The sequence below is a fragment of the Pandoraea apista genome (genome assembly GCF_001465595.2).
GTDB lineage: Bacteria > Pseudomonadota > Gammaproteobacteria > Burkholderiales > Burkholderiaceae > Pandoraea > Pandoraea apista.
The window spans coordinates 1,952,020-2,008,011 of sequence record NZ_CP013481.2; the positions used below are offsets into that span (position 1 = coordinate 1,952,020).

The window sequence follows — 55,992 nt, forward strand, 5'->3', positions numbered from 1 at the left end:
GGCCGGTCTCACCTCGTCGCCCGTGCGTGGCGACTTCCCGGCCGACACCGCACTGGAGCGTCTGCTGGCCGGCACGGGCCTTGTCGCACAGCACGCCCGCTCCAGTCCCGCAGAAGCCTTTGTCCTCAAAGCGCAGCCGACAGCAACCGGGCCGCTGTCGTCCGGCGAAGACACGCCCGCCAACGCTTATGCCGGCCGGGTGCAGGCGAGCGTCTGGGCGGCGCTTTGTAGCAACACGCTTACCCGGCCGGGACAATACCGAACGTTGTTGCGCTTCGAAATCGACGCGACTGGCGCCCTGCGTCAGGCGCGGCTGCTGACATCGACCGGGGAGCGCAGCCGCGACGCCGCTGTGCTTCGGGTGCTCGCTAGCGTACGTATCGAGGGTGTGCCGCCAAGCGACCTGGCGCAGCCGTTGACCATGGTGCTGTTGCCCCGCGATCCGCATCGTTCCGACGCCTCTCCCGTTTGCCGCGCGGCGGTCAAGGAGGGGCGTTCATGACGGAGAACGTCGGATCCCTGCCCGAATATCTCACCCGGCACTATCACAACCTGAAGCGCCGTCTCACTCGCCTGCTCGGCAGCAGCGATCTGGCCGGCGACGCCTTGCACGACGCCTGGGTCAAGCTCCAGGCGCAAGAGCCGGGAACGGGCGAGAGCGTGCACAGCCCAGGCAGTTATCTCGTTCGCGTCGCCGTGAACATCGCGCTCGACGCGCAGCGCAAGCAAAGCCGCTCGCTCTCATTCGACGAGGTCGATGCACTGCTTCATCTGTCAGACACGGCGCCCGGCCCGGCGCGCGTTGCGGAAGACCGATCCGAACTTGAAGCCCTGATGCAGTTGATGGAACGGCTGCCCGAACGGCGCCGTCAGGTGCTGCTGCTGGTTCGATGGGAAGGGTTGCCGCAAAAGGCCGTGGCCGAGCGTCTGGGGGTGTCGCTGCGCGTCGTTGAGAACGAGTTGCGCCGTGCGCACGATTTTCTGGACGAAAAACTGAAAACCAAAAATAGTTGAGGGATTTGTGCGACGCCGTTCGTCCATACACTGGCGGCATCCGACGATGCGCGATGCCGCGTTATCGATACCGCTAGATTGCCCGCCCTCGGCTGGGCGCCAACATTGATGCAATGAATACACGCGACACTCCTCCGGCTTCCACTTCAGACGACCTGCAACGGCAGGCGCGCGTCTGGTTGCGGCTGTTGGACGCCGGTGACGTGACCGACGTCGATGCGCAAGCCTTTCGGCGCTGGCTCGACATGAGCGCCGATCACAAAGTGGCGTTCAACGAGGTGAAGCACCGCTGGGCGACACTGCGCGCGGCGAGCGGTATCTACGTCGAACGGCATCCGCATGCGATGCCCGCCCCGGCAACCGTACGGTCAACACCACGTGACGGCGCCAGGCAACGCTCGGCGGGCCGCCGCGCGTTCATCGGCGGGGCACTGACCGTGGGCGCGGCGGCGGCCGTCGCAGGTTTCTACCCGGACGCGTTTCGCCGCGCCATGCCTGACCAGTGGGGGGCAGACGAGCGCACGGCCGTAGGCGAGCAGCGCACACTGACACTGGCGGCGCAGACCGTTGTCACGCTCAATACACAGACCAGCATCCGGCAAAGCACGCAAAACGGCAGGACGGTGAGCGTGACGTTGCTTTCCGGCGAGGCCGCCGTCGACCTTGGCGGTTCGGCCGAGCCATTCACGGTATCGGCCGGCGTGGGCAGCGCGCGCGCGCAAGACGGCCGCTTCGAAGTCCGCTATCTCGACGGCAAGGCCTGTGTCACATGTATCGATGGATCGGTTCAGGTGTCGCACCCCGCTGGCAAGCGGTCTTTGCAGGCGCGCCAGCAAGTCGCCTATAACGACCACGTGCTGAGCGACGTCGGCAACGTCGATGCGCAAGCCGTGACGGCATGGCGTCGGGGCGAATTGGTGTTCGACCAGATTCGCCTTGTCGATGTCGTCGACGAAATCAATCGCTACCGCTCGGGGCGGATCGTTCTCGTCAATGAGGCCGCACGCAATCAGCGCGTGACCGGGCGTTTTCGGATCGCCTCGCTCGATGCCGCATTGTCACAACTGGAGAGCACATTCGATCTGAATGCCAGGGCGTTGCCAGGAGGCCTGCTGATACTGAGCTGACGATCCGAAGATCGAACGTTGGCGGGTTTCCCATATCGATCGTCGGGAAATAGTTGAGGGTTTCCGCACAGCCCATTCGTCTTAGCGACTCGGGATGCCGACACAACGCCGACAACGGCGATGTGCACGTTTCCGGCAACGGGGTCGCCGATGGCGAATTTGCCGGAAGCGCTCAACTATCAGCGAGGATTCGGGCATGAGCACGCGTGGACGCGAAGGGGCAACGGCAATGCGAAGCAGCGGTCGCAGAATCGGTTTAGGACTGATGCGCCGTCCGCGCAGGGTCGCACCTATCGCACAGGCGATCACACTGTTGCTTACTACCATGGGCGCGGCCCACGCACAGCAAGCCTTCAGCAACGCGTGGTTCGCCGCGCGAGGCGCGGCACAGGCCACAGCGTCGCAGACGGGACGCTTGCCCAACGGCATGCCGGTCACGTCGCTCATGGACCCGTCGGCGCAGCAGCAACAGGCGAACGCGCAGTTGCAGCGCTCGATTGCGAATCTGGGCACGGCGGCGCAGAACATTGCCGCGATGCAGGCCGCGCAGGCCAATGCGCGTGCGGCGGCTGGCAATACGGATGCGACGATTCCCGACGGTCTGAGCGAGGGCGGCCTGAAGGTCGACACGAACAGCCTGACCAAAGGCTGGGTCAACGCGCAGGCGCCCACGCAAACGAGCGCCAACGGCAAAACCAACGTCAACATTGCGCAAACGGCCGACAAGGCAATCCTGAACTGGGAGACGTTCAACGTCGGGCGTAATACGTCGGTGAACTTCGCACAGCAAAGCGACTGGGCGGCGCTCAATCGCGTGAATGATCCGAATGCGCGTCCGAGCCAGATTCAGGGGCAGATTCACGGCGACGGCACGGTGCTGATCCTGAACCGCAACGGTGTGATCTTCGGTGGGACGAGTCAGGTCGATACGCGCAATCTGGTGGTGGCGGCGGCGCGCATGAGCGACGCGCAGTTCCAGACCGGTGGCATCTACGGGGCGAACGGCACGACACCGAGCTTCACCGATGCGCTGGGCAAGGTCGAAGTGCAGGCGGGCGCGAACATCACGACCCGCACGCCGACGTCGGTGACGCAGGGCGGCGGCTATGTGCTGCTGCTGGGCAACCAGGTGAGTAATGCGGGCGCCATCGTCACCCCGCAAGGGCAGGTGGCGCTCGCCGCGGGTGATAGCTTCGTGATTCGCAAGGGCGTCGGCACGGATGCGAATACGGCATCGACCACGCGCGGCAATGAAATCTCGCCGCAGTTCGTTGCGCAGAGCACGGCGGGCAAGGTGGTCAATACGGGCTTGTTGATGGCGTCGGAAGGCGACATTACGCTGGCGGGCCGCGACGTTCAGCAGCTAGGCACGGCGGTGTCGACCACGACGGTGAACACGCGCGGCACGATCCACTTGCTGAACTCGGCGAGCGACACGCAGGGCAAGGTGACGCTGGGCAGCGGGGCGCTCACGTCGGTGCTCATCAGCGACAGCGGCGCCACCGCCCTCGACAGCCAGCGCACGGCACTGATTCAGGATTCGGCCACGCAGGACGCACTGCGCGCGGGCACTTCCAGCGGACTGTTCGACAACCTCTCGAAGCTCTCGGATCGTCGCGATCAATCGCGCGTCGAGATCGTGAGCGGTGGCAACGTGGAATTCCAGAGCGATTCGCTCACGCTGGCCACGGGCGGACAGATTGCCGTGAGTGCGACGGGCCGCAGTTTCGTGGCGAACCGTGCGCAACTCGATGTGTCGGGTGCGGTCGGCGTGTCGCTGTCGATGGACAGCAACAACGTCAAGGTGAACGTGCAGGGCAACGAGCAACGCGACGCGCCGGGCAACCGCGATAACGCCGCGTTGAATAACGCAAACGTCTGGATCGATCGCCGCCGTCTGGTCTATGTTCCGGCCTCTGTGGGGGGCTACGCGAACGAGCGTTGGTACACCCCGGGCGGTTTGCTCGAAGTCGGCGGCTACCTGGCGAATCAGGCGCACGGCATTGGCGAATGGGCTGCGCAGGGCGGCACGGTCACGATCGGCGGCAACGAGGTTGTCACGCAAAAGGGCGCGCTCATCAACTTGTCGGGCGGCTCGCTCGACGTGCAGACGGGTTACCTGAACCAGTCGTGGCTCAAAGGCGCAGACGGTCAGCTCTACAACGTCAACACCGCGCCGTCGAATGTGCTCTACACGGGCGTGTACAACGGCTTCGAAGTCGATCATCCGCGCTGGGGCAAGAACACGACCGAGTCGTATGCGAGCCCGCTCATCGCACCCACGCGCGTGCTGCAAAACGGGTACACGGTCGGACGCGACGCCGGGAAGCTGATCGTGAATGCACCGACGGCGGTGCTTGAGGCCGACGTCACGGCAACGGTCTACACCGGTCCGGTGCAGACGCAGGCGCGTCCGTCGAGCCTGACCGATGGCTACGCATTGAGTCAGTTCACGGTCGCGCGAGCCGGATCCCTTGCGCTGGGGCAGTACTCGAATCTCGGCCGCATCAATGGCTATGCGAGCGATGTTGTTATCGGGGCGTTCGACGACATCACCCAGGGCATGGCGGCAGGCGATGCACTCGACACCGCGCGAAATGGCACCGTCTGGATGGATGCCGGCCGCCTCAACAGCGCGGGGCTGGGCGAGTTGGATCTGGTGTCGACCCATCGCATCGCGGTGAACGGCGACCTGAATCTTGCCACCGGTGGCCGGCTCAGTCTCATCGCACCGCGTGTCGACGTGAACGGCGACGTCACGGCCCGGGGCGGCATCGTCAACGTCACCAATCTCTTCCTCAAGGCGGGCGACACGTTTCCTACCCCATTGCTGACGCCGGATAACGTGGCCGTGCTCACGCTGGGGCCGAATCGCACAATCGATGTTCGTGGTGTATGGGTCAACGGAGCGCTGGACCCCAATTCGCTCTCGCAAGTTGCCTATCTGAATGGCGGCAACGTGACGTTCGATTCGACCGGCGATCTGACGATCGACACCGGCAGCGTGATCGACGTTTCCTCCGGCGGGGCCGTTCTGGCAAACGGCAAGACACGGGGTGGCACCGGCGGGAACGTCACGCTGATCGCCGGCGATGCCGCCGCCAACTTCAGCCGAGGTACGCTGGTGCTGGACGGCACGATCAAAGCCTACGGCGTGAATGGCGGCGGCAAGCTCACTATCTCGACACCCGACAGCATCATGATCGGAAGCAATGCCGGACTGGCGGGCGGGTCGCTCGCGTCGGGGACCGCGTCGGAGGTGGCGTTGAAGCTCGCAGAGCCGTACACCGTCCCGGCGGGCACGCCGTTGCCGTTCAGCGCCGTTGACGGGCGTACCCGGCTGACGCTGGACGTGCCCACACCGACCGACATCACCAGCGACGGCGGACCCAGCACGCCGACCGCCGCGCCTTGGGTCGTTCCGACCGGGGTCACCGTCATGGTGACTCGTCCCAAAGGTCAATTGGGATGGGATCGCTACTACAGCGGCGACACATTACCCGCAGGCACGGTCATCTTCGCGCTCGATAACAGCGGTGTGATACCGGCAGGAACTGTCATTCCATCGAGCGTTTTTCCGAACGGTTTTCCGATCAAGCCGTACAGCGTTGTCTATACGGCTGGCACGGTTAGCGGCACCGACGTGACCTATCCTGTCGGCACGATCCTGCCTGCGGGGACGGTACTGGCGCGCACCGTCGCCGTAGCCCCCGTGCCGAGCTTCAGTGCAGGCAATTCCGGCAGCAATGCGCCGTTCTTCAGCGCCGGTTTTTCGAGTTACGACATCAATGGCGGTCAGGGGGTGCATATCGACAAGGGCGTGACGCTGGCGCCCACCATGCCGGTATACCGCTTCACCGCCAACAGCATGAACGCCCGCACGGGCAGCGATCCTGCTCAGGCGATGACGCTAACCTTGCCGCCGTTGTTTGCCGAGAATGCGAGCGCTGGCACCTTGACCCAGCGCGGTGGGGCAAGCCTTGCGTTGCGCGCACTCAAAAAGGACTATCTCGGCAATCCGTCGGGCGCCGACATCGTTGTCTCGCCACAGGCTTCGATCATCGTCGATCCGGGGCAGAGCATTACGCTCGACGCTTTCGAGCAGATCACCGTCGATGGTTCCCTGAGTGCGCGCGGGGGCAAGATCAATCTCGTCAACGAGGGCGACGGCAGTTTGCCCAATACGCGAATCTTCGACGACAGCGGCGCGAATCGGGGCGTATCGGTCTGGTTAGGACCGCAGGCAATGCTTGACGTCTCCGGTCTCGGCTATACGGCGACCGACGCGAACGGCCGAACCTACGGCACCGTACTCGACGGCGGTGCGATCAACATCAACGGCGGCACAGCCTTCGTTGTCTTGCGCCCGGGCGCTCAAATGAACGCCGACGGCGTCAGTGTGAGCGTCGATACGGCAACGGTTTCCGGACAGCCGGCGAACGCCAGGGGCACCACGGCGCTTGTTTCCAATGGCGGCTCGATTGCGCTCACCTCGATGAGCGGATTGGCACTGGACGGCGACATGCACGCGAGAGCGGGCGGGGCCGGCGCCTCGGGCGGCGACTTGTCGCTCACGCTGATCACGCTACAGTTTTGGGATCCGCTGGGGCAAACGCCACTCAGTCAACGCCCGGTGAGCATGATGATGCTGACGCAAACGCGTCCGGACCCTGTCGCGTTATCGGGACCGGGGGCACCGGTTTCGGTGCTGCCTGTCGGTCGCGGGGTGATCAGTGTCGACCAGATCAAGTCCGGCGGGTTCAGTTCGCTGTCGCTCACGTCAACTGACTATCTCAACTTCAACGGCGATGTCTCGCTCTCGCTCGACAAGAGCCTGCGGCTTAACGCCGGTGAGTACGTCTCGGGCATGCCGCTGGTCGCGGGCGAGAGCCCGACGGATCATCCGGGCCACGGCAATGTGCGTTTGAGTGCGCCATATGTTCTGCTCAGCGCCACGCCGTTCACCTTGCCCGACGGATACGTATCCGGCTCGCTGGGCAACCCCAATGCGTCGGCACGCCCGACGACGGCAACCTTCGAGATCGACGCGAATCTCATCGATGTCAAGGGCCCGGTGGTTTTCTCTTCGCGATCGAGCTACTACGATTCCGATCAATATGTGAACGTGGACACGTCGGCGCCGGGCTTCCGTTCGGTCAAGCTTGTCAGTCAGGGCGACATTCGGTTTCTCGCTTCGCCGAACGCTACCAATGGAACCGTACTTGCGTCGTCGTGGGATATCGCGCTCGACGGCGCACAGATCTATCCGGCAACGGGCGCCGTTGCCACCGTTACCGCCGGTCAGAGCAACAGCAATTACACCGATGCGACCTTGTCGATCGGGCGTACGACCGACACGGTGCCTGACACCCCGTACTCCGCGTTTGGCACGTTAAGCCTGGTGGCCCCGAACATTCGGCAGGGCGGTATCTTGCGGGCACCGTTCGGCAAACTTCTGATGGGAGTCCCAGCCGTTGGCGGGGTGCTCACAGGCTCGACGAGCAATATCGAGTTTCTCCCCGGCAGCCTCACTTCGGCGTCGCTGAACGGTTTGGTGATGCCGTATGGCGGCACTGTCGACGGCGTGACCTACACCTACAACGGCGCGACCATTCCCGGATACCTGACGGAACTGAGTCTCGATAGTCGGTTGCTGGGCGCAGGCATGCTGCTCCAGAGCAAGACCATCCGCGTCGACGAGAACGCCGTACTCGATCTCTCGGGCGGCGGTACGCTTACGGGGGCGGGCTTTGTCTCGGGGCGTGGCGGATCCGTCAACGTGCTGAATACGCCGCTCGTGAACGCCAATCCGACCATGACCCTGAGCAAGGCGGGGAACACGGTCTATGCCATTCTGCCCGGCTATGCGTCGAACTACGCGCCTGTCGCGGCCGAGAACGGCGCGGGCGACCCCGTCGTCGGACAGCGCATCACCCTGGGAGAGGGCGTTCCGGGGCTCGCGGCAGGAACGTACACGCTGCTGCCCTCGAATTACGCACTGCTGCCCGGCGCCTATCGTGTCGAGATCGGCGGCACGGTCGGAAATCTGCCGGCAACGGCCACCGCGGCAGGCAACGGAACCTACCTCGTGCCCGGGTACACGAGCGTTGCGAATACGGCCATACGAAGTCAGCTACCGTCGAGCGTGCTGGTGACACCCGGCACCGCAGTGCGCAAGTACTCGCAATACAACGAACAAAGCTACAGCGACTTCGTCACGAGCCAGGTCGCCCAGTTCGGCGGGGTGGCGCCCATGTTGCCAAGAGACGGCAGCGCACTCGCGATCCGCTTCAATCTCTCGGATACGCCGGACACACCGTCGCCCTATCCGGCGCTGGTGTTCGACGGCCGAGCGTTGTTTCAGCCGGCCGCCGGTGGCACGGCCGGACAGGTCGGTGTGTTCAACATCGGCGAAATCACGAACGGCGATATTTCACCGGGCTTCACCGGCGTGTCGGTGACGGGCCAGGCGCTGAGTGCGCTCGGCGCACCGCGCTTGAGCGTCAATGGCAAAGTGGGGCTCGCCAACGGCGTACTCGGCTTCGAGCAGGCTCCGGCGTCGGGCGATCTGGCCGTGCGCGATGGGGTGACGTTGACGGCTGGCGAGATTTACTTGGTCGGCGGCAACATCGACATTGGCCGCGACGTGACACTTTCGACCGTGGGACAAGGCCCAGCGCGCTTCGACACGGCGTCGACCGGCTACAAATTCTCTGCGGGAAATGCCACGGTGCTGGGATTGTCCAACGGCGACCTGCAATTCGTCGGGTCATCCGGCGGTAGTGGAGCGATCAACATCGGCGCGGGCGCTGGCCTATTTGCGGAGGGCACCGTCGCGCTCGCGACCAACGGCGCCTCGAGCATCGACCCCGACGCCCGCTTCGGTGCGCGCAACATCGCGCTGGCGGTCGGCACGCTCAATGTCGGCGATGCGGCGCAGATTGTGGCCGCAGGCAATCCGGCCGGCGTGCTGTTCAATCAATCGGTGCTCAACACATTGCTTCAGGGCGATTCGACGCATGGCGCACCTGCGCTGCAACGGCTGACGTTGAGCACGGCGAACGCGATCAATCTGTTCGGGAGCAACGGACTGGATACGCGCGGCAAAGGGGTCGATCTTGTCCTGAATTCCCCCGCAATCTACGGCACGGGTGCGGCGGGTGATCGGGCGGTGGTGGCGGCGGATCGCATCGTGTGGAACGGCGTGCAAGGGGGCGGTGCACCGGCGATCACGGCGGGCGGGCCGGGAACCGGTAGCGGATCTCTGCAATTCGTCGCCAGAGAGATCGACATCGGTGAGCCAGTGACACTCGATACGTCGAACGTCAATCGCACGATGTACGGCTTCAACAGTGTCGATTTCTCGGCAAGCGAGCGTATCGTTTCGGCTGGACGCGGTGCGTTGTACGTCTATCAGGCGCCGAGTACGCAGGCCGGCGATGTTCTTGGGCAGAGCGGCACGGGCGGGAACCTGACGCTGAGCACACCGCTGCTGACCGGTGCGGCCAAGTCGATCATCAACTACACGACCGGCGGCACGTTGACTGTTGTGACACCGGCGGGTGTGGCCCCGAGCGTCGCGACGACAACGGTTGCCGGTGCCGAAATCGATCTTTCCGGCAACAACGTGAACATCGGCAGCGCCGTGCTGTTGCCCAGCGGCAAGTTCGTGGTGAACGCGGTCAACGACATCGTGCTCGACGGTAACAGCCGGATCGATCTGCGCGGACGGCCGACGACGATTCAGAGCGCGACGGTGTATGGCTTCGGCGGCTCGGCCGTCTTGCGCAGCATGCAAGGCAGCGTCAGTCAATTGGCCGGGTCGGTCGTCGACGTATCGGCAACACACGCCAACGCCGGCGCGATTTCGATCGACGCCGCCACGGGCACGCTCTCGCTCGGAGGCAGTGTGCTGGGCGCGGCGGACGAGGGCTTCACGAGCGGGGCATTCGGCGCGTCGGTCAGCACCTTCTCAGACTTCTCCGGATTGAACGCGCTTCTCACTCGGGGCGGCTTCTTCGACTCGCGCAGCTTCGACCAGAAACGGGGCGATCTGGTCGTCGGCGATGGCGTGAAGGCACACAACGTTGGCATTGCCGTCGATAGCGGCATGTTGACCGTGAACGGGACCATCGACGCCTCGGGCGCCCAGCCCGGCACCATCCGCTTGTCGGGTGGCAATGGTCTGATGCTGGGCAGCAGCGCCGTGCTCGATGCGCACGGCACCCAATTGCAGGTCGACAGTTATGGCGCCCCCATCGAGGCGAAAAATCGCGGGCACGTCGAACTGACGGCTGCCGGCGGAACGCTGACGCTCTCGCCAGGCGCCACGATCGACCTGAGCACACCGGGCGCGACCCACTACGGCGACGTGATTCTGAATGCCATGCGAACCGCGGAAACGTCGGGTGACGTGGCGATCGACGCTGCCGGCCCGCTGGCGATTCGCGGCGCGAACAGCATCGCCCTGAACGGGGTCTGGACGTACACGTTGCCCTCGGGCAGTGTCGTGACTCAATCGACCCTCGACGACTACGACACGGCCAGCACCGCGTTCATGAATCAGGCGCAGGGCAATGCGGCTTTGGGGGCGCGCACGGCAGGGCTTGCGGCTTATGGCAGTGCTTACCACTTGCGTCCGGGCGTGCAGATCGCGTCACTGGGTGATCTCTCGACGGCGGGCGATATCGATCTGGCGAAGTACCGCTACGGCGCGGGCGCGGATCGCGATCCGGCCTCGGCGACGTATGGGGCCGGCGAGCCGATGGCGCTGATTCTGCGTGCGGCCGGGAATCTGGCGATCAACGGCAGCATCTCCGACGGGTTCACCGGCACGGGGGCGGGCGCACCGGCCTTCTCGGCGATCACGCCGGCAACGTTCTCGACTGACACGTCCCATTTCGGCAAGCAAGGGGCGTACCTTTGGCGCTTGAGCGCGGGCAACACCATGGTCGTGAGCAATCCGAATGGGTGGCTCGTGCCGCAGTACGGGCCCGCCCGTAACCTTGCCCTTCCGCCGTCGGTGCAGCCGACAGCGTTAGACGGAACGCAATATCCTTCCGGCAGCGTGGTTCCGTTCGGGACGATCCTGACGCGACTGTATGTGCCGGTGGGTTCGGAAATACCGTCGGCGGCCAGCTTGTCGCTCCAGACCGACCCCGGCACGCCGGCGGCTTCGGCGACATCTGCCCGTGCCAGTTTGCTGGCGCCAGGCATGCTCTCGGCATCACTGCGTCTGGTGGCAGGCGCTGATCTGTCCGGCGCCGATCAGCGCGCGTTGCAGTCGGTGCCCACGCTCGGCGGCAGCGGCAATCTCACATTGAGCGACAGCGCTTACGACGCGTCGCAGAAAGGCACGTTCTTCAGCGTGTTGCGCACTGGCACCGGAAGTCTCGAACTGCTCGCGGGCAACAGCTTCAGCGAAGCGACGCCTTATGGCGTTTATACGGCGGGCACGCAAGCGGCGCCGATTCTGGCGGCAGACGGCCGTAACCCGTATAACTTGCCGGGCGCGGCAACCAGCGGTGTGCTTCAGGCCTGGTATCCCGAGCACGGCGGCGACTTGCTGCTGATGGCGCAGCAGGACGTCAGCGGCAATATTCAATTGGCCGACAATCCAGTGCGCTATGTGAACAGCAATCAGGTCGGGAACTGGCTGAACCGGCAAGGCGGTGGTGGTGCAACGAACGATCCCGCCGCGTGGTCGATCAATTTCGGTTCGCTCGCGAAGACCGATCCGAATGCCACCGATCTTCAACTGATTGGCTTTCAGGGGATCGGCACCCTGGGCGGCGGCAATCTGACGGTGATTGCCGGGCGAGATGCGGGGGCCATCGCCGTCCCCGATACCAGCGGAACGACATCGACCGGGCTGGATCTCGCGGTAGCGTCGACTGGACGTGTGCTGTCCGACGGTACGCTCGTGCAGACCGGCGGGGGCGATCTCACGCTCAAAGTCGGCCGTCAGCTCAACGGCGCCGACCCCTCAACCTCGCGCGACTTCCGCCGAGACTACTTCGGGTCGTTGACGGCCTTGCGTGGCGACACGTCGGTGGAATCTGGCGCCGTTGGCGTGATCGCGCCGCAAATCCGCGGTGTCGTCTGGACGACTTACGATCCGCGCGCCCCGGAGCCCAATGCGATCAAGCTGACGATGCGCACGCCGGGACCGACGGTGCTCGTGGGCGACGGGGCCGCGAACATCGTGGCACGCGGCGATCTGGTGCTGGCCGGGGCGGGCGACGCGGGCATGTCGCTTTTCTCCGACAAGGGCGGCGGTTACTACACGTCTGTGGCCGCCGGAAGCGGTGTGGCATCGGTCGTCAAGGGGGGCTATTCGAGATTTACGCTCTGGACGCCGGGCACGAGTCTCAGGCTGCTCTCGGCCGGAGGCGATGTTTCGCCCTTGTCCGGCACGGGCAGCGGCGATGCGTCGAACGCTCTGGGCTTCTATCCGGGCAGTCTGAGCGCCGTGTCGCTCAATGGCGATATCCGGTTCGGCGAAGGGCAGACCATCGAATTGATGCCGTCGCCGATCGGGCAGCTTCAGGTGCTTGCCGCCGGCACGATCTACGGAGCGGGCTCGACGATTGCGATGTCAGGCGCCGACCTCGCGAGCCTCGCCACACCGCTACATCCGGTCTTCACGACGATGGAGGGCTTCACTGCCAACTCGCTCACGAACGCCTCGGCGAACGCCGCCCAGCGAATCAACTGGGCAAGTCCTCTTGCCTTCGGCGAGGATTACCCGTCGGGCAGTTTGCATGCGCCGGATGGCGCGCCGGCACAGATCTACGCTGGCACCGATATCGACGACTTACAGATTGGGATGACCACCGTCGTAAACTTGGGGCCGGCGAGCGGATTTACGCCGAGCCACGCGCGGTGGTTTGTCGCCGGCAAGCCGGTCGAGGTCATCGCGGGACGCGATATCGTGGGCACCGGTACGTTGCCGAGCACATTCCTGAATCAGTCGGACAGCGATGTCTCGCTGATGCAGGCGGGGCGCGACATCATCTATCAGTCGGCGAACATCGTCGGGCCGGGCTTGCTCCAGATTCAGGCCGGGCGCAACGTGTATCAGGGCTACTACGGTCAGTTGCAGAGCATGGGCGACGTGGCGCATCCGTCGAACACGAATGGCGGCGCGGGGATCTCGGTGCTCGCCGGTGTCGGTGCCAATGGCCCGGACTACTCGCGTTTTGCCCGCCTCTACTTCGACCCGGCCAATCAGCTTGCCAGCGGTTTGCCGCTGGCCGACAGTGGCAAGGTCGTTCATGCCTATGGCGACGAACTCGTGGCGTGGCTCAAGCGCCGCTTCGGCTACGACGGCAACGCCTCGGACGCGCTGAGCTATTTCCTCTCGCTGCCACAGATCCAACAGGGCGTGTTCGTGCGGCAGGTTTATTTCAAGGAACTGCTGCTGGGAGGGCGCGAGTATAACGATGCGTCGAGCCCGCGCTACGGCAGCTATCTGCGTGGCCGCGAGGCCATTGCCACGCTATTCCCAACGAGCGACGCGCAAGGCAATCCGCTGAGCTACAGCGGTGCGATCACGCTGTTCAGCAGCGTGACCGGGTCAACAACGGTCAACGGCAAGCCCGTTCCCGTGACGACCGACGCCACGGTACGTACCAACTTCGGCGGCGACATCCAGATGTTGAATCCGGGCGGACGCATGCTTGTCGGCGTGGAAGGCGTGACCCCTGGCGCGGCGGCCGGGGTCGTCACTCAGGGCGATGGCGACATTCAGTTGTATAGCCGTGACAGCATTTTGCTGGGCCTGTCGCGTGTGATGACGACCTTCGGCGGCAGCATACAGGCGTGGTCGGCGCAGGGCGATATCAACGCCGGTCGCGGCGCAAAGACGACCGTGCTCTACACGCCGCCGAGGCGCGTATATGACGACAGTGGCAACGTGACGCTCTCGGCGTCGGTGCCGTCGAGCGGGGCGGGCATTGCCACGCTCGCGCCGTTGCCGGAAGTGCCGCCGGGCGACGTCGACCTGGTGGCGCCGCTGGGCACGATCGATGCGGGCGAGGCCGGCGTGCGCGTGTCGGGCAACGTCAACTTCGCCGCGCTCGCGGTCGTGAATGCCGCCAACGTGCAGGTGCAGGGTAAGTCGACGGGCTTGCCGGTGATCGCGGCGGTCAACGTGGGTGCGCTGACCAATGCGAGTGCAACGGCGGCACAGGCCGCGTCGGCCGCGCAGGACGCGATGGCGCGTGAGCGCGTCACGCAGCGCCAGAACCTGCCGTCGATCTTCTCCGTGCGGATGTTGAGCACGGGGGGCGGTGCGACCGACGGCACAGCGGGCAGCGACACGCCCGCGGGATCACGCGCGCCGGGCCCGCTTGGCTACGATCGATCGAGCCTTCTGCAATTGGTTGGCAGTGGCAATCAACTCGATCCGCGTCAGCTCGCGCGACTGACCGATGAGGAGCGCCGTGCGCTGAACACGCATTGAACCGGCATGAGGGATCGGCGTCGCCAGAGGATCGGGGCGCCGGTGTTTGGTCGACGCGGTGTATGCCGCATTGCGCCACGGTGCCTGACAATCCCGTCATCGTCACCATGACGGCGTGGATATCGCGGCGTGCTGAGCCCTGACTACAACCGGTACATGAATTTGCAGCGGGACGTCAATCTGGCGCTGATGCGGGCATTTCTCGAAGCGGACATCCGTTTTCCCATTCCGGCCGGCGTCCAATATTTTGCCCGGGCGTCCGAACCTCCCGGGGTTGCGTCCACTACACACCGAAGGCAAGGAAGGCCTCGCGCCTGCTGGCACAAGCTTTGCGGCGTGGTACGATCATTCGCATCCACGTGATTCAGATCGTGGCTTCGATCCAATCCGGACCCGCCGCATGGCGGGTACATCAGGAGGCCGGTATGTCTGCAGAGCAGAAGACGTCGCATCGCGGGTTCACCATCATCACAGTTCTCGAACGCCTCTCGAAGGGCCGGGCCCGGCTCTCCGCCAAAGTGCTCGCCAGCGACGAAGATCACAAGCGGCGTCTCGGAGGGAAAAAACTCCTGCAGGCCAAGCGCTGGTTCGACCACTTTGCGGACGATCTGGCCGCGCCGGTGATCGCCGGACTCAAGCACACCATCGATCTGGAATTGGCCGCCGCCGCGAAGGCCGCGCCGAAGACACCGGCCAAGACGGTTGCCGCCAAGCCATCCAAGCCTGCCAAACCTGCGAAAACCGTGAAGCCCGCGAAGCCGGAAAAAGTGGCTAAGGCGGACAAATCCAAGAAATCGGCGAAGCCCGGCAAGACGGCCAAGACGCCTGCCGCTGCGACGCTGGCGCGGGGGCCGAGAGTCGGCAACGGTGCGCCTGCCGGCGTTGGTGCCGCCAATGGCGTAGCGTCGGCAAAGTCGGCCAGCGCGGCCAAACGTGTAGCGTCCGGCAGTGTCGCGAAGTCGCGTAAGCGCGCCGCGCCATCTGCACCTGTCGGAACACCGGCGCCCAAGCCGCTCAAGGCGGCATCGGGTCGTAGCACAACGTAACGACTCACGAGGGCGGGCGGCGCATATCGGAAACGATTGCGGCGACGTCACAAGACTTCCGTTCAACGGCGCGCGCCAGTCCGGCGACGCGCCGTTTTTCATTGGGTCGATGCGTTTCTGCCTTCGTGCACGGCGTGATCTGACGGGACGACGCCTCGCATATTGCGCTAGTAATGCTCGATATCATGGTCACCGAATCGATTACGGTCCCGGTGCCATATGCCGCGAATTTCATGTGTTGCAAACGCACCACTTGTGTGCGAAATGCGTCGCGGACGTGTCAAAATGCGCCCCGCTTCCTGATCGTCAGCGGTGCTTTTTCCCTCTGGGGAAAGCACCGCTAGTCATTTGTTAAGCACTCCATTGCATATGCGATTGCAGCAAATCTTGTCCTGGGGGCGAGAGCAATCGGCAGTGACGGGGATGCCCGCCGTGGCGGGCCAAAAAAGTAAAAAACCACAATCAAAGAGGAACTATGAAGCGCTTCCAACTCACGGCGCTGGCCGCTGCCAGCTTTGCCGTCGCCGCGCCGGCGATGGCCCAGAGCAACGTCACGCTCTACGGTGTGATCGACGCCGGTATCGGTTACGTGAACAATGTCGCCACTGGCCTGAACGCCAAGGGCGCGCATAACTTCCAGGCCGTGAGCGGCATTGGCCAGGGCAACCGCTGGGGCCTGAAGGGTTCGGAAGATCTGGGCAGTGGCCTGAAGGCAATCTTCGTGTTGGAAAACGGCTTTAGCCTGACCAACGGCACCATGTCGCAGAACAGCCGTATGTTCGGCCGCCAGGCTTACGTGGGCCTGCAAAGCACGCAAGCCGGTACCGTGACGATCGGTCGTCAGTACGACTCCGTGGTGGACTTCGTGAGCCCGATCACGTCGGCCAAGCAATGGGCGACGCAATATGGCGCGCACGTTGGCGACATCGACAACCTGTACAACTCGTTCCGCGTCAACAACTCGATCAAGTACACCAGCGCGAACTACAGCGGGTTCTCGTTCGGTGCGTTGTACGGCTTCAGCAACGAGGCGAACACCGGGAACGGCACGGGCTTCTCGCATAACAATGCATTCAGCCTCGGCGCTTCGTATGCCAACGGCCCGCTCACCGCAGCGCTCGGCTACATGCATCTGGCCAGCCCGGGCACGGCTAACGGCAGCGGTGCCGTGACGAACGATTACTCGAGCGCCACCGACATTTTCTACACGAGCGCGGTCGACAAGCACGACATCGCGGCGGCGGGCGTCTCGTACCAGATTCAGGCGGCTACGCTCGGTTTCGTGTACAGCTACGCCAAGGTTCGCTACACGAACCAGTCGTCGATTCGCGTGAACACGTTCGAACTGAACGGCAAGTACCAGGTGACGCCGAACCTGCTCGGCGGTCTGGCCTTCATCTACAGCGATGGCAGCGTGGGTGGCGCAACGGCACTGTCGGGTATCAGCAAGGGCACGAAGCCGCGTTGGTTCCAGGTCAACGCGGGCGGTGTCTACTCGTTCAGCAAGCGCACGGAGACGTATCTGACCGGCGTTTATCAGCGCGCAACGGGCGACGCCATCGTGGCTGCGATCGACAACGTTGGTGGCCCGACGGGCACCGGCGCACAGTCGCAGATTGCCGTTGTCGCGGGTGTGCGTCACAAGTTCTAAGCCATTTTCAGGCCGATTTTGAGCACCTTTCGGCCTGAACGGAGGAAGGAGGCTATGCCTTCCGCTGAGTGATAGAGGGCCCCGCCGGCTGCCGGCGGGGCCTTTGTGCATTGGAAAGGGGGAAATCGTGTGCATTTCACCCGGTTTCTGTGTATAATCACGACCTTGTCCAAAATATGGGCAGTGCGGGGAGTGGGGCTCACTGACGAACGATGAGTGCCGCTTCGCCATCAATCAACCGTTCAGCCAGTCTGGAAGGCGCGATGCGGGGTTCGCAGCAGCGAACGAGGCGTCGAATGCCAATCGGGAGATCGCAGAGGAGGTGATTCGCGGTCCCGCCAGATGTGGTGTAGTGCAGTCCGTAGCAAGTCCGTTCGTCGCGCCTGGCAGGGGGAGTCTCCGGCAGGGCGGAGAAGGGTGTCTTTGCTCGGTAAGTTAAATGTCCGGCTCGATGAGCCGAATCACTATTCGAGATATTGCATGACCAAGATCGTTATCAAAGACGGTGAACCCGTTGAAGTCGCACTGCGTCGTTTCCGCCGCGCTATCGATGGCACGGGCCTGATCAAGGAAGTGAAGGCACGCGCCGCTTACGAAAAGCCGACGGCTGAGCGCAAGCGCAAGAAGGCCGCTGCAGTGGCCCGTCTGCGTAAGCGTCTGCGCAGCCAGACCCTGAAGAAGAAGATGTACTAAGCACGCTGCTGCGCCGTTGGCGCAGTGAAGTGCGAAGTGAAAAACCCGCCTCTCGGCGGGTTTTTTTATGGGTGGAAGCGGCGCATCGGTTTGCTACACTCGTGGCCGTCGCCACTACGCCGCGACCGTTTCATCCCCTGACTCCCCCACGATTCCTATATGAAGACGCTGACTTTCGCTGCTCTTGACACGCTCACGCAACAAGCCGAGCAGTCGCCGCGTGCCCGCATGAACCAGAACTTGCATGAGTCGCTGGAAGATCCGATTCAGCGTTTGGCGATTGCGATGGAGCCGTCGACCTATATTCGTCCGCATCTGCATCGCCAGACATGGGAGTTGCTTACCGCGCTGCGTGGTCGTTTTATCGTACTGACGTTCGACGAGGCCGGCATCGTCACGGATCGCAAGGTGCTCGGTGACGACACGAGCGTGACCGAGACGGCAGCGGGCACGTATCACACAGTGCTTTCGCTGGACTCGGGGGCCGTGATTTTCGAAGTGAAGCATGGCCCGTACCGGCCTTTCGTCGAATCCGATTACGCGAGCTGGTCTGCGCCGGCAGATACGCCGGAAGCCGCCGCCTTCATGGCGTGGGTCAAGACGGCAAAGGTGGGAGATCGCTGGACTGCCTGAGTGCCTGTATCGCGAGACGTTTTACGGTGCTGACGCGTTTGCGAAGGCGTTGGTGAAACGTCAGCGAGTCCAGCCCTGGAATTCGCGGGACATGGCGAGCAGGGCTTGGGCAGCCGCATCGACGCCACTGAGCCAGTCGTCGCGGCCTGCCGACATTTCGGCGAGGCGCTGGGGGCTGAAGTGCACGTCGTGCCGAGACGAATCGAGGGCGGCGGCATGCAACTTCCAGACGGGCACACCCAACCCTTCGGCCAGATGGGCGTGGGTGGCATCCAGCGAGATCACCAGATCCAGATTGTCGATGAGCGAAGCCTCGTCGGCGAGATCGTCGCAATCCGTTCGCCAGTCGATCCAGTCGACGGTTTCTGGCGGGATAGCGTTCGATTGAGAGGTGCCGGGGCGTCCCAGCGGCACCCATGAAACGCCGGGGACCCGTAGAAGCCGTGCGAGCGCACGGAATCTGGCAACGTTGAGAGGCGTTGCCGTCTCCGAGGCGCTGTCGACAGCATCTAGCCCGGCGAGGCCCACACAGAAGCCGTGTTGAGCGATCGCTGCCAGACGATCGCGCCAGTGACGCGATGCTGCGGTGGCAACCCGAAGAAAAGGTCGTCCTGCGTGTGCGGCAGTGGCTTGGGGGCCTAGCGCGTGCGCGAGCGAACCAAGCGGGCATCGCAGGTCCCAATCCGAGACGTCGCGTGGCATACGGGAGAGTATGACCGCGCGTTCCCCTATCGACCATTCCACCAGTCGGCGCGCGTTCGCGGGGCCGACAAATCCCACTTTTCCGAAGCGTGCGGCCGCGACCTCCATATGGCGGAATTGGCTCACCAATCCCGCGTCGTTGTTGGCGCCAATGATTAGCAGATGTTGGTGGAGCGTGTCGCCGCCGCCGGCCCAGGTGGGAAGGGGGCAATCCGGGTGGGGACTGAGCGCTGCGCCGACTTGCACCCAGGCGTGGGCGATGGCGTTGGTAGCGGGGCTGACACCGGCGTCGGGCGTTGGGGGCTGAAAGGCGCGTTGCGAAGGCTTCGTCATGCGAATCCTGGCATCGAGAGGAGAGCGGGAGGGGGAGCCACCGCGAAGGAAAGCGTACGCGGTGCGTAGCGCCTGCGAAAAATAGCGGGGCGTGCAGAAAATGATAGAGGACTGATGGCGCGGATTATTAAGACGCCTTTGCTGGCGGGAACGATTCATTTGCCGGACGGCAAAATATTTAACAAGGAGCACCGAAGCGAGAGAAGCCACGCTGGTGCAATGAGCGAGAAAGGCGAGAGGAGAGGGGGGTGCGTGCAAGAAGAGAGGTGGGCCGGGGCTCCTTCCTGCTGCGAGTTGGGTTGATGTCTGGGCAGCGGGGAGGGACAGTTCGCCTGGGGGAGAGAGGAGGAGGCGCCGCCCGGCTGTAGCGCAGCCGATATCGAAAAGAACCGCTCCCAAACCCACGCGGACGAAGGTTTGGGGCGCGGATACTCCTTCGAAATTACTTCTTCTTTTTCGTGGACTTCTTGGTCGGTGCTGGCGCGTCGTCGTCTTGCACGGCGAGTTGGCCACCGGTGCCGAGGCCACCGGCGACCGTTTGTTGCTTGTAGTTCTTCACGGCGCGCACGACGTTGTTGTACGAGTCGGTGAAGGCGGCAACGATGACCTTGCCTTCGGCGGTGTTTGAGTAGCCGCCGAGCGAGCCGCCGGCAGAGCTACCGAGGATGCGGCCGAGTGCACCGAAGTCCATGCTGCTGGCGCTGCCTTCTGCGGCGGCGATCTGCACGCTGGAGCGGTTGTCGATGACGGTGAGCAGCGTGCTGGCTTCCTTAGCGTTCATGCTGCCGGCGAGGGCGCCGATGGCCGAACCGATACCGCCCGGCAAGAGGCCGGCGATGCTTGCCCCGGCGCCGCCGGCGTTATTGTTCGTGAAGGTGATCGACGGGCTGATGGCATAGTCGGCGGCGACCATCTTGCCTTTGCCGAAATTCGACTTGTTGCGCAGTTCGCCGGAGTCTTGCAGGGCGCGCTCGCCCATGACCGTGTTCATGCCGCGGCCGCGATCCACGACGACGAAGCAGTTTGACTGTTGCACGAGGAGCTTGAGCACCGGAACGGTCGAGCCGAGTTTGTACTGGCCGGTGAGCATGCCGTACCAGGGCGCGGACGTATCTTCGATTACCGCGATCGTGCCCAGCGGGCGGTCACACTTTTCGAGTGATTGGTTGGCGTTTTCGGAGTTTGCGCCGCCGGCGGAACCGGTCGCCGCCGTCTTGGCGCTGCTGCTCCCCATGTTCATGGACGAGCAACCCGCCATGATGCCGGCTGCAACCAGCAGGCCCGTGATTTTTACGAGATGGTGTGCCATTTTCCTAGTTCTTTAGAATGTTGTTCTGGAAGTTGGCGGCGTTGCCCTGCCCGGATTCACCCCGGGTGTCGGCCAAGTCGGTGACGCCACCGTATGCCAGGAGTCCAAAAAAGCAGGAGTAAGAAGCGAATTACGGTAGGACTCCTATGCTGAAATGCTCCGTAAGAACATTCCGCGCCGCATGCTAGCACGCGGTCAAATCGCTGGTCCCCTATCAAAAATCGTGGGGATTACGAATGGATTAGGGTAGTGCTTTCGCAAAGGATTAGGCGGGGATTAGGTAAAAACCATGAGCAAGGTGGATTGCCCACGCTGACTCGGCGCCGACGGGCGCAAAAAAGCCCCGTCAGGCAGAGGCCGAGCGGGGCGTTTCGGTAATGCTTGAGGGCTGAGCGAAAAATCGTGGTCCCCCCGACAGGAATTTCGAACCATTATTACAAATTGCACAGCTAGACCCCACATTGCCCCAAATCCATGTCCAGCAAGCCATCGCAGGGTATGCGTCGTGGTACGATTCCCACCAAAGCAAACCATATTGGCGTAAAGAATACATAGCGATTACGCCAAGATCACGCCAAGGTGGGGCGATGGCATCATTCAGAAAGCGGGGCGATACTTGGCGCGCTGAGATTGTGCGCTCAGGCGTTCGACTGTCGGAATCCTTCAAGACGAAAGCCGAGGCTGTAGCCTGGGCGGCAAAGAAAGAGGCCGAGATAATGCATGGCCAGCACCGGCACTATACCAAGTCCGGGAAGACTCTGGCAGATGCATTCGACCAATACCTTTTGGAAGTTTCCCCGACCAAAGCAAAGCACGGCTGGAACGTGACACGGATTGCTTTTCTCAAAAATCAGTTGTCATTCGTTGGCGAGTTAATCCACAAGGTCAAGGCCGAGCACATTAAGTCGTGGACAGACGATCGTCTGTCCGAGGTGAAGACGTCAACCGTGAACCGTGACTTGAACCTGCTTTCGGCGGTATTCGAGGCCGCCCATACGGATTGGAAGTGGATTCCCTCAAACCCGGTACATGAAGTGCGGCGCCCGAAAAATCCCAAGTCACGCGATAGGTTGATCTCGCTCGAAGAGCGAAACGCGATCCTCAAGCATTTGGGATATGACGATGACGCACCTGTTGAAACGGCACAGCAATACATCGCCGTCGCGTTTCAACTGGCGATCGAGACTGCAATGCGTCGAGGCGAGATATTGGGGCTGGTGTGGGGACGCGTTCATGTCAGCAAACGGTTCCTTCACCTGGACAAGACGAAGAACGGCGACGCGCGCGATGTCCCGTTGTCGAAGCGGGCATGCGAACTCATAGAGAAATTGCCGAAAGTAAAAGGCGAGAATAGGTGCTTTCCAGTGAACCCGGGGACGGCCGATACGCTTTGGCGCCGAGCGGTGGCCAAAGCAGGAATCGAAGGGCTCACATTCCACGATAGCCGGCACCAGGCAATCACGAGCCTGTCGAAGAAGCTCGACATTCTGGCGCTATCTCGAATGGTAGGCACCCGAGATCCGCGCACATTGATGGTCTACTACAACGAGACGGCCAGCGCGATAGCCAGCCGCCTCGATTAAGCGGCCTTTGCACGGCTGCGCCGGCCGCTCGGCAGCGTTCCGCGGTTCTCTCGTGCCCAGGCGATCACCTCGGCAGCGAACCAGCGCGGCTGCGAGTTCTTCGAGCCCCCCGGCTGTACTGGCTTCGGGAATCCGGGCTGGCAGACAACACGCTGCTTTACCGTGGACCCGGAGAGGTGAAGCCAATCGGCAATGCCCTCGACGTCCCACAGGGTATTTTCGAGGCTGATTTGCGGGCGCGACAATTGCACAATGAGCGCGTCGATGCGCGGCAGCAGTTCTTTCACGTCGGTTGGTTCCATCATCGTATCTCCCAATCTCTCGCAGTAACCCGCAGAATCTCTTTCAGTGCTTCGTTCATTCAGTAAAGCGGTCGCTTGATATCGAGCCGTTCGGGTATTCTCTAGTCATGGCCGTCAAAAAGATGGTGTAGCTTGTAATGACCGTAAGCCGAAATGCCCCTGGTGATCGGATCTCAGCCCGCGCAATGCCGTGGGCTTCTTTTTGCCGTGGCCGGGTGGGTGGTCATGCTATTTCCTGCTGTTGCGCGGCATGCCTGCGTTTCGCTTCCTTCATCGCAGCATCCCATTCGGCTCTAGACAGTTTTTCCCTGAACACATCAAGCAAAAATGGCTCGATTCCTTTGCACTTCATGGCAGGACGAATAGCATTGATGCGCTTGTTTAACTCAAATTGCTGTTGTCCAAGAGTCCGCCTCTCCTGCTTACTAATCGTTCTGTCTCGAAGTTTTTCGTGCACTCTTTTTACAACCGCGACCAACGCATCCCGTTCCTGTTCTGGGGTCATTTGCTCGGTTGTCCCTATGTCCCAGCCAAGCAGATTTGCGCCAGTTCGCGACCCATGCGTGGAATATGAGCCGGTTCGCGCCTGCCAGTGGGCGTTCCGTGCGGTTGCCCCTTTCATACAACCTCCCGGCAGTCGCCCAGAATGATCTCGTTCTGTCTCATGCTAGGATTTCTCGAAAGTGCGGGAGGTCGCCATGTGGAAATGCGTGCGATGTGGACTTGAGATCCCATTCGAGGGCATTGAGCCTGCGATTGACGACCTCGGCATTTACTTCATCTGCCCCGTGTGCCGCCGACGTAACAAGCTGATTAACGTGGGCAAGCCGGACGGGCCAATAGAGTTGATGCAACCTGACGAATAGCATCACGTCTCCTTAGCAAGGCCACGCCATGGCCAGTTAGGTCGCACGCTCACCTGCCAGCGGTACATATGAGCTACCTCTGGAAATGGAGCGCCCGGCCCCCAGTAGCCGTTCCAATATGCGAAAAACAAGGTGCCGGTAGAAGTGTTCTGTTTCTCGTAGACACCTTTATGTACTGGTTGCACTTCAGGTGGAAACCACTCGGTGTGCTCGTTCTGTCTCATGAGCGGGCCTTTGCGGCGTTTCCTGGCACGAAATAGCTGACATCGCGCTTCTGCACCGGTCGTGCCAGTTTGATTTGCTTTTCGAAGATGATGCCGATCCAAGCCACGCCGGCACATTCCGCAACCGCAAAGTCACGTCGCCGAGCGATGGCAGTATCGATATGAACGAAGGTTCCTTTGCACATCACGCCTCCTTAGCGCCGTCGACGCGCTCGGCCTGCCAGTGTTTGCAGGCCGGCGAGCGCAGCAGGATGTCGGAGCCTGCGCCTCCAGTCCAGAATGGGCGCAGCAGTTCGCATTTCCAATAGGTGCGCCCCCCGCAGCGGCCGGTACCGACTGAGTGCTCGCAGGACTTGCACGTCTCGCTTTGGGGGCCAGAACCCGGCGTTGCGGCGTAGCCTTTCGGCGCAGGCGTCTTTCGGAACTCGGTCACGACGCGCTCGCCGAATAGGTCGGTGGATTCGACTCGGATCACGATTTCCGCTCCTCCACTGCCTGCGAGGCTAGTTTCGCCAGCCGCGCCGATGCATATGCCGAATGCGCTTCTTGCGGCGTGCTGAAATATCCCAGATGGGTTTTTCTGCCCTTCAATCGGATTTCGGCGGCGAACAGGCCATTCGACTTGGATACGACGCCGCGATACCCAAGACGATTGTTGGAGCGCGGGCGCATCTGGTCTGAGCTTTCGATATAACCGAAGACAGGATTGAGAACCGCATATTCGCCGTGAAGTCGAATAGCGGCCTTGTTGAATTCATGGGCGGCTTCTTCAGGGGTGTCAAAAAACCCAAGGCGTGTAACGCCATGACGCCCGATCTTGGCTTCCCATTTCCGAGCATGTCGGTTGTAAGTGACGCCTCGATATCCAGAGGTGTTATCCACGTGGATGCGATGGTTGATGGCGTTCTCCGAGTTTCCGACTATTCGAAGATTATCGATACGGTTGTTCTGCTTATCCATGTCGATGTGGTCTAGGATGCCGTTCGGCTCTTCTCCGTAATACAAAAGCCACGCGACCCTATGGGCTCGGTAAGTTTTGTCGGCGCACGAGACGTAGAGATGTCCGCAAGGTGCCACGTGCGTGGCGACCTTTCCCGGTCTGACTTTCTTGCGCGTGATTACGCCGGTTTCCGGGTCGTAAGAGAGCAATCGATTGGCTACTTCGAATGACAGGCTCATTGCTCGTCCCCCTGGTGGGATTGCTTGGCGGCAATGGCGGCGCGGATTGCTGCATCAAGGCCGGGAGTTTTCGCTGGTGCTAGATTGATCGACTCAGGGGCGTCTCCGATGTGCTCGTCGCGAAGCCAACGATAGAGGTCTGGATAGTCTGAATCGGCGTCGCTTTTTATACCAAGGGCGGCGTCGCATATTGCGTCAACGCATTTCGCCGATGCCCCCGGATCAAAGCCGACTTTAGGAGAGCTAAGCCCCATGTTGCGAGAAAGTTGACCGGGGCTAATATTTCTGCGGGCCACGCGATACCGCTCCGCATCCTTGCGATCCCCGCCATCCGCCGACAGCGCGGCACGGGCATAACCATCCGCATCCAAAGCCGCGCGTGCTTCCGTGACATAAGACATTGCGCGTGGACTATCAGCGCAGTTTGCGAACAACTCAGCAGAACAGAGTTTTAGCGCTTCGCGTAACCGACCGTTACGCTCGTTGCTTGCGTTCAATTGATGTGCCAACGAATTTAACTCGGCCTCCCGCTCATCCCCGCCCACCTTCGCGGGCGACGTGATCGCGGCGCGCAGATAGTCGACGGCCCTTCCGATCAGCGGATGCCTATCAAAGCCAACGTGATGGGTTTTCTCGCCGGTACGTTTGGTGACGGTGAATTCCATGCCGTACTTAGCTTCGAGACGTCCGATAAGTTCGGCGATGGCGTCTCGGTCGCCGCCCACCTTCGCGGGAGACGTGAGGGCGGCGAGTTGGCAATACAAATCGCATTGGTCATCGAACGATGCCCCGCTCTTATCGAGCCAACTATTCAAAACGACACAAGCGTCATCCCAGCCCAACAATCGACCACCCACCTGCTGCGCATCTGCGGCGCGCTCGGCGTAGATTCCAGTGCGCTTGTCCGGGTCGCCGAAGTGTTCACGCTCAAGCGTGGCGTAATCGCTTTCTGTCAAACCTGCTTCGTCCCTGCACTCGCCGCCATTCACGGGCACGGCGTTGGTGTAAGCAGTTCGCAGCGGCACATGAGGGAAAGCACATGGCTTACCGTTAACGTCGAAGCCGGTGCCATAACATACGCTGCATGCGCTTACCGCCTCTTGCCCTGCGCTCTGTGCGGCTGGCGTGGGGGCGGCGGCGAGCATGGCGCTGTAGTCGATATCGAAGCGTTCCCGGTCTCCATACCATTCCTCGCTACCGTTACCCCATGCCTTCCCTTTGAGACGCCCGGGATATTCGCCGCCATTCATGAAAGCACCGGCCATCTCGTCGGTGACTTTCTTCGGCACCAGTTGCCACTGGCTCGCATCAAACGTCACGGTCTTGAGATCGGTCGGCGCGAGCGTCTCGACAATCGACGGCGGAGCGGGCGGCGCGCAAGTGCGCTCGATCTCGCAGCCGAGCAGCAGGCAGTCGCTCTCGCTGACGATCAGGTGCTTTCCATCAGGGTTGACGAGGCCCGGAGAGCGCTCGCACACCTCGCGCCAGAGTTGCAGAAGGGTGTTCATACGGTGCTCCCGAAGTAAACGGCGTACATGGCGTCAAGCTCTTCGACCTGCTCGCCGGTGAGTTGGGTGACGACTCCGGAGTGCATGGCGATCTGCATGGGCTGGAGCGCGGCGCGCTCATCGGCGGTCAAGTCGCTAGCGATTTGCTCCAGCGACTTGATCATGGTCGTTGTGGAGATGGCCGGCATATCAGGCGACTTCCTCTTCCTCGTGCTGCTCGATGTCTTCCCCGAACAACTGCTGGACAGTCTGCGGCTCCGGGGCAACCAGCTTGATGATGATGTCCTGCTGAATGCGGTGATCGAGAATGCCGCTCTCGCGCTCGTCCGGCGCACAGTTAATGTTGAAGTCGTAGATAACGATGTCATTCTCTTCCGGCGTCACCTTGATGTTTTTGACGGTGCACTCGACCAGTTCGATATCGCTCTCACCGCCGAGGCCGTAATCGACTGTAGCGACGTAGCCCTTACCCTCGAACGACCATGCGAACGGGGCCATCTTCGAGAACCGACGGGTGCTGGTGGCGAGCATGTCTTCCGGGTTTTCGATCTGCATGTAGAGTGAGTCGTACAAGCCAGGCGCCAGCATGTCGAGTGAGCGAGCCTGCATCACGACTTGCACGCGCATCGTGGCGGCGGGGCGTTTCACCTTTCCGTGCTTCTCCGCGCGCGGGTTGTAGTTGACGAGCTTTGCGGTCTGAGCGTTGAGGATTTCGAACATGTTGGGTATCTCCGGGAGGTGGCGGGTTACTGGCTGTCGGACGGTGCTATGGGGCCGCGCAGTTCAGCGACGCGGGCGTTGAAAGCGTTCGTTGCTGCAATGGCGTCGTCCTCGTCGACAAGCTGCATGGCGAGGTTCTTGGCAGCCTCGCGCGACTTTCTGTCGCTCATCGCTGCGATGGCCTTGAGAACTTCTTCCAGCGTCACAGCCGGTGTCATGACGAGGCGCTTCACGAAGTGCTGGGCCTTCTTGCCCTTCGTCGACGTGAGCGATACGGCGATATCTTTCTCGATATCGCTCAGATGGCTGATGCGGATGCCGCCAACCACTTCGCCGCCAAACTTCACGCTCGGCTCGTTGAATAGCGTCATGGACTTGCCGATCCAGCGCCGGCCGTCTTCGCCCCACGCGAAAATCAGCAGCTTGCGCATCGTCTTGCATGGCTTGAACGGGCGCCCGTCGTCGTTCTGGTAATGGATGCTGACCGGTTGATCTGCGCCGCCGCCGACACGCACGTCGGTCACGGTGATGGTCATGTCAGCGGTAAGCAATTGCTCGGCGTTCAACTGGTCGCTCTTGGGCACGACGGTGTGCCGCAAGTCGGTGATGTCATTCGGCATAGGAAATCTCCACTTCTTCGTAAGTCAGGGCGTAGGCGGGTAGTCGGATCTTGGTCACTTCTGTGCCATACCCGGGCCAGACGCCTGTGCGCAGGCATCGCTCGTACACGTCGAGGTTGCGATGCACTTCGTTGTAGCCCTCGGTCCGGCTCTCGTCGTCGAGCGAGAACACCTGAACTGCGAACGGCCATTCGGTTTCGATCACGCAAAACAGGAAGTCTTCGACGTTCGTGCCCGACGCGATTTCGTATCCCTGCGTGTAGAACGGGTCTTGTACGTGGTAGCGCTTGCGAGCGGCTTGTCTGCTGAACTCGTTGGCATCAGCACTGGAGAACGTCTTGACGTCCATCAGAACGGACGATGTGGCATCGATCTGTTTTGCGACGTCCGGACGGCAACGGCACCTGACACCTGTCTGCGGATCGGTCCAATACGCGGACACTTCCACCTGATAGAAGCCAGACAGAATCTCGTTCACGCGTGGATGACGGTGAGCAGAATCAGCCTGATACATCGCCGTGTTGTACTGCGTGCCCTTGATTGCGATCTTCCCGTCAGCGCGCGCTTTCTCTTCGAATGCCTTCCACTCTTTCGTATTGCGGCGCACGGCCGGCCCGATGGCATAGCGTTTGCCAAACTCGTCAGGCTCGAGAATCGCGCAGTGCGCTAGCGTGCCTTCCAACTGGCCCGGCTTCGTCTCTTCGCAGTCTTCGCCCAGCTTCTCCGCGACGCGCTCGTACTGCGGGTCGAGCATGCGGGCGTAGTAGATGGCCGGGGCGCGCGCAATCAGATCAAGGCCAGTCTTCGAGATGGATTCCGTGTCGGCGTGGTACTGATCGATCGGCATGCCGACCACGAGGGCGCTGTCTTGGCTCATGGTCATACGCTCCGAAAAACGACGGGCTGCGCGGCGCGCATGGCGTCGGCGTAATCCATCGAGCCGACGATGCCATACAGGCAGAACAGCACAACGGCGGCGACGGTGCCAGCGAGGAACGGGCGACGATTGGCGAATCGGTCAAGGCGGCGGAGGAGGTTCATGCGGCACCTCGTTCGGGATGCGCATCACGGATGTGATCCATCAGTCCGGATGCTTTCACCCGGCGTCCGCAGCGCTGACAGGCAACCTTCGGCGACTGGATCACTCCGGACGGGGCATCCTTCGTGCAGCTTCGGCAGCGCTGCGGGAAACCGTCGACGCGGCCGAGATACGTCCCGCACCCCTCGCAGGGCGTGCCATCGAGCATCATTTCGGCGATGTCACCCATGGCACCCTCCCATCTGAGCGATAGCCACCTCGCGCGCCAGAACGTAGGAAGGAATCGCATCAGGCGCCGCGACGCCACGCTCGACGTCGTTCAGTTCGCGCGTGATCTCGACGTCGGCAAGCTCGCGCCACTCGCGGCGGAGCATGCGGACGAGCACCGGCCCGAGTGCATCGGGATAGCCAGAGCGGAAAGCCGCGCAGATCACGGTCATGTCTTCCGGCAGCGCCAGCGAGCCCAGCGCTTCGGTCACGTCGGAGATCAGGCATGCGCGCTCGATCAGTGAAGCCCGGGCGTCAACTTGTTCCCGAAACTCTTCGGGATGAGCAGCCGCTTTCGCCGATCCCAGCGGGAACCGGCGGTGCGCCGCGGTGAAGGGTAGGGGTGCGGTCATCTTGTCACCTCACTTTGCGTCGATCATGCGGGCGAACAACTCGTGTGCGCTGACCTGAAGAGTTTTTACGGTGGGCTCGAGGGCGTCCCCTGCGGCGGCCCCTGCGGCGTCCCGTGCGGCGTCCCCTGCGGCGTCCCCTGCGGCGGCCCATGCGGCGGCCCATGCGGCGTCCCCTGCGGCGTCCCCTGCGGCGTCCCCTGCGGCGGCCCCTGCGGCGTCCCGTGCGGCGTCCCCTGCGGCGTCCCCTGCGGCGGCCCATGCGGCGGCCCATGCGGCGGCCCGTGCGGCGGCCCCTGCGGCGTCCCCTGCGGCGGCCCATGCGGCGTCCCGTGCGGCGGCCCGTGCCTCCTTGATCTTGGGCAAAGCAATATCGAGTTCAGCGCGGCAAGTGATGGCCGGCAGAGACACCAGGATGTCGGCGTGAACCTTCAGCGCAGGCGTAAGAGCAAGCCAAGCAGCGCAGTGCACGCGCACCAGCCAGTCGAAGGCCATCCACGAGCGCTTTTCGGAGAGTTCTTTCGAGCCAGCGGTGCCGACGAGCAACGGGATGTACTGCTTGAGTTGGGCGCGCTCTTCGTCAGTGCGCATGCCGTCGTTCCAAGCTCGGCCGAACGCGGCCAGAACCGGATCGACGCACGCCGGGGAATCGCCGAAGGATTCGCCCGCGAACAGGCTCACGACTTCGAGCAGGCAGTGTTCGCCGCTATCAGCCTCGTGAGCGCCAGCGCTCAGGACTACGGTTTCGAGATCAATGGTGCTGCTGGTGGGTTGCATGTGTGCCTCGCAAGTAAATGCTTTGGCAACCTGAGAATCAGGGGAGGGGGCTGACCGGCTTTGCTATGATGGCGTCGCTGGGACCGTGAATCCCAGTTGTGGCCTCACAAGCCGCTAATGGTCCACGGTGTGTGGGCGCTTAGGTGCCGCCGACCGTAACGGGCGTTGGCTACCCAATCTCCGTGGATCGAATCTGCGAAAGCGCCCCGAAAGGGATAACGCCGTAACAGATGCGGGGAACGATTCTAGACACGTGAACCGCAAGCGCCAGGCACGGCGCTCTACAAATGCCAACCCTCAACAGTTGGCAGGCCTGCCAGCGAAAACAGGGCTATTGCCATGTTCGAGCTGACACTCAAACTGAAACTGAACTACAAGCAGTTGCATGCACTGATCGCACTGCTCATGTTCCTTTTCAGCTAGTAGGCCCCCGGCGTCGAAAGACGCCGGGCTTCACGCGCCACTTCCCAAGGCCGCGCCCCCTCTCCTGATTCCCAAGTTGTCAAAGAGCTTCGAGGCTGGCATCTGCTCGCCTCGCATTCCGTGTGGATGTGAGGCGAGTTTAGAAAACTATTCTGCAATGGTCAAGTAGTCTAAACCAATATCACAAAAAAATCCCGCCGAGGCGGGATCTGTCGGAACGAGCGATCAGCTCAATGGACGAGACGCACGCTGGTCATCGCGATATTTGCAGGTCATAAATCTGTTGATCGTCGGTTATGCAAGTGCCAGTCCCGGCTTGGCTCCAGCCACTGAACGAGAAAACGCAGCGGAGATTGTGACCGTCCTGCGATTGCGCGAGTACGTTGCCGTTCCCGGTTGCGCTGATACCGATCGCATTGCCAGTCGTGACTTGGCCTCCCGAGAAGGCCGTTCCAAGCGTGAACGCGCCACCCTGCATATAGGAAAACTTCCCGTCGTAGACGCGCTCGTTGATCGTGATAGATACACTTTTGTCGACCTGCTTGGCCGTTCCAAAAGCCATCTTCCCGGGCCCTCTCGGCATTAGCGACAAGTCATAAGTTGCACATCCCGTAAGCGCGAATGCCAGTGCGGCTCCGCAGATGATTCTTTTCATTAACTCTCCGAAGTAGGCTTGCGCCCAAACAGTTATCGTTTTCTATAGCGACGGTGCTCCATCATTACACCAATGATGCGCACCGGCTCATGATCGCTGCTGATGGTCGGATAATCTGGATTCAGTGGGACCAACTCGAAAGCCTCTCGGCCGTGTGCTCCGATACCGCGCGCCCGGTACTTTTTGAAGGTCGCTTCTTCGCGACCATTCTTCGCAACGACGAAATCGCCGGGCCGTGGATGGATTGCTGGATCAACAATCACGCGGTCACCAGGATGAAACTCGGGCAGCATCGAGTTTCCTTCGATCTCAAGTGCGAAGGCATGATCGGACAGGTCTAGATCCGTCAAAAGGTATTCGAATGCGCCGCCTGGCGGAAACGGATCGACTACCTCTGTCATCAGACCAGCTTGCACGCTACTGATGAGAGGAACACGGCGTTCCCCAACCTGCGCTGGAGCCACATTTGCGAATCCGGCTGTGCCGACTTTCTTGTCACCTTCACCCATGACGATCCATACGGCGTTGTATCCATAGCGCTTTTGGATGCCAATCGCATACTCAAGCTTTATCGACTTTATCTTCCCATCCAGCCACTGGTTGACGGTTCCCTTAGTGACGCCGGCCGCCGTCGCGATCTCGATTTGCTCGGCGCCGGTCTCGTCGATGATGGTTTGGATTCGTTGGTCAAGTGTGCTCATGGGATAGAAATCTAAACGAATCGTGGTTTAGAGCACTTTCCAAATTCAGTTTAGGGTTCTATACTCTCGGCAAGACCTATTGGAGCCGACGATATGAACCTAACGAAACAGCAGGCCACGGCCATTTTTGGCAGCGGTGCTGCGCTTGCTCGAGCGCTCGGCATCACGAAGGGCGCCGTGTCTCAGTGGCCCGATCAGCTCGACCAGCAACGCACGGCAATGGTGATCGGCGCCGCAGTTCAAAACGGTAAGTCCGTTCCTGATGGCTTCATTAATCAACCCGATCAGGTTGCGGCGTGAACAACCGATCGGTCATACGCGGGAAGGTGGCTCTCCGAGCACTTCAAGCATCGCAGCAAGCGAGAGCGTCAGCTTCTCGTCATATGGCGCTGACAGCGGGTGGCTCGAAAACGCATCTCCAAGGTCGTTCGCCGATTGACGTAGCGCTAACGCAATTTGTGATTTGTGTTGCGCTCTTTCCAAGAGCAAATGCATTGCCCGCTCCAGCAGGTCGATTTTCGCTTGCTGCATCAAAACCGTATTGCTGAATGCCTGGATCACTGCTGCAACGTCATCCGGGTTGAGTGGCTGTTGCTTCCCTTCTTTCATGGAGTCCTCACTGATGAAAGTTAATGTCGATGGCCTGCAAGCCGGCATTAATTCTCGCATGGCCGAGAACTCCGCCGTTTCGTTGTCGCTTGGGATGAAGTTTCCCGCGCGACGCTGCACCGCACAACATTCGCGAGACTGATCCGTGAACACATCCGACGCTGCATATCACCTCGTCCATGACTACAAGGGCGGTTCCGAATCGCTCGCACCTCGCATGGGCATCTCAGCCGCACTACTGCGCAACAAGGTCAACCGCAATCGGACCCCGGAGAACCGCAACGTTCTATCGCTGGCCGAGGCGGTGAACATGACCGACCTGACCGGCGACGAGCGAATCCTTCACGCTTGGGCATCCGAGCGCAATAGCGTCTTGGTGCGTCTTCCAGAGCCGACTGAGCAGCCTGACAACGAGGAATTGCTTGGCCTCTTCATGCGCCTTACGACGGAGTTTGGCGCGCTCGCACAGCGCCATCAGGAAGCGACCGAAGACGGTGAAGTCGACGAACAGGAGAAATCCGACCTGAAGCGCCTTGGCAACCAGATACACCAGACGGTGCAGCAGATCCAGAGCCTCACCGAGGTGATTTACTGCCGCCCATCTACTGGTAGCGGCACCACGCCGCAGCGCGCTCCGAGCGTGCGGGTGGTGTGACATGGCCGACATCATTGCCGCCGTGCCCATCGTCTGCATCGTCGCCGTGACGTGGTTCGTGCTGCGTCGGAGGGGGTGAACGATGCGCGCCTTGTATGATGACGTTCCTAATTCATTGACCGGAACGGACCAATATGGACAGCACAAAGAAGCCATCCGAGGAATTACGCGAAGAGCGCGAATTCCAAAGGAAGTACTGGGACAAACTGTATTCCGAGGCGAAAGCTGGGAGCAGTCTCCACGATGCAATCGGCGTGATTGTTGCTCTGCATCGCTCACTCGTGGACGGCGAACCACTCAACGAGGAATGGGCGCGTTGGGTCGAGGAATGGCTTCATCTTGCCGATCGAGTGGAGTCCGACATGGACACTTGGTTGAATATGGTGTTCTCCGACAACGTCGAGCACATCATGTCACGCAAAAAGCGCGACTGATTCATCGTCTCCCGTGCCGCAATGGCGCGGGCAATCGCTTTCGGATGGGGGTCTAAATGGCCCGCATCCGCTCTACCAAGCCCGAATTCTGGACCTCTGAGCAGGTTATGGAGCTGTCGCGCGACGCGCGGCTCTTGTTCATCGGCATGTGGAATTTCTGCGATGACGCAGGAATCCACCCAGCCAGCCCGAAGCGCCTCAAAGCCGAAGTCTTCCCCGCAGATGATTTGACCTCGTTGGACATTCGCCGACTGGTCGACGAATTGGTGTCGATCGGTCTCGTCGAAGAGTACGAAGTCGACGGCGAGGCATTTTGGATTGTTACCGGCTGGCATCACCAGAAGATCGAAAAGCCGACCTACACGCACCCTCGTCCCGACGGCACGCTCCCTGCAAACGCGCCGGCGCGCCGCAAAACCCGCATCTCATCGTCAAATTCGACGAGTAGTCGTGGAGATGTCGACGACAAGTCGCCGAATGATCGCCGACCGCTCGACGACAACTCGCCGACGGAGTCGAGTCGAGTCGAGTCGAGTCGAAAGGAATTAGGTTCTAACAACGACGGTGGTACACCTCCCGCGAATGACGAAAATTCGCTTCTCGTCGCCGTCGACGTTTCGAAACGATTGATCGCCTGGGAACGAGAGCGGGGCAAGTTTCCCAAGGGGCTGAATGCGTCGACCCAGCCGGTGCTGGACCTGGCGTCCATGAGCATCACCGCCGTGGAACTGCGTGCAGCCTACGACGATGCCGTGAGCGAACGCGACAAGGCGTCGGACCCCACGCCCGTCAACGCAGGCTTCGTGCGCTCGTTCGTCGAGAAGCACCGGCGCCCCCCGCCTAAGCCCAAAGCACCACCGCTACACACGCTCAACGACACACAACTCACGCAGGCCGGCCGCGAATGCGGCGCTGGCGAGGCGCGCGTCGGGGAGTCTCGAGACTCGTACATCGATCGGATCAAGCGCAAGCAGGCCGAAAACTCACGAGGAGCCGCAGCATGAGCGATACCACCACGACCTCGCAGGACAACGGCCCGAAGTGGCTTTGCGCCGCTCACGGCTGCATGCTCGCCGGCACCACGAAGACCGGGGCGGACTGGCTATGCGGCTGTCACGCGCATGTCCTGCCGATGCACTGGCAGGAGGTCACGCGCCGCATGCACGAGCGCTCGGCGTTCGTCCGTGCGTACCTCAACGCCGCGACGATTCACCCTTTCGACTGGGTCAACGGCCGTCACCGTGCTGCATCCGATGCGATGGCACGCATGGGGCGCCCCGACTTGGCACCCGCGAACCAGACGCGCTCCGTGAAGGTGTTTGATCGAAAAGAGCATGCCTTCGTCGATCACGTTCGCACGATCAACGAGCAGCAATCGATCAAGCACTGGACAGAGCGGCTCTACCTGACCCTCATCGCCGAATGCACGGCGAACCTCGAAAAGGCGAAGGTGCGCTCGGTGCCCACTGCTGAACTGCCGTTCACGCCGCCAGCCGTTCAATCCCTCATCCCGGAGATGGCCGAATGACACTTTTCGATGAAATGCCGGCATACCCCGGCGAGATGGACGAATTCCCGGACCTCGCGCGCGCGCGCACGTTTGACACGTGCCGTTCGATCCTCGCGCTCGACCTCGGCACGAAGCTCGGCTGGGCGACGGTGGACCGGAATGGCGTGGTGCGTAGCGGCAGCGTCTCGTGTTCCACCTCGAATGGTGGGTTCACCGGACGCGCGTTGAGGTGGAACAAATTCCGGGCACACCTGAGCGAATTGTGTTCCAGCGTTGGCGATTTTGACGCCGTGTACTTCGAGCACGTTCAGGCGCATGGTTCGCAGAAAAACCCCAACGTGATTGTCACGGCCCATGTCTACGGGGGATTCCTGGCTCACCTCGAACATTGGTGCGGGGGCCGTAATCTGCAACCGACGGGTGTCGGCGTTGGCGAGGTGAAGAAGGCTTGGGCTGGGAAAGGCAACGCCAAGAAGCCAGAAATGATCGCCGCTGCGCGTGCTAAGGGCTTCCGCCCCGCTGACGACAACGAGGCCGACGCCCTGGCCATCCTGTCGCTGGCCATCACGCGGGAGAACGCACGATGACCGCAAACACGCATTGGACACCCGAGCAAGACGCCCGGCTCTGCGAACTGTGGGCGCGCGACGTGCCGGTCGATGAGATCGCTGCCGAACTCGGACGCACCGAGATCGCCGTGCCGAAGCGCGCACGCGGTGCTCTGGGCCTGCCGCGTCGTGAGATCGACCAATACCGCAATCCCTCGATCGCATGGCCCGCGATCCAGCGCGAATTGCGCAAGGTGCCGTCAGCCGACTCCAAGTATCTCGCGCTCGTCACGGGCTACTCGCGCCGCCAGATGCTGCTTCTGCTGCGCCAGCACCATGACGCAAAGGAGCTTCACATCGCGAAGTGGGTGCGTTACTCGGTGGCGGGGCAGTGGGCGCCGCAATACGCCCTGGGCGCCGGTGAGGATGCACCCAGGCCGGTGCCGCTCACGCGTGCCGAGAGGTGGAAGAACACCGCGAAGAAGCTCAAGGACAACCCCGAGCATTACCTGCGTCGCAATCAGAACGCGCGCCTGCGCTACGCCACGCGTACCGGCAAGCTCGTGCGCCGTGACCCGCTCACAGCCGCTCTGTTCGGGGGTGCGTGATGCGCGACCCAATCGGCGCAATCCTCGTCTTCGTCGGGCTCGCCTGCGTGCTCATCGCCGCTTGCTCGGCGCTCGGAATCGCCATCGTCGAGATCACTTTCCGCCCCTAAACATGAGCAACCTTGTCCGTCTCGCAGGCATCCTTCCGCGCCAGCCAGAATTTCGTGCGTGGCTGGCCGAAGCCGCTCATCAACCGATCACCCCTGACGACGCCGCCGAGTTCATCCGCATCGCGTGCGGTGTCGATAGCCGTCGACAGATCGATCAGGACGCCGGCGCGGCAGAACGTTTTCACACCATCGTGCGCCGGCCGTTCCTGGCGTGGCGCGATCAGCAGCACCAACCCAAAGGAGCATGAACATGGAAGATGTCAACGAGCAACAATCAGGCGCCGAGGTGGCGCAAGTGGGGGAGCCTGTCGCTGCGACGGAACAGGCGTCGTCCGAGACGAGCACCACGGCATCGAGCGGTGCGGATGCGACGCTGGCCGACGTTGGGCTCGGGACTCAATCGAACGAATCAACCGGCGAGTTGCAGACGGGCACCAGCGAGGGTTCCACGAAGGGCGGTGATGCGCCCGATTCCCGAGCGATCGCTCGGGGCGCCGTTTCCGTCGGCGACATCTTCTCCGTGGTGGTACGCGAAACGCATGTGACGGTCGTAGGCCGCGATGGCTACGTGATCATCCGCGACAACGAGGGAACGGCCAATGACGCAGCCTGAAATCTACTTCGACCCGGACCTGAACTTGATCACCGCTGACCCGAAGCCTGGTAACAACGCGCGCGTGATTACGAAGGCCGACGTCCCGGCGCTGGTGCGTGCCGGTGCCGAGGTCGACAAGTCTGCCCGCGCCGTCAGCCAACGTCTGCCCTCGGGGAAGTGAACGAATGCCCAACGCCGTCCCGCTCGATGTGCGCGTCGACTGGTTCCGTGTGCTCACGGACCTTTGCCGGGATGGCGGTTCGCTATACCAACTTGCGCGGGACACATCGATTCCTCGTTCGTCGCTCCAGTCATACAAGAATGGCAGCGAGCCGACGCACGCCGTAGGCATGTGCTTGCTGGCGCACTGGTCGGCGAAGGTGGGTAAGTCGGGCGGAGATGCACCGCTCGTGACGCGGTATCAATCTATCAATGTGAGGTGAGCATGACAGACGAGGAGGCATTGCTGATTCTTGCGGCGCGCGGGGGGGGAGAGTGGATTAACTGGAATGAGAGAACGAATCGACCGCAATGGTGGCAGATGGGCAATCATCAGGCATCTATCACGCTTGATGGAGATTTCACGCGAGAACAACTGATGGCCATCCTGCATTTTGAGGATCGCGCCGAGTGACGCGTCTTCTGCTCATGCAAACCCGCTTCGGCGGGTTTTTTGTTGCCTGCGATTTCCCCTCGCCCGACGATTTAGACGAAATCTCGTCTGCCATGCCGCCAAATAATCACCGCAGGTTATAAACAGCGGGGCGGAAATGCCGAGAGGCGCGAAATCGTCATACCAGCCGGAATACGCGGAGCAAGCGCGCAAGCTGTGCCTGCTCGGTGCGACCGACGACGTGATCGCCCGATTCTTCGGCGTGACTGACCGCACGCTGCGCAACTGGAAGCAGAAGGAATCGAAATTCGCCGACGCGTGCAAGCTCGGCAAGCTCTCGGCCGACGCAGAGGTCGTCAGCTCGCTGTATGAGAAGGCCAAGGGCGGCGACGTCACGGCCTGCATCTACTGGCTGAAGAACCGCCAGCCCGAGCAGTGGCGCGACCGCGTGGCGCACGAAGTAACGGGCGCCGCCGGTGGCCCGATCAAGCACGAAACCTCCCTCGACGTCTCGAAGCTCTCCGACGAGCAGCTTCGCGCGCTCGCATCCATCGCAGTGAAGGGTGGTGAGTGATGGGCGCCCGCGAATTTTCCATTCAGGACGTTCTCAACGCTCGCGCCGAACTGGCACGCCGCAGCCTGCCCGACTTCGCTTGCATGGTCGACATCCCGACCGTGCCGCTGACCGATTCGGAAGATGAAGACCAGTTCACGATGATGCGCCTCGGCAAGCTGGCTGCGCATCACGAACTCGTCTGCCGCGCGCTTCAGGACGTCGAAGCGGGCCTCATTCCCAACCTGATGGTGCTGATGCCGCCGGGCAGCGCGAAAAGCACGTACGTCGATGTCGTGTTCGTGCCGTGGTTCATGGCGCGCGCGCCGCGTCGCAACGTCATCCTCGCCAGCTATGCGAGTGACATTGCAGCGAAGCAAGGACGCCGCGCACGCCAGCTCATCAAGTCGCCGTCGTTCGGACGTCTGACGCGCGGTATTGGTCTGTCTGCCGAGAGCCAAGCCGCCGACCAATGGGCGCTTACGAACGGAAGCGAGTACATGGCCGGGGGGCTGCTATCTGGCCTGACCGGCAACCGCGCGCACCTGGGCATCATTGACGACCCGATCAAGGGGCGAGAACAGGCAGAGTCCGAGACGATCCGCAAAAAGACGTGGGACGCATACATCGACGATTTTTGCTCGCGTCTCATCCCGGGCGCACCGCAGATCATGATGCTCACGCGCTGGCACCGCGACGACCCGGCGGGCCGCATCCTGCCCGAAGACTGGGACGGCGAGTCCGGCGTGTTTGAGGGACGCGACGGCCGCACATGGCACGTCATCTGCCTACCGGCCATCGCCGATCGCACTGACGACCCGCTCGGCCGCGCACTCGGTGAAACGCTCTGGCCCGAGTGGTTCAGCCTCGATCACTGGAAGCCTTTCCAGAAGAATCGCCGCACCTGGTACAGCCTGTATCAGCAGAAACCGTCGCCCGATGAAGGGACGTACTTCCAGCGCATCTGGTTCCGCCGGTACCGCCCGGGCAGCGAACCCGCGCACCTCAACAAGTACATGACCAGCGACCACGCGCCCGCCGGTGGCGACGGCAACGACTTCGCGTGCGTTCGTGTCTGGGGCGTGGCCGCAAACAACGACGTCTACTTGCTCGACGGCTTTCGTGAGCACCTCACGATGGACAAGCTGGCCGAGCGCGTGGTGGGGAAGCGCGAGCGGGGTCTGGTGGGCTTGATTGCCAAGCACCGCCCGCTCGCGTGGTTCCCCGAGGATGACAACAACTGGAAAGCTTCAGCCGGCTTCATCACGCAGCAGATGCGCGCCGAGCGCCAGTTCGTGCGCGTCGAGCCGATTACCCCCCACGGCAGCAACAAGCAGGTCAAGGCGCAGGCGTTTCAGGGCATGGCGTCGTCAGGCTGCGTATGGATTCCCGAAGGGCCGGAAGGCGACGAAATCATCGAGCAATACGTCCAATTCCCGACCGGTAAGCACGACGACGAGGTCGACGCGGGCAGCCTGATGGGGCGTGCGCTTGCCGAAGCGCATCCGGCTGTTGTGCCGTTTAAGGAACAGAAGCGGGTTGAAAAAGACCGCTGGGATCGTGCATTCAGCCGGAACGACGGCGACGGGGAGGGATCGTGGAAAGTGGCGTGATGCAGGGTCAACCCGTGGCAGTAGTTCAGGTCGACGTGATCGAAGCGCCAGACGTATCGGTGCTTTGCCGCTGGTTCGAAGAGTCGGAGCAAATGACCGACGACGCTCGCAAGCTTGCCGAGCGCGACCGAGATTACTACGACGCGAAACAGTGGACTGCCGCAGAACTCGCGACGCTTGCGCGCCGAGGCCAGCCAGCCCTGACGATCAACTACATCAAGCGCAAGGTCGAATACCTCCGTGGCTTCGAACGCCGTCTGCGCAGCGACCCTAAGGCATTCCCGCGCACCCCCCACGAAGAGCAGATGTCGGAAGCGGCGACAGATGCGCTTCGCTTCGTGGCCGATCAGAACAAGTTTGACGTGACGCGCTCAGACGTGTTCGAGGACATGATGATCGAGGGCACGGGCGGCGCCGACGTCGTCGTGCGCCCCACGAATGATGGCTATGCCGTGGACATCAAACGCGTGCCGTGGGATCGCATCTTCTTCGATCCGTACAGCCGCGACAAAGATTTCGCCGATGCCCGCTACAAGGGAATCGTGATCTGGGAAGATCGCGCAGCAGCGCTTGAAGCCTACCCGGACCGTGCGGCGGCTATCGAAAACACGCTGAATAGCGGTTCGATGGCCGACACATACGACGACCGGCCGAAGTACTCACGCTGGGCCGACAACCGTCGAACTCGCGTTCGCATCGTGCAAATGCACTGGCGGCAGGGCGGTCAGTGGATGGTCGCGACGTTCACGCGCGGCGGATATCTAGACGATCCGATGCCGTCGCCCTACGTTGACCGTGAGGGCAATCCGACGTCGTCGCTCATCCTGCGCTCAGCATACGTCGACCGTGAGAATAACCGTTACGGCCACGTGCGCGACCTGATCCCTCTTCAGGACGAGATCAACAAGCGTCGCAGCAAGGCGCTGCACCTCATGAGCGTGCGCCAGACGTTCGGCAACCGTCAGGCAATCCTCGACGTCGACAAGGCGAAGCGCGAACTCGCGAAGCCTGACGGGCACATCGAAGTTGAAGCTGGCGGCCAGTTGAATGCCGATTTCGGCGTGCTGCCGACCGATGGCATGGCGCAGGCACAGCTCGAGCTACTTCGTCATGCGACGGGCGAGATGCAGGCCAGCGGCCCAAATGCCGCGATGGCAGGCAAAGACCCGCGTATTCAGTCGGGACGCGCGATTCAAGCGCAGCAGGCGGGCGGCGCAATCGAGGTCGAACCTATTGTCGATGACCTGCGCCAGTGGACGCAGCAAGTCATGGAGGCGTCTTGGCTGCGTGTGCGCCAATTCTGGACGGGCCCGACGTGGGTGCGTGTAACTGATGACGAACGCAATCTGAAGTGGGTCGGGCTGAACCAGCCGGTGACGCTCGCCGACGAACTCGCGGCCATGCCGCCCGAGCAGGCACAGCAGATAACGCAGCAATACCAATTGCAGCCTGGCGACCCGCGTCTCGACCAAGTCGTGCGCCGCGATAACGAAATCTCCGGTCTGGACGTGGACATCATCATCGAGGAAGGCCCTGACGTCGCGAATATCCAAGCCGAACAGTTTCAGATTCTCGCGCAGATCGCGCCTGCACTCGCGCAGACAGGTGACCCGATCCCGACCGAGGTTCTTATCCGTGCTTCGAGCTTGCGCAACAAGGATGCATTGCTTGATCAGATGAATAAGGCGCGCGAACAGCGTGCAGCCGCTCAGCAGGGTGCTGCACAGATCGGGCAGGCGCAGGCAGAGGCGACCATCAACAAGACCAATTCAGATGCATTGAAGGCTCGCGCGCAGGCCGCCGAGTCCATGGCGAACGCTCAACGCGGCCCCGACGCTCCGCAGCCTCAGCAACAACCGTCGACCCTCGACGAAATGAAGAAGGCTGCCGAAATCCGGCGCATCAATGCGCAGACTGCGGCCCTTCAAGTTGATTCGATCAAGACGATTGCCGACGCGCAGCGCCCGGCACAGGTGACAGATTTCGCATAACCCGCCGCCGGGGATCGGGCGTATGGCTGCCGCCGGGCCAATTCGGGCGTGTTGGAGAGAGCAATGACGACATCACTGGACGACGTTTTGAGTGGGGCAGCACCGCAAGAACCGAACGACGCCGCGCAGCAGCAGCAAGGCGACACGGCAACGGCGGCGACTGAGCAATCCACTACGGGCGACGCGGCCACGCAAGCGGAAGCGCAACAGGCAGCAGCAACGCTGAGCGTAGACGAGGGCGCGGATGCGAGTGCGACGCCGGCACAACAGACTGGATCCATGGTGCCGCTGAAAGCTCTTGAGGAAGAACGCAAGGGACGACAGGACTGGAAGGAAAAGGCAATCCGAGCCGAGGCAGCGCTCGAAGCTTTGCGGACGCAGCACTCGCAACCGCAGGCAATGCAAGCGCAACAGCCGGTCGAAATGGATCTTCATACGACGCTTCTGAACGAGCGATTCAACACCTCCGAAATGTTGCTTCGCGCCAAGCACGACGACGTTGACGACATGGTGAAGATCTTTCAGGAAGCCGTCGCAAAGAATCCGGCTCTCGGCGCGGAAATGGGACGCCAGATCAATCCGTATGGATGGATGTACGACCAGGCGAAGCGCATTCAGGCGATGGAAGAAATCGGCAGCGATCCGGCGGCGTACCGCCAGAAGTTGCGAGATGAACTCATGGCCGAGATGCAAGCGCAACAGTCGCAAGCGTCTACTGATGCATCGACCGTCGCGCAAACGACTGCCATTACCGCCCAGCCAGTCATTCCGAAAACTCTCGCGACCGCACGATCCGCCGCGCCGCGCACTGCGCCGGCATGGACGGGCCCTACGGCGCTGTCCGACATTCTCAATTCGAAGAGGTAACGAAAAATGGCTGAAACTACCGCCCGCGCGGGCTTGACCCCGCAGCAATGGGACGATCAATTCTTCATGGAATACGTCCGTGACAACCGCTTTAAGCGGTACATGGGCACCGATGAAAACTCGATCATCCAACTGAAAGACGATCTGACCCGCAAGTCGGGAGATCGCGTGACCTTCGCCAACGTCCGCAAGCTCAAGGGACAAGGCGTCACCGGCAACCAGGTGCTCGAAGGCAACGAAGAAGAACTCGACTCGCGTTCGATGGCCGTCACGGTCAATCCGCTGCGCAATGCCGTAATCGTCACCGACTGGGATGAGCAGAAGTCAGCGATCGACCTGCGCAACGCAGGAAAAATGGCACTTAAGCTTTGGGCGATGGAAAAGCTGCGTGACGCCACGATCGCGGCGCTGTACTCGATCAATGGCGTTCCCTACGCATCGGCGACCGAGGTGCAGAAAGATGCATGGTTGGCCGACAATGCCGACCGCGTGCTCTTCGGCGCATCGGTGTCGAACAACACGGGCAACGACCACTCGGCGTCGCTCGCGAACATCGACAACACTGCCGACAAGCTCAGCACGGACATGATCAGCCTTGCCAAGCGCCGCGCACAACTCGCATCACCGGCCATTAAACCGATTCGATTGAACGAGGATGAAGAGTGGTTCGTGATGTTCGCGAACTCGTTAGCGTTCCGTGATCTGGGCAAAGACCCAGCGATGGTTCAAGCCAACCGTGATGCGCGCGCTCGCGAGGGCAACTCGATGAACAGCAATCCGCTGTTCACCGGCGGTTCTCTCGTCTGGGACGGCGTGATCATCCGCGAAATCCCAGAAATCCCGTATCTCCCTGGTGTGGGCGCCGGTGGCATTCAGGTCGGTGCCAACTTCCTCGTGGGTGCGCAGGCGGTCGGCGTCGCATGGGCTCAGCGCACGAAGTCGACTACCGATGTGCGTGACTACGGCTACCGAACCGGTGTCGGTGTTCAGGAGATCCGCGGCGTCGAAAAGCTCCTCTTCGGCAAGGGCCCGGACGACACCGCGAACCTGGTGCAACACGGCGTGCATACGGTATATGCCGCCGCCGTGGCCGACGCCTGATCGCCCGTGATGTTAACGCGGGCCTTCGGGCCCGCTTCCCGAACCGCATTTGAAATCGAGGAAACGGACATGACCACCTTTACTGCAACAAATACCGGCACGGCAAATGCTGTCGCTGGCGTGGGCGATGGCCACGGCCTGAAGGCTGTGGTTGGCGTATTCACGTTGGGCGCCGCACTGGCACTGAACGATGTGATCGCGAGCCCGACGCTGCCCAAGGGCGCAACTATCGTCGATGTCATCGTCACTGCGACGGATCTCGACACGAACGGAACGCCAACGATCTCGCTCGACGTCGGCTACGGCGACGATCCGGATTATTTCATTCAGGCGTCGACCATCGGCCAGACCGGCGGCGTGGCGCGCGCTTCGGCTCCGACGGCCAAGCCCTTGCTGCTAGCGCTGAACGATACCGTTGATGTGACGGTGAAAGCTGCGCCGGCGACGGGCGCTACCACCGGCACCGTATCTATCGTCGTTCTATTCCTGCCGCCGAACGCGTAAGCCGAAACGTGGACATACGGGCGGCGCGGTCTGGCCGCCCACAAAGGAGAAAGAAATGGCAAAGGTCAAATACCTGGGTGATCCGAGCGGTGACGAGCATCGCCACTCGATTGAACACGTCGGCGTGAAGCTCTCGCGTGGCGAGTGGGCGGAGCTGCCTGACCATGCCGCCAAGAAACTCGCGGGCAATCCGCATTTCGAGGTGAAAGGCATTGCGGCAGATGGCGATTCGAATGCTGGGTCTGCTGCGTCGGACGCCCGTATCGCTGAGTTGACCGCGTCGAACGAGGCGCTCGCCGCCGAAGTCGAGAAGCTGACGGCGGCTCTCGATGAGCGTGGCAAGACGCTTCAGGAGGCAACGGCCCGCATCGCTGAGTTGGAAGCGACGGTCACCTCGTTGCAGATCCCGCCGGTCGACGAGGCGCCCGCGAAAGCGTCGAAGAAATAAGCGAGGCCGCACATGGCAGCGACGATCAACGATCTGGCGACCCGAGTACTGCAAAAGCTGCGCGTCCTGAGCGTGGGGCAGACGGCGTACCCCGAGGATATGGAAATCGCGAAGCAGAAGATCCGCGCGGCGCATGCGTCGTTCCGCAAGGATGAGCGCGTGCGCTGGACGATTTCGTCGCTGCCTGAGGCCGCCGAGGAACCCTACGTGATGCTCGCGGCGTATTTCTGCGCCCCCGAGTTTCGCAAACAGGCCGACCCGTCGTGGGTCACGTTCGCCGAGCGCGAAATTAACGCGGTCATCCAGACGCCCACATCCGGCGTGCCGGTGTGCACGGAGTATTTCTGAATGGACATCTCTTTCTCGGTCGCTATGGATCAGCCCGCAGAGCGGCGCGATTTTGAAGTCGCGGCCGGGGACGATTTCCGCGTACTGCTCAGCGTCTATGCCAAAGACGTCGACGACGGCTCGCTACCGGTCGACCTGACGGGCAAGACGCTTACGCTGAAGGTGGCGGACTGTGCCTATCCGCCGCTGACCGTGTCGGCTGCCGGTGCCGCGCAGACTGCGTTCGTGTTTGTGCCCGGTAATACGAAGGACGCATGTGGGCGCCTGCCTTACACGATCAAGATGACCGATAACACCAGCGGGAAGGTCACGACTTTGGCGTTTGGCGCGATGGTCGTGCGCAACGCTGGTGCGTGCGTCTGGCCACAGGGCAACGATTACGGCTGGCGCGGTTACGGGAGGCTCGTATGATCCCGCTTCCGCTCACCGGCGGCTCGTCAAAGGCTCGCAGCCACATTGCGTCGAGCGTCCGTTCGCTGAACCTCTATGGCGAGAAGAACCCGCAGGGAAGCGAATTCCCCGAGACCTATTACCCGACGCCGGGCCTGCGCAAACTCGCGACCGCGCCGGAATCCGGTTACGCGGGCCTTTACGTCAGCTCGGCAAATGAACTGTTCGCGGCCGTCGGAAAGTCGATTTACCAGATCGGCAGCGATTACTCGTTCACGAAGATCGGCGAGATTGGCACGCCTGCCGGGCCGGTGTCGATGCAGGACAACACGCTTCAAATCGTGATCGTCGACGGCTCGCCGAATGGCTGGACGGTCGAGATGAACACGAAGGCATTCGCCAAGATCACCGATCCGGCGTTCTACGGCTCGCCGCGCGCGTCCATCGTCGACGACTTCATGGTCTTCAACCAGCCGGGCACACGCCAGTTCTATGTCTCGCCTGCGCTCTCGATGGATCTCGACCCGCTCGACATCGCGGCGAAGAATGGTGCGCCCGACAAGCTGGTTGTCGCGGTCGTGGCAAACCGTCTTATCTGGTTGCTTGGCGAGCGCAGTACTGAAATCTGGAATAACACCGGGGCATCTGATTTTGCCTTCGCACGATATCCGGGCGTCTTCATTCAGCATGGGTGCGCGGCGGCGGCGTCCCCCGCTGTGGCCGACAGCGCCGTCTTCTGGCTCGGCCAGGACGAGCAAGGCGGCGGCCTGGTGTTCCGTGGTAGCCAGTTGAGCGCGCAACTGATCTCGACGCCGGCGCTCACTGAGGAATTGCGCTCGTATCCGCGACTCGACGATGCGATCGGCTATATCCATCAGCTTGACTCGCATTTGTTCTATGTCCTGACGTTCCCGACTGCTGATCGAACGTGGTGCTACGACATGCTCTCGAGCGAGTGGCATGAGCGCGGCTGGATGAGCGACGACGGAAAGCAGCATCGCCACCGGGGCGCGTGCTTCGCCAACTGGCGCGGCAAGCAGATCGTGGGGGACTGGGAGACGGGAGATCTCTACGAACTCACGCCTGATGCCTACGACGACGCGGGGGAGGAGACTCTTCGTTTGCGCTCTTGGGCAATCGCCGGTGGCAGTGGTGAGCCGATGAGCTACGACAAATTCCGCGCGGTGATGGAGGTCGGCGAGGCGTCCTCATATGAGGACGACCCGAAGGCCCGTCTTCGCTGGTCTGATACGCGCGGCAGAACTTGGTCGAATGCGATCTCGATGAGCGTGGGCAAGCGCGGTGAGTTCTCGCGCAATGTGGAGCGTCATCGCCTCGGAACCGATCTTGCGAATGGTCGAATTTTTGAACTTGCGTGGTCAGCAAATTGTAAAACGGCATTGGCCGGAGCGTATGTCGATGTGGGGGCTGATTAATGGCAGACATCGCACCGCTCCCTTTCCCGCCGCGCGAAGTTCCGTTTCTGCTTCAGGACGGTTCCGGGCGTGTCAATGAAATCTGGCTCGAATTCATCATAGGCTTCTTCGGACGCACCGGTGGCGAGAGCGGCAACGAACAGGGAAGTATTCCTGTCGATGTGACGGACCTCCAACTAGACGCAGAGAGCATGCGTGCCGCATCGCTGGCCGTCGCTGCGCTCGCGCGCCTGGCAGAGATTGAAACGATGCTCATGGCGGCCGTGCCCCAACCGCCGATGATGATCAGTACTTCAGATATGGCCGCAATGGCCACCGACGTCGTTTCGCGCCGGGCTGACAGCGACGACATTCGAATTCTTATGGGGGTCTGACATGGCCGTGAATTGGTACGTACTCTCTCAGTCGGTGATCGCTGCCGGCGCAGCCGTAGCGAAATATGCGCCAACGGCGAAGCGTCAGGGCGTCATCCACTCAGCGCACGCTTGGAATCCTACGGCATCGGCTGTCACGCTGAATTTCTATCTCGTCCCAACTGCCGGATCTGCTGGCGCGGCAACGCAGATCTGGCAGGTATCGGTACCCGCTGGGAAGGCAATTCTGATCCCGGAACTGGCGAACGTAAAGATTCCGAATCCGAATGCGCTTTTCGTCGATGGCGCCGGCGTCACGCTGACTCTTACGGGCGCGGAGGCCGACGTCGCATGAAGATTTCCATCGAAACATTTACGCGCGAACTTGCGGACGAGATTACACCACTCGGACAGCAAAGCTGGGACGAATGTTCGGACATTAAGAAGGACACCTGTGCCTATCACGGGCAGCGTGGCCTTCAGATCGATCCAGATATCGATCAGTATCTCTTCCTTGCCCAACACCAATCATTAATCGCCATGACGCTGCGTGACGAAGGTGAAGTGTTGCGCGGATATGCGCTGGTGATCCTCTACAAAAGCCTTCACCTGAAAACCGAGTTATGCGCAAACGTCGATACGTTTTACGTACAGCACAATTACCGGCTCTCCATGCCACGCCTCATGTCGCACATCGAAAAAACGGCCCGCGAACGAGGGGTCAGCATCATCGGGTGGCCGGTAACTAGGACTGGGAATCTGTACAAGATTCTCAAAAATCGCGGTTATATCGCCGACGACGTAGTGATGGAATTCAAATTGAAAGACCTTCCGGGAGATGAGACATGTGCGTAGCAGCAGCAATTGTCGGAGGGTCTGTCGCAAGCGCAGGTATCGGTGCGATAGCATCGAGCAGCGCAGCCGATACGCAGGCAGACGCGGCACAGCGCGCGGCAGATACGTCCTACGCTCAATATCAGCAGACGCGTGAGGACTTAGCGCCATATCGCGACTTTGGACAAAAGGCTATAGGCGGCCTGGATTCTGCACTGGCAAATCCTCTCCTATCCGCTTCGTTTACGGCGCCAACCGCCGCTGAAGCCGCCGCGACGCCAGGCTATCAGTTCACCCTCGATCAGGGGTTGAAGGCCGCACAGAACAGTGCATCCGCGCGTGGGTTGGGAGCATCTGGCGCAGCACTGAAAGGTGCTGAGGCGTATGCGACCGGACTGGCCGACAGCACCTACAACGACACGTTTAACCGGAATCTCGCCGCGTTCAAAACGAATTACAGCTCTGCGTCCGACAACGTGAATCGTTTGCTGGCGGCCGCTGGTCTCGGCCAGAACGCTGCCGCGCAGACTGGAAACGCCGGTGCGCAGGCTGCGAACTCGGTTGCGAACTCAATCACTTCTGCGGGCAATGCGTCCGCCGCTGGAACCGTAGGGGTCGGCAACGCGATCAGCGGGGGTATCAACAGCGCCGCAAACGGACTTCTCCTGAACAATTTGCTCTCGAATAACACGAGCATGTACGGCTCGCGCGGCGCGTTCACGAGTTCGCAATTCTCCAACCCGGATGGACGGTGATCAATATGGCTATCGATCCGAGCATCCCCCTTCAGGTCAACACGCAGGCGTTCAATCCGCTCACGGCGTATGCGCAGGCTTCTGCAATCTCTGATGCTCGCCAGCGCAATGCGCTTACCGACTTGGCGATTCAAGACAAGCGACGCGAGATGGCGCAGTCGCAGGGTGTAAGTGATGCATATCGCGCGAATACCAACCCGGACGGCACAGTGAATCGTACCGGCCTCATTGGGGCACTCGCATCCGGCGGCCAAGGAGCAGCAATCCCGGGCATTCAGAAGCAGTTGCTTGACGCTGATACGGCGCAACTCACCCAGCAGAAGGCGCAAATCGATTTGGGATTGCAACGGTTTGGTGCACTCGCTCAAGTACTCAGCGGCGTGTCCGATCAACCGTCGTACGAAGCTGCGATTCAGCATGCGGCACAGACGTTCGGCCCGCAAGCCGTCGCAAATCTTCCGGCGCAGTATGACCCGAGGTTTGTTCAAGGAAAGCTTAATGAAGCACTGACGATCAAGGACCAGCTCGACCAGAAGCAAAAGCAACTCGATTACGACCTGCGCGTGCGCACTGCCGACGAAACGCAACGGCACAACACGGCAACGGAAGGTCAGGCGCAATTGCATTATGACCCTGCGAATGGCGTGATCGTGAATACGCAGACCGGCCAAGCGCGACCGGCAGTCGGCCCCGATGGTCAGTCCATTCAGCAGCCCGGCGGGAAGCTGAACGAATCGCAGGCTAACGCGACGGCGTTCGGCGCGCGCGCTCTCGATGCACAGAATCTGCTTCGTGACCTCGAATCGAATGGCGTCACGAGCGGCAGCCGGATCGTTCAGGCGGCGGGTGCAGTTCCCGTGATCGGCGGCGCGCTCGGTGCGCTGGCAAATGTGGCCGGTGCCGCATCGGACCAGCAGCAATCCTACGATCAGGCGAAGCGTAATTTCATCTCGGCTGTGCTGCGCAAGGAGTCCGGCGCGGCTATTGCCGAAAGCGAGTTCGTCAACGAAGACAAGAAATATTTCCCGCAGCCCGGCGACAGCGCCGCGACTATCAGCCAGAAAGCGCGCGCCCGCGATCTCGCCATTGAAGCGCTGAAGACGCAGGCCGGCCCCGGTGCAAATCTCATTCCGGGGATCATCGGAAACACGAACAAGGACGCGGCCGGCGCGACGCAGAAGCCTGCTCAGCAGACTCAACAACCGGCTATCGGGCAGGATGCCGCACTTTCCGAGTTGCGCCGACGCGCAGCCGGCAATCCTGCGCTCGCAGAACGTCTGAAGGCGATGGGGTACTGACATGGCCGATTTCAGCACTCTGAGCGACGATCAACTTCTGGCCAGCCTCGCACCAGCGCGCGCCGCACCACAATCCTTCACGCCTGCGTCGTTCGCGCAGCAATATGGCCACGTCGCGCAGGCTACCGGGCAGAAACTCGGCGTCGATCCGTCGCTTCTGCTCGGTCAGTGGGGGCTTGAGACCGGCTGGGGAAAGTCTATCGTTCCGGGCACGAACAATCTCGGAAACATCAAGGATTTTTCTGGTGAAGGCGTCGCAGCACGCGACAACATGACCGGTTCTAGCGATAGATACCGGGCATATGCCACGCCACAGGCATTCGCCGATGATTATGCCGACCTGATTTCGCGCAAGTATCCCGGCGTCGTTGGCAGCGGCAGCGACTCGGCCAAGTTCGCATCTGCGCTCAAGGCCGGCGGTTACGCGCAAGACCCCAACTACGTCTCGAAGCTTCAGCAGGTAATTTCGACAGCCCAGCGTGCACAGCCCTCGGCGCTCTCCCGCGTCGGCAATGCCGTGGCGGGTGCAATCTCTGGAACGGCCAACGCGGCCACCCCTCAGGAACTCTCCGGGATCAGTGATGCAGATCTGCTCGCTGCTCTGGCATCCCGCGGCGTGCAACCACAGGCGTCGCCACAGCCGCGCGGCACGGTTGAGGAAGTGGGGCGGCAACTCGGGCTCACCGCACGTGCTGCCGGTCACGGTATTGCTGACGCGCTCGGGCTCGTCGCGAACCCGGTCAACGCGTTGATCAATACAGTGACTGGATCGAAGTTTCAGGATGTGGATACGCTCATCAAGCGCGGTGTCGACGCCATCACACCGACACCTGCGAATACCACCGAGCGCGTCGTCGGAGACATCGCCGGGGCAGTCGCAAACCCGGTGAACCTGCTTGGCGGACAACTGGCGACTGGCGCGACCTCGACGCTCGGTGCCATCGGGCGCGGCGCCGTGGCAGGTGCTGCGACCGCAGGCATGCAGCCGCTGCACGCAGACGACACACTCGCAGACTATGGCAGGCGCATCGGCGCGGGGGCGGCCGGTGGAGCGGCTGGCGCGGGGGCGGGGCAAGCCATCGGCGCGGTCGCCGACAAGGTCGCGACCGGCATTGATCGCGTCATGTCTGCCGTTCGCTCACGAATCCCGTCGAATCAAGTCGCAGCACAGGTAAGCGCAGACGACCTTCTCGCAGCCGCCGCACGCGACCAGAACATCGACCTTTCCGCGCTCTCGCAAAACGTGCGGAACGGGCTGCGGAATCAAGCCGCTGAAGCGCTCGCGAGCAATCGCACTATCGACGCCCCTGCGCTGCTTCGACAGGCCGAAGGAACCGCTGTCCTTGGCTCAGGCAACGGTCTGACATTGGGGCAGGCCACCCGCGACCCGATGCAGTTCGCCACCGAACGCAATATGCGCGGCATCGTCGGGGCCGGGGAACCGCTAGCGGAACGTTTCGCGGGGCAAAATCGCGCGCTCATCGACTCGCTTAACCGGCGCGGCGCAGCGAACGCGGCCGACGAATTCAACACGGGGCAGGCTGCAATCGACGCTGTGTCTGCCGTCGATAAGGCCGCGCGCGACAGGATCGCTGGGCTGTACGGTCAGGCACGTGATCTCAACGCAGGTGATATCCCGTTAGATCATGTCGGATTCATTAAATCGGCTAACGAGGCGCTCGATAAGAATCTGAAGCAGGCATTCCTGCCGGATGACGTTCGGAAGACACTTAATAGTATCAGCAGCGGCGACACACCATTGACAGTCGGCGTCGCAGAACAACTTAAGACAATTCTCGGCGATGCCACAAAAACCGCGCAGCGCGCGGGAAACGGCAATCAGGTAGCAGCGCTCGGAATGGTTCGTGACGCCCTTGAAAACGTCCCTGCGTCTGGCTCAGTCGGCGTGGAAGCTCAGACTGCATTCAATGCAGCACGTGCTGCGGCTCGTGAACGATTCGGGGCAATTGACAGCAATCCGGCCCTTAAGGCGGTCGTGAATGGCGACGCCGTGCCTGACAACTTCTTCAAGCGTTATGTCCTGAACGGAAATGTGAAGGATGTGAATTCGCTGATGGGAATCGTGCCCGATCAGGGCGTGTCGCTGCGAAACCAGATCGTCGACTACTTGAAACAGAAGGCGCTCAAAGGAGCCTCGGACGAAGTGGGTGTCTTCAGCCAATCGGACTACAACAAGGCGCTCAACTCGTTGGGTGATGCGAAGTTGAATGCGCTGTTCCCACCGGAACAGGTGGCACAGCTCAAGCAGATTGGGCGAGTCGCCAGCTACATCCAAGCGCAACCGGCAGGATCTGCGGTGAACAACTCGAATACGGCGTCTGCCGGGGCAAATCTTGCACTCGGCGCACTCGACCGTTTAGGGAAGGTGCCAGGGCTGAACATTGCCCGTAATTCGATCAACCAGTTTCTCAACGAACGTGCGACGGGCCAGGCGCTTGCTAGCCAGATTGATAGCGTGGCGCGCCCCGTTACGGCGGACACGGTCAACCAGCTTCTGCCGTTCCTTCCAGGGATCGCGGGGGCTGCGAGCGTACCAGACCGCCGCTAAGCGAATGAAAGCTGTGAAAAGCATCGACGCCGTGAATGAGATTAACCACTTTTCCATGATTGGCCTTTTGGCTTGGATTTTCGGAGTTTAGACCATGTCATCGATTCTTCCCAACGGCAGAACCCAATTCCTCGACATCAACGGTCGGCCGCTTGTGAATGGCAAGGTTTTCTATTACGAGCCAAATACTGAGACCCCGAAAGATACCTATGCTGACGTCGATTCAGACATCCCCAATCCCCATCCCGTGGTACTTGATGGGCGCGGAGAGGCGTCTATTTGGGGAAATGGTCATTATCGTCAAGTAGTCAAAGATCAAAATGATCAACTTATCTACGACGTTATCACGCGAGAACTAGGTGAGGACATCGCCGCAGCGTCGAAAAAGATAATGGATGACCTGGCCAATGCCACAGACGACACGCTTGGAGATGCGTTGATCGGTGTCAAGCAGCCATACACCGGCGCTGTGTCGATGACGCAGCACGACTTCAACAAGGCATATCTGACGACAATGGCCTTCGGCATCACCGGTGCTGGTGATGAAACGACGCGGATGCAGAGCGCAATTAATGCCGCTGCCGCTGCGGGCTTGCGGCTCATCTGTACCGTCCCACAGATTACGGTGACTCAGCTTTATCTCCCCACGGGCATACAGCTTGATCTTGGCACTACCGTATTGAAACGGGCGGACGGCGCAAACGTGCCATTGCTGCGCAATTCGAACAACTCGTTTACCGCGGGAACATACGGAAACTCGGATATCCGAATTTATGGCGGCGTGCTGGACTTCAATGGCATGAATCAGGCAGACGTGGGTACCGATGGGGCTTGGTTGGTTGGTATGCGGTTTGCCGGTGTTCGCGGGCTCCATTTTCTGAATGGGGTTCGGATCAAGAACAGCCGCAGGTTCAATGTTTTCATCTGCAATTGCCGGCATGTACGCGTCACCGGCGGCATTACTATCGAAAACGATCCCGCGATTCCATCGACGAACAAGGACGGAATCCACATCAATGGGAAAACGTCGGACGTCGTGATCGATGTGGTGTCCGCGACATACTCGGACGACGATGCGGTTGCCCTGAACGCTGATGATGACAACTTCGGCGGGGATCTCATTGCCACGAATATCAACGGCCCGATCGACGATGTGACGATTGGCTCCGTGGTGCTGAAATCATCACGAAACGGTGTACGGCTGCTTTCTGCAACGAACCGCATCCGCAATGTCCATATCGGCTCGATCTCGGGAGAGGTAAGCGTCTATGCCTTCAACGTCGAGGATTACGGGCTAGGTACGTCGTCTTGGTATCAGGACATCAATGTTGGATCGATAGATTGCGTATTCGGGCAGCGGCCGTATCCGTTAGCGCTTTCGCCGATGGTGAACATCAACACCCTGAACCACAGCATCAACGCATACAGCAATTTCCATATCGGTCAGATCCATCGGTCTCAGGAGGATGTGGACGGTCAGGATCGCTCGACGATTGTCTTTTCGCCGTCGCGAACCGAACTCAAAGTGGGCCATATTTCTGAGAGAAATTGCAGCCATTTGTACGCTGTGCAAATCCTGTCCGGCAGCGGCGGCGTAAAGTTCGAGCTTGCGCGATTCCAGCGCTTTAACAGTCGAGCTTCGGGCGGCATCTACACGACACCTGTGCGTGTGACGAATGCCACTGGTGTGATCGACTACGTGAAAATCGGAGAGATCCAGGCAGACAGATTGCAACTAAATCTGCTCATCGAAAATTCCACTGTCGGGCAAGTTGACATGGAAGCGCTAACACAGACGGACGTGGTACCGATCTACCTAACGTCGTCTGTCATTCGACGTCTTTACTGGAAGTCATTCGACATACCCAGTTACGGACTGTATTCGCGACGGTATCAGCTAACCGGAACGGGATCTGCCGTTCAGTTCGAACGTCCGGCGCCTCTTGGCGGCACATCTGCTCAGAGGCCAATCAACCCTGCGTATGGGGACAACTTCCTTGATATCACGCTCGGGAAACCTATCTGGTGGAACGGTCGCTGGATCGATTCCACTGGCGCATCCGTTTAATGAATTGAATAACCGCTCTGGGGTGGGCTGATGAATGAAGCGAACGGCATGCGCAAGCAATGGGCTATCAACTGGGGAGCGGTGGGCGTTGTCATAAGCGCAACTCTATCTGCTGGCGCGACTGCGCTTGCCGTGAACCGCTCGTACTTTGATCTGGTTAGCGACGTCAGATCGATCAAGGAAGAAAACGCGGTGCAGAACGACCGCATGACACGTATCGAGCGATCTCAGGCGGATCTCAAGAACGACACAGCGCAGCAACTTCGGGACATCGGCGGTGACGTCAAAGAGATACGAAGCATTCTGTTGAACAACGCGGCCGGGCAGCGGCCCGACATCGCACGGTGGAGTCGGAGATGAGCATGCGCAAATTTCTCGTTGACGACATTGCAACGCTCAAGCGGCGTTGGTCGACGTGGACAGCGGCCCTTACTGCGGTGGCACTCGTTGCCATTCCGGAAGCCGCTGACCGATGGAAAGAGGACCTATCGCCGGTCGTGCTTCAGTTTCTGCCGCAGTCGTGGGGGCAGAACGCCGTGGCCATCGCCGGCTTTCTGCTGGTGATCGCGGCGCAGTGCATCCGGCAGAAGGCGGTATTCGACGCGCTGCGGCGCATCTTTCGCAAGGGAGGCGACGATGGCACCCAATGAACTGACCGCGCATTTCACGCTCGACGAGCTCACTCACAGCCAGACGGCTGAGCGGCGCGACATCGACAACAGCGCGCCCGAGGATGTCGTCGCCAATCTGACGCGCGTGGCACAAACGCTTGAGCGCGTGCGCGTGCTGCTTGGCAGTCGGCCGATCACCATTTCGTCAGGGTATCGCTCGCCGGACCTGAACCGCGCCGTGGGCGGGGCGCGTAACAGCGCCCACCTTTACGGGCTGGCGGCCGACTTCATCTGCCCGGGATACGGCACGCCGTTGCAAATCTGTAAGGCGATCGCAGCCTCGGGCATCGACTTCGACCAGTTGATTCAGGAAGGGACGTGGG

The 55,992-nt window shown here is 61.4% G+C and carries 59 protein-coding genes (2 of these 59 cut by a window edge); 41 read left to right on the top strand and 18 right to left on the bottom strand.

The features are described from left to right. The 8 genes from AT395_RS08910 to AT395_RS08945 form a co-directional block, all read left to right on the top strand. A protein-coding gene (locus tag AT395_RS08910; protein ID WP_125348274.1) for an STN domain-containing protein crosses the window boundary here: on the top strand, nucleotides 1–502 show its 3' portion. The gene continues 281 nt to the left of window position 1, outside the view; only the last 502 of its 783 coding nucleotides appear in the window; its start codon lies beyond the left edge, outside the window; its stop codon occupies nucleotides 500–502. Then, a complete protein-coding gene (locus tag AT395_RS08915; protein ID WP_042112073.1) occupies nucleotides 499–1,014 on the top strand; it encodes an RNA polymerase sigma factor in 516 nt (171 codons plus the stop codon). Before AT395_RS08910 ends, AT395_RS08915 begins: the two co-directional genes overlap by 4 nt. A gap of 113 nt (nucleotides 1,015–1,127) precedes the next feature. Further along, nucleotides 1,128–2,141: a FecR family protein gene (locus AT395_RS08920; RefSeq protein ID WP_082164613.1), complete on the top strand. Its 1,014-nt coding sequence runs from the start codon at nucleotides 1,128–1,130 to the stop codon at nucleotides 2,139–2,141. Between the two features lie 196 nt (nucleotides 2,142–2,337). After that, entirely contained in the window at nucleotides 2,338–14,607 is a 12,270-nt protein-coding gene (locus tag AT395_RS08925) for a filamentous haemagglutinin family protein (protein ID WP_167370723.1), read from the top strand. Nucleotides 14,608–15,032: 425 nt separating this feature from the next. Next, a complete protein-coding gene (locus AT395_RS08930; protein WP_124988722.1) occupies nucleotides 15,033–15,653 on the top strand; it encodes a hypothetical protein in 621 nt (206 codons plus the stop codon). A gap of 475 nt (nucleotides 15,654–16,128) precedes the next feature. Beyond that, nucleotides 16,129–17,304 carry a porin gene (locus AT395_RS08935; RefSeq protein ID WP_048629033.1) on the top strand — a complete coding sequence of 392 codons (1,176 nt, stop codon included), beginning with the start codon at nucleotides 16,129–16,131 and terminating at the stop codon, nucleotides 17,302–17,304. A gap of 480 nt (nucleotides 17,305–17,784) precedes the next feature. Then, the gene (gene rpsU / locus AT395_RS08940; protein ID WP_010806331.1) at nucleotides 17,785–17,997 is read left to right on the top strand and encodes a 30S ribosomal protein S21; all 213 of its coding nucleotides are present in this window, start codon (nucleotides 17,785–17,787) and stop codon (nucleotides 17,995–17,997) included. Between the two features lie 159 nt (nucleotides 17,998–18,156). Continuing rightward, the gene (locus AT395_RS08945; protein ID WP_042116831.1) at nucleotides 18,157–18,630 is read left to right on the top strand and encodes a WbuC family cupin fold metalloprotein; all 474 of its coding nucleotides are present in this window, start codon (nucleotides 18,157–18,159) and stop codon (nucleotides 18,628–18,630) included. A 60-nt stretch (nucleotides 18,631–18,690) separates the two neighbouring features. On the opposite strand, the gene AT395_RS08950 is transcribed toward AT395_RS08945, so the two are convergent. Next, entirely contained in the window at nucleotides 18,691–19,665 is a 975-nt protein-coding gene (locus AT395_RS08950) for a glycosyltransferase family 9 protein (RefSeq protein WP_058375312.1), read from the bottom strand. A 442-nt stretch (nucleotides 19,666–20,107) separates the two neighbouring features. Beyond that, nucleotides 20,108–20,974 (bottom strand): CsgG/HfaB family protein, encoded by an 867-nt coding sequence (locus AT395_RS08955; protein WP_042116828.1) that lies wholly within the window; start codon nucleotides 20,972–20,974, stop codon nucleotides 20,108–20,110. Between the two features lie 587 nt (nucleotides 20,975–21,561). On the opposite strand from AT395_RS08955, the gene AT395_RS08960 reads away from it, so the two are divergent. Then, complete coding sequence (locus AT395_RS08960) at nucleotides 21,562–22,557, top strand: tyrosine-type recombinase/integrase (RefSeq protein WP_048629035.1); 996 nt, start codon at nucleotides 21,562–21,564, stop codon at nucleotides 22,555–22,557. Here the strand turns inward: AT395_RS08960 and AT395_RS08965 are convergent. From AT395_RS08965 to AT395_RS09035, 15 genes are all read right to left on the bottom strand, one after another. Continuing rightward, a complete protein-coding gene (locus tag AT395_RS08965; RefSeq protein WP_048629036.1) occupies nucleotides 22,554–22,862 on the bottom strand; it encodes a hypothetical protein in 309 nt (102 codons plus the stop codon). The two genes, AT395_RS08960 and AT395_RS08965, sit on opposite strands and share 4 nt — an antisense overlap. A gap of 220 nt (nucleotides 22,863–23,082) precedes the next feature. Further along, nucleotides 23,083–23,481 carry a hypothetical protein gene (locus AT395_RS08970; protein WP_058375313.1) on the bottom strand — a complete coding sequence of 133 codons (399 nt, stop codon included), beginning with the start codon at nucleotides 23,479–23,481 and terminating at the stop codon, nucleotides 23,083–23,085. A gap of 464 nt (nucleotides 23,482–23,945) precedes the next feature. Then, nucleotides 23,946–24,134, bottom strand: a complete 189-nt coding sequence (locus AT395_RS08975; protein ID WP_048629038.1) for a hypothetical protein — start codon at nucleotides 24,132–24,134, stop codon at nucleotides 23,946–23,948. 286 nt (nucleotides 24,135–24,420) lie between these two features. Next, on the bottom strand, nucleotides 24,421–25,128 hold the full coding sequence (locus AT395_RS08985) for an HNH endonuclease (RefSeq protein WP_072632800.1): 708 nt from the start codon (nucleotides 25,126–25,128) through the stop codon (nucleotides 24,421–24,423). After that, on the bottom strand, nucleotides 25,125–26,636 hold the full coding sequence (locus tag AT395_RS08990) for a hypothetical protein (protein ID WP_048629040.1): 1,512 nt from the start codon (nucleotides 26,634–26,636) through the stop codon (nucleotides 25,125–25,127). Before AT395_RS08990 ends, AT395_RS08985 begins: the two co-directional genes overlap by 4 nt. Further along, on the bottom strand, nucleotides 26,633–26,824 hold the full coding sequence (locus AT395_RS08995) for a hypothetical protein (RefSeq protein ID WP_048629041.1): 192 nt from the start codon (nucleotides 26,822–26,824) through the stop codon (nucleotides 26,633–26,635). Before AT395_RS08995 ends, AT395_RS08990 begins: the two co-directional genes overlap by 4 nt. Nucleotide 26,825: 1 nt before the next feature. Continuing rightward, nucleotides 26,826–27,356, bottom strand: a complete 531-nt coding sequence (locus AT395_RS09000; RefSeq protein WP_048629042.1) for a hypothetical protein — start codon at nucleotides 27,354–27,356, stop codon at nucleotides 26,826–26,828. A 26-nt stretch (nucleotides 27,357–27,382) separates the two neighbouring features. Further along, nucleotides 27,383–27,976: a hypothetical protein gene (locus tag AT395_RS09005; protein WP_048629043.1), complete on the bottom strand. Its 594-nt coding sequence runs from the start codon at nucleotides 27,974–27,976 to the stop codon at nucleotides 27,383–27,385. After that, nucleotides 27,966–28,853, bottom strand: a complete 888-nt coding sequence (locus AT395_RS09010) for a PD-(D/E)XK nuclease-like domain-containing protein (RefSeq protein ID WP_048629044.1) — start codon at nucleotides 28,851–28,853, stop codon at nucleotides 27,966–27,968. Before AT395_RS09010 ends, AT395_RS09005 begins: the two co-directional genes overlap by 11 nt. A 2-nt stretch (nucleotides 28,854–28,855) precedes the next feature. After that, a complete protein-coding gene (locus AT395_RS25520) occupies nucleotides 28,856–29,017 on the bottom strand; it encodes a hypothetical protein (protein ID WP_156219709.1) in 162 nt (53 codons plus the stop codon). Next, nucleotides 29,014–29,244 carry a hypothetical protein gene (locus AT395_RS09015; RefSeq protein WP_048629045.1) on the bottom strand — a complete coding sequence of 77 codons (231 nt, stop codon included), beginning with the start codon at nucleotides 29,242–29,244 and terminating at the stop codon, nucleotides 29,014–29,016. Before AT395_RS09015 ends, AT395_RS25520 begins: the two co-directional genes overlap by 4 nt. Next, on the bottom strand, nucleotides 29,237–29,635 hold the full coding sequence (locus AT395_RS09020) for a hypothetical protein (protein WP_048629046.1): 399 nt from the start codon (nucleotides 29,633–29,635) through the stop codon (nucleotides 29,237–29,239). The genes AT395_RS09015 and AT395_RS09020 overlap by 8 nt, the downstream gene beginning before the upstream one ends. Before the next feature lie 9 nt (nucleotides 29,636–29,644). Then, on the bottom strand, nucleotides 29,645–30,409 hold the full coding sequence (locus tag AT395_RS09025; RefSeq protein WP_058375177.1) for a hypothetical protein: 765 nt from the start codon (nucleotides 30,407–30,409) through the stop codon (nucleotides 29,645–29,647). A gap of 676 nt (nucleotides 30,410–31,085) precedes the next feature. Next, nucleotides 31,086–31,487: a hypothetical protein gene (locus tag AT395_RS09030; RefSeq protein ID WP_231606128.1), complete on the bottom strand. Its 402-nt coding sequence runs from the start codon at nucleotides 31,485–31,487 to the stop codon at nucleotides 31,086–31,088. A 32-nt stretch (nucleotides 31,488–31,519) separates the two neighbouring features. Beyond that, the gene (locus AT395_RS09035) at nucleotides 31,520–32,188 is read right to left on the bottom strand and encodes a LexA family protein (RefSeq protein WP_048629049.1); all 669 of its coding nucleotides are present in this window, start codon (nucleotides 32,186–32,188) and stop codon (nucleotides 31,520–31,522) included. Nucleotides 32,189–32,281: 93 nt separating this feature from the next. On the opposite strand from AT395_RS09035, the gene AT395_RS09040 reads away from it, so the two are divergent. Then, nucleotides 32,282–32,488, top strand: a complete 207-nt coding sequence (locus tag AT395_RS09040; protein ID WP_048629050.1) for a Cro/CI family transcriptional regulator — start codon at nucleotides 32,282–32,284, stop codon at nucleotides 32,486–32,488. A 12-nt stretch (nucleotides 32,489–32,500) separates the two neighbouring features. Here the strand turns inward: AT395_RS09040 and AT395_RS09045 are convergent, their stop codons facing one another. Next, complete coding sequence (locus tag AT395_RS09045; protein ID WP_156219710.1) at nucleotides 32,501–32,950, bottom strand: hypothetical protein; 450 nt, start codon at nucleotides 32,948–32,950, stop codon at nucleotides 32,501–32,503. Between AT395_RS09045 and AT395_RS09050 the strand changes: the two genes are divergently transcribed. The 31 genes from AT395_RS09050 to AT395_RS09195 form a co-directional block, all read left to right on the top strand. After that, nucleotides 32,943–33,452 (top strand): YmfL family putative regulatory protein, encoded by a 510-nt coding sequence (locus AT395_RS09050; protein ID WP_156219712.1) that lies wholly within the window; start codon nucleotides 32,943–32,945, stop codon nucleotides 33,450–33,452. The two genes, AT395_RS09045 and AT395_RS09050, sit on opposite strands and share 8 nt — an antisense overlap. A gap of 134 nt (nucleotides 33,453–33,586) precedes the next feature. Next, nucleotides 33,587–33,886 carry a hypothetical protein gene (locus AT395_RS09055; RefSeq protein WP_048629052.1) on the top strand — a complete coding sequence of 100 codons (300 nt, stop codon included), beginning with the start codon at nucleotides 33,587–33,589 and terminating at the stop codon, nucleotides 33,884–33,886. Between the two features lie 56 nt (nucleotides 33,887–33,942). Then, a complete protein-coding gene (locus AT395_RS09060) occupies nucleotides 33,943–34,890 on the top strand; it encodes a hypothetical protein (RefSeq protein WP_156219714.1) in 948 nt (315 codons plus the stop codon). Next, entirely contained in the window at nucleotides 34,887–35,414 is a 528-nt protein-coding gene (locus tag AT395_RS09065; RefSeq protein ID WP_048629053.1) for a hypothetical protein, read from the top strand. The genes AT395_RS09060 and AT395_RS09065 overlap by 4 nt, the downstream gene beginning before the upstream one ends. Further along, nucleotides 35,411–35,983, top strand: a complete 573-nt coding sequence (locus tag AT395_RS09070) for a RuvC family protein (protein WP_048629054.1) — start codon at nucleotides 35,411–35,413, stop codon at nucleotides 35,981–35,983. The genes AT395_RS09065 and AT395_RS09070 overlap by 4 nt, the downstream gene beginning before the upstream one ends. Beyond that, the gene (locus AT395_RS09075) at nucleotides 35,980–36,552 is read left to right on the top strand and encodes a hypothetical protein (protein WP_048629055.1); all 573 of its coding nucleotides are present in this window, start codon (nucleotides 35,980–35,982) and stop codon (nucleotides 36,550–36,552) included. The genes AT395_RS09070 and AT395_RS09075 overlap by 4 nt, the downstream gene beginning before the upstream one ends. Before the next feature lie 112 nt (nucleotides 36,553–36,664). After that, the gene (locus AT395_RS09080) at nucleotides 36,665–36,910 is read left to right on the top strand and encodes a hypothetical protein (RefSeq protein ID WP_053086377.1); all 246 of its coding nucleotides are present in this window, start codon (nucleotides 36,665–36,667) and stop codon (nucleotides 36,908–36,910) included. Nucleotides 36,911–36,912: 2 nt separating this feature from the next. Then, complete coding sequence (locus AT395_RS09085) at nucleotides 36,913–37,275, top strand: hypothetical protein (RefSeq protein WP_048629056.1); 363 nt, start codon at nucleotides 36,913–36,915, stop codon at nucleotides 37,273–37,275. Beyond that, a complete protein-coding gene (locus tag AT395_RS25525; protein WP_156219716.1) occupies nucleotides 37,262–37,438 on the top strand; it encodes a hypothetical protein in 177 nt (58 codons plus the stop codon). The genes AT395_RS09085 and AT395_RS25525 overlap by 14 nt, the downstream gene beginning before the upstream one ends. A gap of 4 nt (nucleotides 37,439–37,442) precedes the next feature. After that, the gene (locus AT395_RS09090; protein WP_048629057.1) at nucleotides 37,443–37,700 is read left to right on the top strand and encodes a hypothetical protein; all 258 of its coding nucleotides are present in this window, start codon (nucleotides 37,443–37,445) and stop codon (nucleotides 37,698–37,700) included. A 2-nt stretch (nucleotides 37,701–37,702) separates the two neighbouring features. Beyond that, the gene (locus tag AT395_RS09095) at nucleotides 37,703–37,891 is read left to right on the top strand and encodes a hypothetical protein (RefSeq protein WP_048629058.1); all 189 of its coding nucleotides are present in this window, start codon (nucleotides 37,703–37,705) and stop codon (nucleotides 37,889–37,891) included. A 136-nt stretch (nucleotides 37,892–38,027) separates the two neighbouring features. Beyond that, nucleotides 38,028–38,444 (top strand): hypothetical protein, encoded by a 417-nt coding sequence (locus AT395_RS09100; protein ID WP_053086378.1) that lies wholly within the window; start codon nucleotides 38,028–38,030, stop codon nucleotides 38,442–38,444. Beyond that, nucleotides 38,444–40,036: a terminase large subunit domain-containing protein gene (locus tag AT395_RS09105; protein WP_048629059.1), complete on the top strand. Its 1,593-nt coding sequence runs from the start codon at nucleotides 38,444–38,446 to the stop codon at nucleotides 40,034–40,036. The genes AT395_RS09100 and AT395_RS09105 overlap by 1 nt, the downstream gene beginning before the upstream one ends. Then, nucleotides 40,036–42,027, top strand: coding sequence for a portal protein (locus tag AT395_RS09110; protein WP_048629060.1), 1,992 nt, complete (start codon nucleotides 40,036–40,038; stop codon nucleotides 42,025–42,027). The genes AT395_RS09105 and AT395_RS09110 overlap by 1 nt, the downstream gene beginning before the upstream one ends. A gap of 63 nt (nucleotides 42,028–42,090) precedes the next feature. After that, a complete protein-coding gene (locus AT395_RS09115) occupies nucleotides 42,091–42,894 on the top strand; it encodes a hypothetical protein (RefSeq protein WP_048629061.1) in 804 nt (267 codons plus the stop codon). Between the two features lie 6 nt (nucleotides 42,895–42,900). After that, nucleotides 42,901–43,995 (top strand): phage capsid family protein, encoded by a 1,095-nt coding sequence (locus tag AT395_RS09120; protein WP_048629062.1) that lies wholly within the window; start codon nucleotides 42,901–42,903, stop codon nucleotides 43,993–43,995. A 69-nt stretch (nucleotides 43,996–44,064) separates the two neighbouring features. Next, nucleotides 44,065–44,499 carry a hypothetical protein gene (locus AT395_RS09125; RefSeq protein WP_048629063.1) on the top strand — a complete coding sequence of 145 codons (435 nt, stop codon included), beginning with the start codon at nucleotides 44,065–44,067 and terminating at the stop codon, nucleotides 44,497–44,499. A 55-nt stretch (nucleotides 44,500–44,554) separates the two neighbouring features. After that, complete coding sequence (locus AT395_RS09130; RefSeq protein WP_048629064.1) at nucleotides 44,555–44,947, top strand: hypothetical protein; 393 nt, start codon at nucleotides 44,555–44,557, stop codon at nucleotides 44,945–44,947. A gap of 12 nt (nucleotides 44,948–44,959) precedes the next feature. Beyond that, the gene (locus AT395_RS09135; protein WP_048629065.1) at nucleotides 44,960–45,295 is read left to right on the top strand and encodes a hypothetical protein; all 336 of its coding nucleotides are present in this window, start codon (nucleotides 44,960–44,962) and stop codon (nucleotides 45,293–45,295) included. After that, nucleotides 45,296–45,706 (top strand): hypothetical protein, encoded by a 411-nt coding sequence (locus tag AT395_RS09140; RefSeq protein WP_048629066.1) that lies wholly within the window; start codon nucleotides 45,296–45,298, stop codon nucleotides 45,704–45,706. It abuts the gene before it with no gap. Beyond that, entirely contained in the window at nucleotides 45,703–47,121 is a 1,419-nt protein-coding gene (locus AT395_RS09145; RefSeq protein ID WP_048629067.1) for a hypothetical protein, read from the top strand. The genes AT395_RS09140 and AT395_RS09145 overlap by 4 nt, the downstream gene beginning before the upstream one ends. Further along, on the top strand, nucleotides 47,121–47,495 hold the full coding sequence (locus AT395_RS09150; RefSeq protein ID WP_048629068.1) for a hypothetical protein: 375 nt from the start codon (nucleotides 47,121–47,123) through the stop codon (nucleotides 47,493–47,495). Before AT395_RS09145 ends, AT395_RS09150 begins: the two co-directional genes overlap by 1 nt. A gap of 1 nt (nucleotide 47,496) precedes the next feature. Then, nucleotides 47,497–47,829 carry a hypothetical protein gene (locus AT395_RS09155; protein WP_048629069.1) on the top strand — a complete coding sequence of 111 codons (333 nt, stop codon included), beginning with the start codon at nucleotides 47,497–47,499 and terminating at the stop codon, nucleotides 47,827–47,829. Next, nucleotides 47,826–48,329, top strand: a complete 504-nt coding sequence (locus AT395_RS09160; protein WP_048629070.1) for a hypothetical protein — start codon at nucleotides 47,826–47,828, stop codon at nucleotides 48,327–48,329. The genes AT395_RS09155 and AT395_RS09160 overlap by 4 nt, the downstream gene beginning before the upstream one ends. After that, nucleotides 48,320–49,063 carry a hypothetical protein gene (locus AT395_RS09165; protein WP_072632801.1) on the top strand — a complete coding sequence of 248 codons (744 nt, stop codon included), beginning with the start codon at nucleotides 48,320–48,322 and terminating at the stop codon, nucleotides 49,061–49,063. Before AT395_RS09160 ends, AT395_RS09165 begins: the two co-directional genes overlap by 10 nt. A 5-nt stretch (nucleotides 49,064–49,068) precedes the next feature. Beyond that, nucleotides 49,069–50,361 (top strand): hypothetical protein, encoded by a 1,293-nt coding sequence (locus tag AT395_RS09170; RefSeq protein WP_156219718.1) that lies wholly within the window; start codon nucleotides 49,069–49,071, stop codon nucleotides 50,359–50,361. A 1-nt stretch (nucleotide 50,362) separates the two neighbouring features. Then, nucleotides 50,363–52,930, top strand: a complete 2,568-nt coding sequence (locus AT395_RS09175) for a glycoside hydrolase family 73 protein (RefSeq protein ID WP_058375178.1) — start codon at nucleotides 50,363–50,365, stop codon at nucleotides 52,928–52,930. Nucleotides 52,931–53,024: 94 nt separating this feature from the next. Beyond that, nucleotides 53,025–54,998, top strand: coding sequence for a glycoside hydrolase family 28 protein (locus tag AT395_RS09180; RefSeq protein WP_156219720.1), 1,974 nt, complete (start codon nucleotides 53,025–53,027; stop codon nucleotides 54,996–54,998). Between the two features lie 30 nt (nucleotides 54,999–55,028). Next, the gene (locus AT395_RS09185) at nucleotides 55,029–55,358 is read left to right on the top strand and encodes a hypothetical protein (protein ID WP_048629075.1); all 330 of its coding nucleotides are present in this window, start codon (nucleotides 55,029–55,031) and stop codon (nucleotides 55,356–55,358) included. Next, the gene (locus AT395_RS09190) at nucleotides 55,355–55,648 is read left to right on the top strand and encodes a hypothetical protein (RefSeq protein WP_048629076.1); all 294 of its coding nucleotides are present in this window, start codon (nucleotides 55,355–55,357) and stop codon (nucleotides 55,646–55,648) included. Before AT395_RS09185 ends, AT395_RS09190 begins: the two co-directional genes overlap by 4 nt. Further along, nucleotides 55,635–55,992, top strand: partial view of a D-Ala-D-Ala carboxypeptidase family metallohydrolase gene (locus tag AT395_RS09195; RefSeq protein WP_048629077.1) — the 5' portion only. Its footprint extends 98 nt past the window's final position; only the first 358 of its 456 coding nucleotides appear in the window; the start codon lies at nucleotides 55,635–55,637; its stop codon lies beyond the right edge, outside the window. The genes AT395_RS09190 and AT395_RS09195 overlap by 14 nt, the downstream gene beginning before the upstream one ends.

Excerpts from the sequence above, each read along its gene's own strand:
- AT395_RS08915 (WP_042112073.1), top strand. The coding sequence starts at position 499 with ATGACGGAGAACGTCGGATCCCTGCCCGAATATCTCACCCGGCACTAT.
- AT395_RS08920 (WP_082164613.1), top strand. The coding sequence starts at position 1,128 with ATGAATACACGCGACACTCCTCCGGCTTCCACTTCAGACGACCTGCAA.
- AT395_RS08925 (WP_167370723.1), top strand. The coding sequence starts at position 2,338 with ATGAGCACGCGTGGACGCGAAGGGGCAACGGCAATGCGAAGCAGCGGT.
- AT395_RS08930 (WP_124988722.1), top strand. The coding sequence starts at position 15,033 with ATGTCTGCAGAGCAGAAGACGTCGCATCGCGGGTTCACCATCATCACA.
- AT395_RS08935 (WP_048629033.1), top strand. The coding sequence starts at position 16,129 with ATGAAGCGCTTCCAACTCACGGCGCTGGCCGCTGCCAGCTTTGCCGTC.
- rpsU (WP_010806331.1), top strand. The coding sequence starts at position 17,785 with ATGACCAAGATCGTTATCAAAGACGGTGAACCCGTTGAAGTCGCACTG.
- AT395_RS08945 (WP_042116831.1), top strand. The coding sequence starts at position 18,157 with ATGAAGACGCTGACTTTCGCTGCTCTTGACACGCTCACGCAACAAGCC.
- AT395_RS08950 (WP_058375312.1), bottom strand. The coding sequence starts at position 19,665 with ATGACGAAGCCTTCGCAACGCGCCTTTCAGCCCCCAACGCCCGACGCC.
- AT395_RS08955 (WP_042116828.1), bottom strand. The coding sequence starts at position 20,974 with ATGGCACACCATCTCGTAAAAATCACGGGCCTGCTGGTTGCAGCCGGC.
- AT395_RS08960 (WP_048629035.1), top strand. The coding sequence starts at position 21,562 with ATGGCATCATTCAGAAAGCGGGGCGATACTTGGCGCGCTGAGATTGTG.
- AT395_RS08965 (WP_048629036.1), bottom strand. The coding sequence starts at position 22,862 with ATGATGGAACCAACCGACGTGAAAGAACTGCTGCCGCGCATCGACGCG.
- AT395_RS08970 (WP_058375313.1), bottom strand. The coding sequence starts at position 23,481 with ATGAAAGGGGCAACCGCACGGAACGCCCACTGGCAGGCGCGAACCGGC.
- AT395_RS08975 (WP_048629038.1), bottom strand. The coding sequence starts at position 24,134 with ATGTGCAAAGGAACCTTCGTTCATATCGATACTGCCATCGCTCGGCGA.
- AT395_RS08985 (WP_072632800.1), bottom strand. The coding sequence starts at position 25,128 with ATGAGCCTGTCATTCGAAGTAGCCAATCGATTGCTCTCTTACGACCCG.
- AT395_RS08990 (WP_048629040.1), bottom strand. The coding sequence starts at position 26,636 with ATGAACACCCTTCTGCAACTCTGGCGCGAGGTGTGCGAGCGCTCTCCG.
- AT395_RS08995 (WP_048629041.1), bottom strand. The coding sequence starts at position 26,824 with ATGCCGGCCATCTCCACAACGACCATGATCAAGTCGCTGGAGCAAATC.
- AT395_RS09000 (WP_048629042.1), bottom strand. The coding sequence starts at position 27,356 with ATGTTCGAAATCCTCAACGCTCAGACCGCAAAGCTCGTCAACTACAAC.
- AT395_RS09005 (WP_048629043.1), bottom strand. The coding sequence starts at position 27,976 with ATGCCGAATGACATCACCGACTTGCGGCACACCGTCGTGCCCAAGAGC.
- AT395_RS09010 (WP_048629044.1), bottom strand. The coding sequence starts at position 28,853 with ATGAGCCAAGACAGCGCCCTCGTGGTCGGCATGCCGATCGATCAGTAC.
- AT395_RS25520 (WP_156219709.1), bottom strand. The coding sequence starts at position 29,017 with ATGAACCTCCTCCGCCGCCTTGACCGATTCGCCAATCGTCGCCCGTTC.
- AT395_RS09015 (WP_048629045.1), bottom strand. The coding sequence starts at position 29,244 with ATGGGTGACATCGCCGAAATGATGCTCGATGGCACGCCCTGCGAGGGG.
- AT395_RS09020 (WP_048629046.1), bottom strand. The coding sequence starts at position 29,635 with ATGACCGCACCCCTACCCTTCACCGCGGCGCACCGCCGGTTCCCGCTG.
- AT395_RS09025 (WP_058375177.1), bottom strand. The coding sequence starts at position 30,409 with ATGCAACCCACCAGCAGCACCATTGATCTCGAAACCGTAGTCCTGAGC.
- AT395_RS09030 (WP_231606128.1), bottom strand. The coding sequence starts at position 31,487 with ATGAAAAGAATCATCTGCGGAGCCGCACTGGCATTCGCGCTTACGGGA.
- AT395_RS09035 (WP_048629049.1), bottom strand. The coding sequence starts at position 32,188 with ATGAGCACACTTGACCAACGAATCCAAACCATCATCGACGAGACCGGC.
- AT395_RS09040 (WP_048629050.1), top strand. The coding sequence starts at position 32,282 with ATGAACCTAACGAAACAGCAGGCCACGGCCATTTTTGGCAGCGGTGCT.
- AT395_RS09055 (WP_048629052.1), top strand. The coding sequence starts at position 33,587 with ATGGACAGCACAAAGAAGCCATCCGAGGAATTACGCGAAGAGCGCGAA.
- AT395_RS09060 (WP_156219714.1), top strand. The coding sequence starts at position 33,943 with ATGGCCCGCATCCGCTCTACCAAGCCCGAATTCTGGACCTCTGAGCAG.
- AT395_RS09065 (WP_048629053.1), top strand. The coding sequence starts at position 34,887 with ATGAGCGATACCACCACGACCTCGCAGGACAACGGCCCGAAGTGGCTT.
- AT395_RS09070 (WP_048629054.1), top strand. The coding sequence starts at position 35,411 with ATGACACTTTTCGATGAAATGCCGGCATACCCCGGCGAGATGGACGAA.
- AT395_RS09075 (WP_048629055.1), top strand. The coding sequence starts at position 35,980 with ATGACCGCAAACACGCATTGGACACCCGAGCAAGACGCCCGGCTCTGC.
- AT395_RS09080 (WP_053086377.1), top strand. The coding sequence starts at position 36,665 with ATGAGCAACCTTGTCCGTCTCGCAGGCATCCTTCCGCGCCAGCCAGAA.
- AT395_RS09085 (WP_048629056.1), top strand. The coding sequence starts at position 36,913 with ATGGAAGATGTCAACGAGCAACAATCAGGCGCCGAGGTGGCGCAAGTG.
- AT395_RS25525 (WP_156219716.1), top strand. The coding sequence starts at position 37,262 with ATGACGCAGCCTGAAATCTACTTCGACCCGGACCTGAACTTGATCACC.
- AT395_RS09090 (WP_048629057.1), top strand. The coding sequence starts at position 37,443 with ATGCCCAACGCCGTCCCGCTCGATGTGCGCGTCGACTGGTTCCGTGTG.
- AT395_RS09095 (WP_048629058.1), top strand. The coding sequence starts at position 37,703 with ATGACAGACGAGGAGGCATTGCTGATTCTTGCGGCGCGCGGGGGGGGA.
- AT395_RS09100 (WP_053086378.1), top strand. The coding sequence starts at position 38,028 with ATGCCGAGAGGCGCGAAATCGTCATACCAGCCGGAATACGCGGAGCAA.
- AT395_RS09105 (WP_048629059.1), top strand. The coding sequence starts at position 38,444 with ATGGGCGCCCGCGAATTTTCCATTCAGGACGTTCTCAACGCTCGCGCC.
- AT395_RS09110 (WP_048629060.1), top strand. The coding sequence starts at position 40,036 with ATGCAGGGTCAACCCGTGGCAGTAGTTCAGGTCGACGTGATCGAAGCG.
- AT395_RS09115 (WP_048629061.1), top strand. The coding sequence starts at position 42,091 with ATGACGACATCACTGGACGACGTTTTGAGTGGGGCAGCACCGCAAGAA.
- AT395_RS09120 (WP_048629062.1), top strand. The coding sequence starts at position 42,901 with ATGGCTGAAACTACCGCCCGCGCGGGCTTGACCCCGCAGCAATGGGAC.
- AT395_RS09125 (WP_048629063.1), top strand. The coding sequence starts at position 44,065 with ATGACCACCTTTACTGCAACAAATACCGGCACGGCAAATGCTGTCGCT.
- AT395_RS09130 (WP_048629064.1), top strand. The coding sequence starts at position 44,555 with ATGGCAAAGGTCAAATACCTGGGTGATCCGAGCGGTGACGAGCATCGC.
- AT395_RS09135 (WP_048629065.1), top strand. The coding sequence starts at position 44,960 with ATGGCAGCGACGATCAACGATCTGGCGACCCGAGTACTGCAAAAGCTG.
- AT395_RS09140 (WP_048629066.1), top strand. The coding sequence starts at position 45,296 with ATGGACATCTCTTTCTCGGTCGCTATGGATCAGCCCGCAGAGCGGCGC.
- AT395_RS09145 (WP_048629067.1), top strand. The coding sequence starts at position 45,703 with ATGATCCCGCTTCCGCTCACCGGCGGCTCGTCAAAGGCTCGCAGCCAC.
- AT395_RS09150 (WP_048629068.1), top strand. The coding sequence starts at position 47,121 with ATGGCAGACATCGCACCGCTCCCTTTCCCGCCGCGCGAAGTTCCGTTT.
- AT395_RS09155 (WP_048629069.1), top strand. The coding sequence starts at position 47,497 with ATGGCCGTGAATTGGTACGTACTCTCTCAGTCGGTGATCGCTGCCGGC.
- AT395_RS09160 (WP_048629070.1), top strand. The coding sequence starts at position 47,826 with ATGAAGATTTCCATCGAAACATTTACGCGCGAACTTGCGGACGAGATT.
- AT395_RS09165 (WP_072632801.1), top strand. The coding sequence starts at position 48,320 with ATGTGCGTAGCAGCAGCAATTGTCGGAGGGTCTGTCGCAAGCGCAGGT.
- AT395_RS09170 (WP_156219718.1), top strand. The coding sequence starts at position 49,069 with ATGGCTATCGATCCGAGCATCCCCCTTCAGGTCAACACGCAGGCGTTC.
- AT395_RS09175 (WP_058375178.1), top strand. The coding sequence starts at position 50,363 with ATGGCCGATTTCAGCACTCTGAGCGACGATCAACTTCTGGCCAGCCTC.
- AT395_RS09180 (WP_156219720.1), top strand. The coding sequence starts at position 53,025 with ATGTCATCGATTCTTCCCAACGGCAGAACCCAATTCCTCGACATCAAC.
- AT395_RS09185 (WP_048629075.1), top strand. The coding sequence starts at position 55,029 with ATGAATGAAGCGAACGGCATGCGCAAGCAATGGGCTATCAACTGGGGA.
- AT395_RS09190 (WP_048629076.1), top strand. The coding sequence starts at position 55,355 with ATGAGCATGCGCAAATTTCTCGTTGACGACATTGCAACGCTCAAGCGG.